Origin of the sequence: Pseudomonas cedrina subsp. cedrina (genome assembly GCF_001983175.1) — a bacterium.
Lineage (GTDB): Bacteria > Pseudomonadota > Gammaproteobacteria > Pseudomonadales > Pseudomonadaceae > Aquipseudomonas > Aquipseudomonas cedrina.
On sequence record NZ_MNPW01000011.1, the window covers coordinates 1 to 55,412 of the forward strand.

Annotated in this window: 53 protein-coding genes and 3 pseudogenes (1 of these 56 running past the window's edge); 28 read left to right on the forward strand and 28 right to left on the reverse strand. The window is 60.3% G+C overall.

The features are described 5' to 3' along the window. Nucleotides 1-641 precede the first annotated feature (641 nt). On the forward strand, nt 642-1,856 hold the full coding sequence (locus tag BLL36_RS21595; protein ID WP_076953369.1) for a YeeE/YedE family protein: 1,215 nt from the start codon (nt 642-644) through the stop codon (nt 1,854-1,856). 145 nt (nt 1,857-2,001) lie between these two features. Here the strand turns inward: BLL36_RS21595 and BLL36_RS21600 are convergent, their stop codons facing one another. Then, a complete protein-coding gene (locus BLL36_RS21600) occupies nt 2,002-2,163 on the reverse strand; it encodes a DUF2986 domain-containing protein (RefSeq protein ID WP_076953371.1) in 162 nt (53 codons plus the stop codon). 150 nt (nt 2,164-2,313) lie between these two features. Between BLL36_RS21600 and panB the strand changes: the two genes are divergently transcribed. Further along, nucleotides 2,314-3,129, forward strand: coding sequence for a 3-methyl-2-oxobutanoate hydroxymethyltransferase (gene panB / locus BLL36_RS21605; protein WP_076953373.1), 816 nt, complete (start codon nt 2,314-2,316; stop codon nt 3,127-3,129). Here the strand turns inward: panB and BLL36_RS21610 are convergent. The 4 genes from BLL36_RS21610 to BLL36_RS21625 form a co-directional block, all read right to left on the reverse strand. Continuing rightward, entirely contained in the window at nt 3,117-4,511 is a 1,395-nt protein-coding gene (locus BLL36_RS21610; RefSeq protein ID WP_076953375.1) for an aminotransferase-like domain-containing protein, read from the reverse strand. The genes panB and BLL36_RS21610 overlap by 13 nt on opposite strands. A gap of 92 nt (nt 4,512-4,603) precedes the next feature. Further along, nucleotides 4,604-5,839 (reverse strand): type II toxin-antitoxin system HipA family toxin, encoded by a 1,236-nt coding sequence (locus BLL36_RS21615; RefSeq protein ID WP_076953377.1) that lies wholly within the window; start codon nt 5,837-5,839, stop codon nt 4,604-4,606. Continuing rightward, the gene (locus BLL36_RS21620) at nt 5,832-6,077 is read right to left on the reverse strand and encodes a helix-turn-helix domain-containing protein (RefSeq protein ID WP_076953379.1); all 246 of its coding nucleotides are present in this window, start codon (nt 6,075-6,077) and stop codon (nt 5,832-5,834) included. The genes BLL36_RS21615 and BLL36_RS21620 overlap by 8 nt, the downstream gene beginning before the upstream one ends. A 92-nt stretch (nt 6,078-6,169) precedes the next feature. Continuing rightward, the gene (locus BLL36_RS21625) at nt 6,170-7,207 is read right to left on the reverse strand and encodes an alpha/beta hydrolase family protein (protein ID WP_076953381.1); all 1,038 of its coding nucleotides are present in this window, start codon (nt 7,205-7,207) and stop codon (nt 6,170-6,172) included. Between the two features lie 245 nt (nt 7,208-7,452). Here BLL36_RS21625 and BLL36_RS30690 point away from each other — a divergent pair, with 245 nt between their 5' ends. The 3 genes from BLL36_RS30690 (at nt 7,453) to msrA (ending at nt 9,995) form a co-directional block, all read left to right on the forward strand. Next, complete coding sequence (locus BLL36_RS30690) at nt 7,453-7,959, forward strand: hypothetical protein (protein ID WP_130926003.1); 507 nt, start codon at nt 7,453-7,455, stop codon at nt 7,957-7,959. Nucleotides 7,960-8,032: 73 nt separating this feature from the next. Continuing rightward, entirely contained in the window at nt 8,033-9,379 is a 1,347-nt protein-coding gene (locus BLL36_RS21630; protein WP_076953383.1) for a hypothetical protein, read from the forward strand. A 109-nt stretch (nt 9,380-9,488) separates the two neighbouring features. Further along, the gene (gene msrA, locus BLL36_RS21635; protein WP_076953384.1) at nt 9,489-9,995 is read left to right on the forward strand and encodes a peptide-methionine (S)-S-oxide reductase MsrA; all 507 of its coding nucleotides are present in this window, start codon (nt 9,489-9,491) and stop codon (nt 9,993-9,995) included. A gap of 55 nt (nt 9,996-10,050) precedes the next feature. Here msrA and BLL36_RS31715 read toward each other — a convergent pair whose 3' ends face one another. Together BLL36_RS31715 and BLL36_RS31720 are read right to left on the reverse strand one after the other, a co-directional pair. Continuing rightward, nucleotides 10,051-10,545: a methyl-accepting chemotaxis protein gene (locus tag BLL36_RS31715; RefSeq protein WP_256664870.1), complete on the reverse strand. Its 495-nt coding sequence runs from the start codon at nt 10,543-10,545 to the stop codon at nt 10,051-10,053. Between the two features lie 372 nt (nt 10,546-10,917). Then, nucleotides 10,918-12,264, reverse strand: a pseudogene (locus BLL36_RS31720) (FIST signal transduction protein); the annotation flags it as partial. Here BLL36_RS31720 and BLL36_RS21645 point away from each other — a divergent pair. Continuing rightward, nucleotides 12,247-12,351, forward strand: a pseudogene (locus BLL36_RS21645) (magnesium chelatase subunit ChlI family protein); the annotation flags it as partial. The pseudogenes BLL36_RS31720 and BLL36_RS21645 sit on opposite strands and share 18 nt — an antisense overlap. A gap of 24 nt (nt 12,352-12,375) precedes the next feature. On the opposite strand, the gene BLL36_RS21650 reads toward BLL36_RS21645, so the two are convergent. The 3 genes from BLL36_RS21650 to BLL36_RS21660 all read right to left on the reverse strand — a co-directional run bounded on the left by BLL36_RS21650 (nt 12,376) and on the right by BLL36_RS21660 (nt 14,735). Further along, a complete protein-coding gene (locus tag BLL36_RS21650; RefSeq protein ID WP_076953388.1) occupies nt 12,376-13,590 on the reverse strand; it encodes an aldose 1-epimerase family protein in 1,215 nt (404 codons plus the stop codon). 215 nt (nt 13,591-13,805) lie between these two features. Next, the gene (locus tag BLL36_RS21655) at nt 13,806-14,210 is read right to left on the reverse strand and encodes a hypothetical protein (protein ID WP_231998921.1); all 405 of its coding nucleotides are present in this window, start codon (nt 14,208-14,210) and stop codon (nt 13,806-13,808) included. Between the two features lie 96 nt (nt 14,211-14,306). Further along, complete coding sequence (locus BLL36_RS21660) at nt 14,307-14,735, reverse strand: hypothetical protein (protein WP_076953390.1); 429 nt, start codon at nt 14,733-14,735, stop codon at nt 14,307-14,309. Between the two features lie 133 nt (nt 14,736-14,868). Between BLL36_RS21660 and BLL36_RS21665 the strand changes: the two are divergent. Next, a pseudogene (locus tag BLL36_RS21665) lies at nt 14,869-15,138 on the forward strand (GNAT family N-acetyltransferase); the annotation flags it as partial. A 59-nt stretch (nt 15,139-15,197) separates the two neighbouring features. On the opposite strand, the gene BLL36_RS21670 reads toward BLL36_RS21665, so the two are convergent. From BLL36_RS21670 to BLL36_RS21680, 3 genes are all read right to left on the reverse strand, one after another. After that, nucleotides 15,198-15,539: a DUF6124 family protein gene (locus BLL36_RS21670; RefSeq protein ID WP_076953392.1), complete on the reverse strand. Its 342-nt coding sequence runs from the start codon at nt 15,537-15,539 to the stop codon at nt 15,198-15,200. Nucleotides 15,540-16,006: 467 nt separating this feature from the next. After that, nucleotides 16,007-16,891: a nickel/cobalt efflux protein RcnA gene (locus BLL36_RS21675; protein WP_076953394.1), complete on the reverse strand. Its 885-nt coding sequence runs from the start codon at nt 16,889-16,891 to the stop codon at nt 16,007-16,009. A gap of 6 nt (nt 16,892-16,897) precedes the next feature. After that, complete coding sequence (locus BLL36_RS21680) at nt 16,898-17,191, reverse strand: metal-sensing transcriptional repressor (protein ID WP_076953396.1); 294 nt, start codon at nt 17,189-17,191, stop codon at nt 16,898-16,900. 339 nt (nt 17,192-17,530) lie between these two features. Between BLL36_RS21680 and BLL36_RS21685 the strand changes: the two genes are divergently transcribed. The 3 genes from BLL36_RS21685 (at nt 17,531) to BLL36_RS21695 (ending at nt 19,933) form a co-directional block, all read left to right on the forward strand. Continuing rightward, complete coding sequence (locus tag BLL36_RS21685; RefSeq protein ID WP_394329498.1) at nt 17,531-18,109, forward strand: DUF1349 domain-containing protein; 579 nt, start codon at nt 17,531-17,533, stop codon at nt 18,107-18,109. Between the two features lie 425 nt (nt 18,110-18,534). Beyond that, a complete protein-coding gene (locus BLL36_RS30695; protein WP_130926002.1) occupies nt 18,535-19,074 on the forward strand; it encodes a hypothetical protein in 540 nt (179 codons plus the stop codon). A 547-nt stretch (nt 19,075-19,621) separates the two neighbouring features. After that, a complete protein-coding gene (locus tag BLL36_RS21695) occupies nt 19,622-19,933 on the forward strand; it encodes a hypothetical protein (protein ID WP_076953402.1) in 312 nt (103 codons plus the stop codon). Nucleotides 19,934-20,003: 70 nt separating this feature from the next. Here BLL36_RS21695 and BLL36_RS21700 read toward each other — a convergent pair whose 3' ends face one another. Both BLL36_RS21700 and BLL36_RS21705 read right to left on the reverse strand, forming a co-directional pair. Further along, nucleotides 20,004-20,348: a DUF6124 family protein gene (locus tag BLL36_RS21700; RefSeq protein ID WP_076953404.1), complete on the reverse strand. Its 345-nt coding sequence runs from the start codon at nt 20,346-20,348 to the stop codon at nt 20,004-20,006. Between the two features lie 531 nt (nt 20,349-20,879). Next, nucleotides 20,880-21,608 (reverse strand): hypothetical protein, encoded by a 729-nt coding sequence (locus tag BLL36_RS21705; protein WP_076953406.1) that lies wholly within the window; start codon nt 21,606-21,608, stop codon nt 20,880-20,882. 211 nt (nt 21,609-21,819) lie between these two features. Here BLL36_RS21705 and BLL36_RS21710 point away from each other — a divergent pair, with 211 nt between their 5' ends. After that, the gene (locus BLL36_RS21710; protein WP_076953408.1) at nt 21,820-23,448 is read left to right on the forward strand and encodes a methyl-accepting chemotaxis protein; all 1,629 of its coding nucleotides are present in this window, start codon (nt 21,820-21,822) and stop codon (nt 23,446-23,448) included. A 31-nt stretch (nt 23,449-23,479) separates the two neighbouring features. Here the strand turns inward: BLL36_RS21710 and BLL36_RS21715 are convergent, their stop codons facing one another. Continuing rightward, entirely contained in the window at nt 23,480-24,448 is a 969-nt protein-coding gene (locus BLL36_RS21715) for an AraC family transcriptional regulator (protein WP_076953410.1), read from the reverse strand. A 102-nt stretch (nt 24,449-24,550) separates the two neighbouring features. Here BLL36_RS21715 and BLL36_RS21720 point away from each other — a divergent pair, with 102 nt between their 5' ends. After that, nucleotides 24,551-25,801, forward strand: a complete 1,251-nt coding sequence (locus BLL36_RS21720; protein ID WP_076953411.1) for an MFS transporter — start codon at nt 24,551-24,553, stop codon at nt 25,799-25,801. Nucleotides 25,802-25,859: 58 nt separating this feature from the next. Here the strand turns inward: BLL36_RS21720 and BLL36_RS21725 are convergent, their stop codons facing one another. Both BLL36_RS21725 and BLL36_RS21730 read right to left on the reverse strand, forming a co-directional pair. Then, nucleotides 25,860-26,297, reverse strand: a complete 438-nt coding sequence (locus BLL36_RS21725) for a bleomycin resistance protein (RefSeq protein ID WP_076953413.1) — start codon at nt 26,295-26,297, stop codon at nt 25,860-25,862. 48 nt (nt 26,298-26,345) lie between these two features. Next, nucleotides 26,346-27,290 (reverse strand): hypothetical protein, encoded by a 945-nt coding sequence (locus tag BLL36_RS21730; RefSeq protein WP_076953415.1) that lies wholly within the window; start codon nt 27,288-27,290, stop codon nt 26,346-26,348. Between the two features lie 247 nt (nt 27,291-27,537). Between BLL36_RS21730 and BLL36_RS21735 the strand changes: the two genes are divergently transcribed. Then, a complete protein-coding gene (locus BLL36_RS21735; RefSeq protein ID WP_076953417.1) occupies nt 27,538-28,665 on the forward strand; it encodes a mechanosensitive ion channel family protein in 1,128 nt (375 codons plus the stop codon). A gap of 105 nt (nt 28,666-28,770) precedes the next feature. Here BLL36_RS21735 and BLL36_RS21740 read toward each other — a convergent pair whose 3' ends face one another. Further along, the gene (locus tag BLL36_RS21740) at nt 28,771-29,706 is read right to left on the reverse strand and encodes an alpha/beta fold hydrolase (RefSeq protein WP_076953419.1); all 936 of its coding nucleotides are present in this window, start codon (nt 29,704-29,706) and stop codon (nt 28,771-28,773) included. 96 nt (nt 29,707-29,802) lie between these two features. Between BLL36_RS21740 and BLL36_RS21745 the strand changes: the two genes are divergently transcribed. Then, entirely contained in the window at nt 29,803-30,384 is a 582-nt protein-coding gene (locus tag BLL36_RS21745; protein ID WP_076953420.1) for a CGNR zinc finger domain-containing protein, read from the forward strand. A 163-nt stretch (nt 30,385-30,547) separates the two neighbouring features. Here the strand turns inward: BLL36_RS21745 and BLL36_RS21750 are convergent, their stop codons facing one another. The 4 genes from BLL36_RS21750 to BLL36_RS21765 form a co-directional block, all read right to left on the reverse strand. After that, the gene (locus tag BLL36_RS21750; RefSeq protein WP_076953422.1) at nt 30,548-30,916 is read right to left on the reverse strand and encodes an antibiotic biosynthesis monooxygenase family protein; all 369 of its coding nucleotides are present in this window, start codon (nt 30,914-30,916) and stop codon (nt 30,548-30,550) included. An 80-nt stretch (nt 30,917-30,996) separates the two neighbouring features. Next, on the reverse strand, nt 30,997-31,707 hold the full coding sequence (locus BLL36_RS21755; RefSeq protein ID WP_076953424.1) for a glutamine amidotransferase: 711 nt from the start codon (nt 31,705-31,707) through the stop codon (nt 30,997-30,999). A gap of 36 nt (nt 31,708-31,743) precedes the next feature. Then, on the reverse strand, nt 31,744-32,790 hold the full coding sequence (locus BLL36_RS21760; RefSeq protein ID WP_076953426.1) for a 2Fe-2S iron-sulfur cluster-binding protein: 1,047 nt from the start codon (nt 32,788-32,790) through the stop codon (nt 31,744-31,746). Beyond that, nucleotides 32,787-33,749 (reverse strand): AurF N-oxygenase family protein, encoded by a 963-nt coding sequence (locus BLL36_RS21765; protein WP_076953428.1) that lies wholly within the window; start codon nt 33,747-33,749, stop codon nt 32,787-32,789. Before BLL36_RS21765 ends, BLL36_RS21760 begins: the two co-directional genes overlap by 4 nt. Nucleotides 33,750-34,187: 438 nt before the next feature. On the opposite strand from BLL36_RS21765, the gene BLL36_RS21770 reads away from it, so the two are divergent. Together BLL36_RS21770 and BLL36_RS31070 are read left to right on the forward strand one after the other, a co-directional pair. Next, complete coding sequence (locus BLL36_RS21770; RefSeq protein ID WP_076953430.1) at nt 34,188-35,486, forward strand: serine hydroxymethyltransferase; 1,299 nt, start codon at nt 34,188-34,190, stop codon at nt 35,484-35,486. Between the two features lie 27 nt (nt 35,487-35,513). Beyond that, nucleotides 35,514-35,687, forward strand: a complete 174-nt coding sequence (locus BLL36_RS31070; RefSeq protein ID WP_165448123.1) for a hypothetical protein — start codon at nt 35,514-35,516, stop codon at nt 35,685-35,687. On the opposite strand, the gene pdxR is transcribed toward BLL36_RS31070, so the two are convergent. Continuing rightward, nucleotides 35,684-37,180: a MocR-like pyridoxine biosynthesis transcription factor PdxR gene (gene pdxR, locus BLL36_RS21775; protein ID WP_076953432.1), complete on the reverse strand. Its 1,497-nt coding sequence runs from the start codon at nt 37,178-37,180 to the stop codon at nt 35,684-35,686. The genes BLL36_RS31070 and pdxR overlap by 4 nt on opposite strands. Before the next feature lie 134 nt (nt 37,181-37,314). Between pdxR and serC the strand changes: the two genes are divergently transcribed. The 5 genes from serC (at nt 37,315) to glyA (ending at nt 43,115) form a co-directional block, all read left to right on the forward strand. Then, a complete protein-coding gene (gene serC, locus BLL36_RS21780) occupies nt 37,315-38,397 on the forward strand; it encodes a 3-phosphoserine/phosphohydroxythreonine transaminase (protein WP_076953434.1) in 1,083 nt (360 codons plus the stop codon). Between the two features lie 124 nt (nt 38,398-38,521). Then, a complete protein-coding gene (locus BLL36_RS21785) occupies nt 38,522-39,775 on the forward strand; it encodes a benzoate/H(+) symporter BenE family transporter (protein WP_076953435.1) in 1,254 nt (417 codons plus the stop codon). After that, nucleotides 39,775-40,620: a YggS family pyridoxal phosphate-dependent enzyme gene (locus tag BLL36_RS21790; RefSeq protein ID WP_076953437.1), complete on the forward strand. Its 846-nt coding sequence runs from the start codon at nt 39,775-39,777 to the stop codon at nt 40,618-40,620. The genes BLL36_RS21785 and BLL36_RS21790 overlap by 1 nt, the downstream gene beginning before the upstream one ends. A gap of 22 nt (nt 40,621-40,642) precedes the next feature. After that, nucleotides 40,643-41,824, forward strand: coding sequence for an aspartate aminotransferase family protein (locus BLL36_RS21795; RefSeq protein WP_076953439.1), 1,182 nt, complete (start codon nt 40,643-40,645; stop codon nt 41,822-41,824). A gap of 25 nt (nt 41,825-41,849) precedes the next feature. After that, nucleotides 41,850-43,115 carry a serine hydroxymethyltransferase gene (gene glyA, locus BLL36_RS21800; protein WP_076953441.1) on the forward strand — a complete coding sequence of 422 codons (1,266 nt, stop codon included), beginning with the start codon at nt 41,850-41,852 and terminating at the stop codon, nt 43,113-43,115. A gap of 43 nt (nt 43,116-43,158) precedes the next feature. On the opposite strand, the gene BLL36_RS21805 is transcribed toward glyA, so the two are convergent. Then, nucleotides 43,159-44,406 carry an acyl-CoA dehydrogenase family protein gene (locus tag BLL36_RS21805; protein WP_076953443.1) on the reverse strand — a complete coding sequence of 416 codons (1,248 nt, stop codon included), beginning with the start codon at nt 44,404-44,406 and terminating at the stop codon, nt 43,159-43,161. Nucleotides 44,407-44,647: 241 nt separating this feature from the next. Here BLL36_RS21805 and BLL36_RS21810 point away from each other — a divergent pair, with 241 nt between their 5' ends. From BLL36_RS21810 to BLL36_RS21820, 3 genes are all read left to right on the forward strand, one after another. Next, nucleotides 44,648-45,571: an ABC transporter substrate-binding protein gene (locus BLL36_RS21810; protein ID WP_076953783.1), complete on the forward strand. Its 924-nt coding sequence runs from the start codon at nt 44,648-44,650 to the stop codon at nt 45,569-45,571. Nucleotides 45,572-45,709: 138 nt separating this feature from the next. Next, the gene (locus BLL36_RS21815) at nt 45,710-46,012 is read left to right on the forward strand and encodes a type II toxin-antitoxin system RelE/ParE family toxin (RefSeq protein WP_076953446.1); all 303 of its coding nucleotides are present in this window, start codon (nt 45,710-45,712) and stop codon (nt 46,010-46,012) included. A 1-nt stretch (nt 46,013) separates the two neighbouring features. Then, the gene (locus tag BLL36_RS21820; protein WP_076953449.1) at nt 46,014-46,367 is read left to right on the forward strand and encodes an addiction module antidote protein; all 354 of its coding nucleotides are present in this window, start codon (nt 46,014-46,016) and stop codon (nt 46,365-46,367) included. Between the two features lie 317 nt (nt 46,368-46,684). Here BLL36_RS21820 and gudD read toward each other — a convergent pair whose 3' ends face one another. Both gudD and BLL36_RS21830 read right to left on the reverse strand, forming a co-directional pair. After that, nucleotides 46,685-48,010, reverse strand: a complete 1,326-nt coding sequence (gudD, locus tag BLL36_RS21825) for a glucarate dehydratase (RefSeq protein WP_076953451.1) — start codon at nt 48,008-48,010, stop codon at nt 46,685-46,687. Between the two features lie 19 nt (nt 48,011-48,029). After that, entirely contained in the window at nt 48,030-49,391 is a 1,362-nt protein-coding gene (locus tag BLL36_RS21830; protein ID WP_076953452.1) for an MFS transporter, read from the reverse strand. A gap of 336 nt (nt 49,392-49,727) precedes the next feature. Here BLL36_RS21830 and BLL36_RS21835 point away from each other — a divergent pair, with 336 nt between their 5' ends. The 4 genes from BLL36_RS21835 to BLL36_RS21850 all read left to right on the forward strand — a co-directional run bounded on the left by BLL36_RS21835 (nt 49,728) and on the right by BLL36_RS21850 (nt 55,287). Beyond that, nucleotides 49,728-50,447, forward strand: coding sequence for a FadR/GntR family transcriptional regulator (locus BLL36_RS21835; protein WP_076953455.1), 720 nt, complete (start codon nt 49,728-49,730; stop codon nt 50,445-50,447). Beyond that, nucleotides 50,444-51,139, forward strand: a complete 696-nt coding sequence (locus BLL36_RS21840) for a tRNA (adenine(22)-N(1))-methyltransferase (RefSeq protein ID WP_076953456.1) — start codon at nt 50,444-50,446, stop codon at nt 51,137-51,139. Before BLL36_RS21835 ends, BLL36_RS21840 begins: the two co-directional genes overlap by 4 nt. Before the next feature lie 125 nt (nt 51,140-51,264). Further along, nucleotides 51,265-53,322 carry a methyl-accepting chemotaxis protein gene (locus BLL36_RS31980; protein ID WP_076953458.1) on the forward strand — a complete coding sequence of 686 codons (2,058 nt, stop codon included), beginning with the start codon at nt 51,265-51,267 and terminating at the stop codon, nt 53,320-53,322. A 237-nt stretch (nt 53,323-53,559) separates the two neighbouring features. Next, nucleotides 53,560-55,287 (forward strand): OPT family oligopeptide transporter, encoded by a 1,728-nt coding sequence (locus tag BLL36_RS21850; protein WP_076953459.1) that lies wholly within the window; start codon nt 53,560-53,562, stop codon nt 55,285-55,287. A gap of 42 nt (nt 55,288-55,329) precedes the next feature. Here BLL36_RS21850 and BLL36_RS21855 read toward each other — a convergent pair whose 3' ends face one another. Further along, nucleotides 55,330-55,412, reverse strand: partial view of a hotdog fold domain-containing protein gene (locus BLL36_RS21855; protein WP_076953461.1) — the end only. 358 nt of this gene lie beyond the right edge of the window; the window shows 83 of its 441 coding nt (coding positions 359-441); the start codon falls outside the window, past its right edge; it ends in the stop codon at nt 55,330-55,332.

Genomic DNA, 55,412 nt, shown 5'->3' on the forward strand with positions numbered 1-55,412 from the left:
GCCTCGCTGAAGCTCGACAGCTCCCACAGGGGATCGGCTTTTGTTGGTTGGACTTGCGTTGTCGCGGCTGGCGTAATCTCCGGCGCGACGAAGATCAAATGTGGGAGCTGTCGAGCCCCGGCGAGGCAGCGAAGGCGGCGGTATTGCTGGCATTTTCTGCGCCTGACCCACCGCTTTCGCAGCCTCGCTGAAGCTCGACAACTCCCACAGGGGATCGGCTTTTGTGGGTTGTATTTGCGTTGGCTCGGCTGGCGTAATCCCAGGCGCGACGAAGATCAAATGTGGGAGCTGTCGAGCCCCGGCGAGGCTGCGAAGGCGGCGGCATTGCTGGCATTTTCTGCGCCTGACCCACCGCTTTCGCAGCCTCGCTGAAGCTCGACAGCTCCCACAGGGGATCGGCTTTTGTTGGTTGGATTTGCGTTGGCGCGGCTGGCGTAATCTCAGGCGCGACGAAGATCAAATGTGGGAGCTGTCGAGCCCCGGCGAGGCAGCGAAGGCGGCGGCATTGCTGGCATTTTCTGCGCCTGACCCACCCCTATCGCAGCCTCGCTGAAGCTCGACAGCTCCCCCAAGTGGACATCGCTTCAAGGGGTTATACTTACCCCCGCGAAATCACCTCTTCAAACAGCCCGAGATATCACATGAGCACCTCTCTCCCTCTCACCCCTGCGCGCAAGCCCGTCGCGCCGCTGGTGGCCTTCATCATTCTGGTGCTGGGCGCCCTGTTCCTGCAAAACAGCGTTGGCTCGCGCCAGGTGCTGTTGCTGGTGGTCGGCGCCGCGCTGGGCCTGACGCTCTACCACGCCGCCTTCGGCTTCACTTCGGCCTGGCGCGTCTTTATCAATGAGCGCCGTGGCGCCGGCTTGCGCGCGCAGATGGTGATGCTTGCGCTGGCGGTGCTGCTGTTCTTCCCCGCGTTGGGCGCGGGCACCTTGTTCGGCCAGCCGGTGGTTGGATTGGTGGCGCCGGCCGGGGTGTCGGTGGTGTTCGGCGCGTTCATCTTTGGCATCGGCATGCAGTTGGGGGGCGGCTGTGCGTCGGGCACGCTGTTCACCGTGGGCGGCGGTAATGCGCGCATGCTGGTGACACTTTTGTTCTTTATCTGCGGCTCGTTGATCGCCACGCACCACGTGGACTGGTGGTTCGCGCTGCCTGCGTTCCCCGCCGTCTCCATCGTCAAGAGCTTCGGCGTCTTCCCGGCATTGCTCGCCAGCCTGGCCATGTTCGCGATCATTGCGATGGTCACGGTGCGCCTGGAAAAGCGCCGCCACGGTCAGTTGGAAGAGGGGGTCAAAAGCGAACATCAGGGCCTGCGCCGTTTCCTGCGCGGACCCTGGCCACTGCTGTGGGGCGCGATTGGCCTGGCGTTGCTCAACTACGCCACCCTGGCGCTGGCCGGGCGCCCGTGGGGCATCACCTCGGCGTTCGCGCTGTGGGGCGCCAAGGTGGCGAGCGGGTTGGGTGTGGATGTCAGCGCCTGGGCGTTCTGGCAGATGCCGGGCAACGCCAAGGCCTTGGCCGCGCCGGTGTGGGAAGACATCACCAGCGTGATGGACATCGGCATCGTCCTCGGTGCACTGCTGGCCGCCGGCCTGGCGGGCCGCTTCGCCCCCAGCCTCAAGATCCCGGCACGCTCGCTGATCGCCGCGGTCATCGGCGGCCTGCTGCTCGGCTACGGCTCGCGCCTGGCCTACGGCTGCAACATCGGCGCCTACTTCAGCGGCATCGCCTCGGGCAGCCTGCATGGCTGGGTGTGGCTGGTGGCGGCGTTCATCGGCAACAGCGTGGGCGTGCGGTTGCGGCCGTTTTTCTTTGCCGGTGAGCAGCGGCCGAAGGCGGTGTTGAGCGGGTGCTGAACAGTGCGCGGGTTCTGGCTCGCGCTGAAGCTCCACTGTGGGAGCTGTCGAGCCCCAGCGAGGCTGCGAAGGGGCCGGCACTGCTGGCGTCTTCATTGCCGCCGGCCCGCCATCGTAGGTCTACAAGGCCGGGGCTGCCCTTCGATCAGCTCTCTTGTGAAGGGCTTGAGTCCTCAGCCGCTGGCGCAGCGAGCTTTTCCCGCTCCGCCTTGCTGATGTACTTATCCTTACTTTTCGGCGCCAGTTTGGCGCTGGCTTTTTTGGCTTTGGCCTTGAACAGCTGCTTAAGTTTTTTCTGGCGATTCATGTCGTTCTATCCGGATTGTTCAGGCGCGGGATGATACCAGCATAAAATCCGGCACCGTTCCCTGGGGCGCTTTTTAGCGCTGATCTGTGCATTGAATCGCCTGCCCTTTTGCCAATAATCGGGTCCTCCAGCGCACAACGGAAGACACTGATGAGCATCCACACCCGCACCAAACGCCTGACCGTCCCGCAACTGGTCGCCATGAAGGGCCAGCAGAAAATCGTCTCGCTCACCGCCTACACCAGCGCCATAGCCAAGCTGATCGACCCGGTGGTCGACTTCATCCTCGTCGGCGACTCCACGGCCATGGTCGGTTATGGCCGGCCTTCGACCTTGAGCATGCAGCTCGAAGAAATCATCGGCCACACCCGGGCCGTGGTCGACAGTACGCGCCTGGCCTGTGTCATCGCCGACATGCCGTTTGGCAGCTATCAGGAATCAAATGAACAGGCTTTTCGCAATTGCGCTCAAGTAGTGGCGCGTACCGGTTGCGACGCCGTCAAACTGGAAGCCAATAAGGCCTTGGCCGGCACCGTCGAATTTCTGGTGGCGCGCGGTATTCCCGTCATGGCGCATGTAGGGCTGATGCCGCAGTTCGTCAATGTAATGGGCGGCTTCAAGGCCCAGGGCCTTACCGCCGAGACCGGCGCCTTGATTGCCGAGGATGCGCGCGCCAACTTGCAGGCGGGCGCTTTCAGCCTGTTGCTTGAAGGGGTGGCCGAGGGCGTTGCCCGGCAGATCACCCTTGATTCGGCGATGCCCACCATCGGCATCGGCGCTTCCCCCGCCTGTGACGGCCAGGTGTTGGTGACAGAAGATGTATTGGGCCTTGGCGGCGAACAGGCACCGCGCTTCGTCAAACAGTACGCCGACGTTGGCGCGGTGATCCGCGACGCCTGCGAGCGCTTTGCTGAAGACGTGCGCCACGGGCGTTTCCCGCAGGCGCGGCACTGCTACGGACTTTGACGGATTGCCTGTCCCAGTTGCGCCACGGCCCGGACGATGTCCTTGCTCCAATCGAGGGTAAAGCTCAAGCGTACATGCTGTCTCCAGGCACCTTGCTGGCTGAACAACTCCCCGGGGGCGATGACGATGCGTTCAGCCAGCAGCCGCTCGAACACCCGTTGCATGTCGACCGGCTGTGTGGCCTCAAGCCAGAAACACGCGCCGCCTTGCGGGATCATTGCGTGGAAAGCGCCATTGCCATGCTGGTCCAGCAGGCCTTTCATGCGAGCCATGCAGTCCTGCAGCAAGGCGCGCAGCTTATGCAGATGCGTGTCGATGCGCCTGGAGGTGAACAGCTTGGCAATCGCTTTCTGGCGGATCGGCGAGAGACGAAACGCCCGCTCCAGGAACAATCGTTGCAACTGCGGGCCATGCCCGCGGCACAGCAGATAGCCATAGGGCGCCTCCGCGCCGATCACCTTGTCGAAGCTGGAGAACACCACCAGTCTGTGCAGGGCGGCAAAGTCACGATAGCGCGCCGGTTGGGAGGCGAAATACAACTCGCCGTACGTGTCGTTTTCGAACAGCCAGATCTCCCGCTCAGCCAGCCACTGGCAGATCTGCCGCTTATCTTCGTCCGGCATGCGGCTGCCGTGGGGAATGTTCACTGTCGATGACAGTACTGCCAGGGCGATGGGCTCATGCGTGAGCCGTTCATAAAGCGCATGCAGGTCGAAACGCCCGTCGGCGCCCAGAGGTAGCTCGATCACGCGGATGTTCGCTGCCTGCAACTGGCGCAGAATCGCCCACGAACAGGGCGATTCCACCAGCGCCACGGTGCCCGCCAGGTCCAGCGCATTGAGTGACACCTCCAGCACGCTGTGCAGGTCCGCGCCGATAAACACCTCATCGGCCTGCCAGTAGCAGTCAGCGGAGCGGGTGTAGCGTTCGGCCAACGCTGCACGCAGCTCCGGTTCGCCGAAGGGCAGGTACAGCGGTGTGAGCGAGCGCGGGTAATGGCGGGCCAGTTCTCGCTCCATCAGCAGCAGCGGGTTCTCCAGCGACAGCAACAGGGCGGGGGCGTCGCTGCTCAAGGCCAGCATTCCAGGCTGGCGGGCGCTGGCGAAGACCTGGTCGATCAGGCTGGGCGAGTGATCAGTCGATGGAGGCGGCGGTATCGAACGGGTGAAGTACCCCAACTTAGGCTTGGCGTAGATGCGCCCTTCATCCTCAAGCAGCGCGTAGGCGTATTTGGTCGTCGACACCGATACACCGAGGCGCTGCGCCAATTGGCGCAGGGACGGCAACCTGCGATCACCTTGGGCAGGGCTGGCCTCGATCCATTCGACGAGGTAGCGGTACACGGCCTGATAGGCGAAGGCGGTGTCTTTGGGTTTAGCCATGATCATTCCTGGCGGCCGCTGTTACAGGCAGGCGGGTTAACAGGCTTGCACGTCGCGAGGGCAGCGACTTGCATTGAGCTGGCAGGCAACGTCTACGCCGGCTCAATACTTCTCGCCAGCCCTGCTGCCCACGCGGCGGCCATCTTTTCGCCCACCGCTTCAAAAGCCGGGTGAGTGCTTCGATAATCCGATAGCTCTAGCATCGCGCGGTTCATGCCGCTGCGTACCCTGGCGAGCAATTCATTGCAGCGCGCCTCTGTCAAATTGCACGAATTACGTCCGAACTGCACCAGCAGCTTGCGCTTTGGCCACGCTTTCGAGCCGCCGAGCAGCAGGCCCATGATGTCATTCGGCTGATACACCGTGGTGGTCACGAGGTCGTAGGCTGGCGCGAGCCAAACATCGGCGTCTTCTGCGCAGTGCTCATAGAGCAGTCCGAAATTCTTCAAGTGCCCGTCACCATTTTGGATCGCGGTCGAGAGCGCCACCATCAAGAAGAAGTCTTCCAATGCCTTGGTAACCCGGGAAGGGGAAACGTACGCCTTGATCAACTTTGCGCAGCCCTGGTAACTGCCGTCGTACTTCTTGTCCGTTCCCCTTCCGGAGAGAACACACATATCCTCAAACCCCAGGTAGGCACCATCCCGGATATCGAACCGTTTCACCACCAGAAACTTGCCCTGCTGGCTTAGCTGGCATTCAGGTACTTCAAGGCCTGTATGAAAGGCCGCGCGCATGCAGAAAAACTCATTGGCTGCCAGTTGCGCGAAGTCTGAATCATTGAAGGCCTTCACCAAGTGCGTGGCGCCACGGTGGGTGAGGCGCGCAACATCGGGATCCGCATCGCCAGCATCGCGCACCAGTACCTTAGGTTGAACGCCGGACACACCTGAATAGGTTGCGTAGGTTTTCATCAGATCGTCGAACAGGTCTTTCGCCCCGTCATACATCAGCAGATCGGAGAGTTTGATTTCAGGCAGCGATTCGCCAGCGCTGGCGTGGGTGATGCTGACGCGACCTAGCTGGTGCGGACCGACGATACCCAGCAGAGCGAAGTCGTCAAAGCCGCGTAGGGACTTGCTGAAGCGGCGCACAAGTTCGGCTTTCAAATGCCCTTCGGGAAGGTGCATCTCAAACAGAGGATGGATTCCATACGTCCAGGTGTAGCTTTCCAAGCGTACCGGCATCGTCAAGGACACCGCGTCCTTTTCGGCAATCGCTTGGTTATATGAGAACACTGAGTCGTGCCGGTTTTCTTCGCTGCGCCCAAGTATTCCAGCCAATATGCCGCTGACCCTGATGCTCAGCCGTTCGCTTTCTTTAGTCATGGAAGTTTTCTGCTTTCAGTTCATCGAGCGTCTTGCGGCGACGCTTGGGCGTCGCGGTCAATTCATAGCCCAACCCCTCAAGGATAGCGGCTACCTTTCGGACCCCCACTTCAGGGATGGTGTTGTTCTCGATCCCTGAGATGGTTGCGCGGCTCATACCGTGCCGAAGCGCGAGCTCACTTTGTGAAAGGCCTGCCGCCTTACGCAGGCTTTTGATCAGGAGACCTAAATCTTCCATATCAAATTGCATCCTATACAGTGCAAATACGCGAAATTTTACATTTATGCATCGTATTCCATACGTTTTGTCTTGAGTAGCGTTTTCTTTGACTAGGACTCTGTACGCGCCAGAAACGCTGTGATCAATTCCACAACCTGCTGCTGAATCGCCTCCCGTGGCCGACCTCCCTGACCATCCCGGCAAATCATCCCATCCCCCGGCGAGTCCTCTTCAATCAACGCCATACCGCCCGGTTTGCAGATCGCCATGAAACTGAAGTGAGTCGCATCGCCTATTTCCACATACTGTGTCGACGCTTTGGGCATGCGCCTGACCATGTCAGCCGACTCTAATTCGGGCGACATATCCTCGGTGGGCACGCCTCCCGCAATCACCAGCGCCGGCACCGGCAGCGCGGCCAGGCTGGCGTCGGTGAAGCCGCGCGACAGGCCCAGGTCCAGGGACACGATGGCGGTAACGCGCTTATCGCTCAAATCCTTTGCCAGTTCAGCCTTCCCGGCTGGCGTGCCGGCAGGGTTCATCTGTTTATAGCCGATGCAGCCGCCTAACTTGGGGTGGATGTCGCAGTCCCGGGCAAACAGAGCAGGATCGAAACGCGCACCGGCGATTTCCATCACCGTCCAGCCGCCGATGGAATGACCCACTGCGGCAATCCGCTGCTTCGCCACTGCGCCAAATTGCTTTGGCTGAGCCAGTACCGCGTCGATGGCGCGGCTCAAGTCTTTGGGGCGTTGCCACAACTGTGCGGCTACCTGCGGGCTGCGGTCCTTGCTGGTGGTGCCGGGGTGGTTGACCGCCGCGACGATATAACCCTGGCGCGCCAAGGCGCTGGCCAGCCACACCTGGTTGGCCCAATTGCCGCCATACCCATGGGAAAGCACCACCAGCGGGTGCTCACCCGCAGCCGGCGGTGCGTCGGGCACGCCGAGGGCACCGACAAAGACAGGGTTGTCGGCGATCAGTTCGGGGGTGGCAGCGGTGGCGGCGGGGTACCAGACCACCATTTGCAGTGCGCGGTGGTTTTGCGCGTCGGGCAGGGTGGTGCTTCGAAAACCAATGGCGGTTTCCTCAGCCGACGCGACAGCGGTCAAGCAGAGCAAAAGGAGGGCGGCGAGGGCGGTTTTCACTGTTTATCGTCCTTGATATGAGGTGGCGCAGCATGCACCCAAACAGGCCGTTTTGGTAGAGGGCAGGCGGGACTAGGAAGTGGCTGACGCGTTCCTACTTTAAAGTATGACGGAGTTGTCCTTCGTTATTTTAGGAAGTGCATGGCTTTCTTCGGTTAATTAATCGTGCAATGGTAGAGGCGTGAATCTTACAGCTGGCTTGATTTGAACCTTAAGTGTTAATACACGACTCTATGGTGATGATTATGAAAAGCTTGATTTTGCGTCAAAACAGCAAGAACGCAAGTCAGTTATCGCTTGCTCTGTTTGCCGGTTTTATTATTTTTACACAAGCTGATACGTTTGCTGCGGAGCACACGATTAGTAAAATGAAGGCGCCCAGTCCGGTACTTATATTGTCTAATTCTAATATTGATCCCGGTGTCGGGTTCGCAGTCTTCGACATTTTGTATCCCGACATTCCTGCGGGAACACTCGTGGGGCCCAAGCAGCTGTTGGAGATTAGTTGGCGTACAACTTACTATCCTGGGACGATCAATGAAGAAGTCCAGTTATGTTATTTTCTGCCGTTCAGTTCTCAAAATAGCTGCGAAAAAATCTATCCAAATGCTTCCGGGACATTGATGCTTTTTAATGATCAAGCCTTCGGTCATGGTTCAAAGGTTGTAATTAATCATAAAGTTTTAGGCGGCGCGCGACCTTACGCTCGTCCCGCTGGTGTGGACTCGGTAAGTTTTAAATATAGGTACTGATGAGGAGTCAAACGCTCACGCTCGTTTCGATGATGCGCGTTTTAATGAATGTTCATAGGTAAGGTGAATACCCATGATTAACGTCAGTTCATCTACGTCCTCGTCTAACACCCGCCCGGCAAACGATGCCGCCAGCGTTGTTGCCCGGCGCCCGGTGTCGCCGGAGGACAGCAAAAATGCCGCGTCCATTTCTTCAAATCGTGGCACTTCCACTACGGTTTCAATCCTGGCACTTCAACTGAGTGACGCGGCAACGCGGGCTGCAGCCAGTGTGGAGCAGAAAAGCACCGATCCGCTCGACCCGATCACAGGCGAAGAATATTTCGCCAACAACACGCAACACGACGCAGAAATACCCAATACCACCCACCCGGAACTGTTGGCACGGGCGCGACAAGCGACTGACTTCCTGAACGGCCACGACACAAACCCCTTCAACGGGCTTGGGCGCGATCAACTCAACCTGATCGCCCGCGATGACAGTGGCGCCTTCACTGTTAACGAGCGACGCGCAGCTTGGGAAACTATGCAATCGATGGAGTCTCCAACTGCGTCGAGTTCGGAGTCGGTCTCTGTCATTGGCCGTGACATCATGGTTTCGCGCTTGTTCAACAATCGCGAACCCCCCGTCGCCTTGCCACCGGCGACCTTTGAGAACATCACTCAAAGACGCAGCGAATTCCTGACCCTTGATGATCGCGCCTTGATCGGGGACATGTACGCCTATGCACAGTCGCAAGGCGCGGATCTGGCTTACGTCGATCGATTGGTCATGTCACTCAGCACCTACCGTTATTACAGTGACGGGCGTCAACTCAGTGGCAATAATGGCTACGACACAGACGGGTATCGAGTGACCTTAGATTTCAAGCCGGAGGACGCCGCAACCGCCTCCAGCATACTCAACGGTTCGGCAATCAATAGCACCCGTATCGACCAGGGCTTTTTGCGATACATTCTGAGCCCGGACCACGGATCGTTCATCAACATTGGCGGCATACCTTTTCTGGAGCGGATGGTAAAAAAATTCTCCAGTGAGGGCGCGGATCAACCTCCACTTGGCAGTGAGTTCAACACCTTCAAAAGAGCCAGGGTCGAAGATCATGTCGTCAGCACGACGCACAAGGATATAAGGCTCCCGCCTTCCAAAGCAGTCACGCAGGTCGTCAACGGTGTATGGAGCCTCACCGAGTACGGCAAGGCCGAGGGTTACAGGCTGGATAAGGCCACCCGCCAGGTGTACAAGCCCGCCGAGCCACCAACGGATCAAACGCAACAGCGTTCAACCCTGAACGATCCCGCCAGCGAGGCGCGCAACAATAGCCTCTTCCAAGCCCTCGCCGACACGGGTGAGCAGCCCAAGACACGATGGCTCTGGCCCGGTCACCTTTCCAAGCTGATGAAAAACTTCAAGCCCTGAGGCCTGGCACATTTCGTCGCCTATCGGATAGCTGACCGCCGTTCACGCTTGGTATTGGCCAACACAGCCCCATAACTACCCCTGTATCCATTAAACGCAAGGGCAGACCATGACCAACCAAACCGAAACCGCCATCCTCGCCGGCGGCTGCTTCTGGGGCATGCAGGACCTGTTGCGCCGCTACCCTGGCGTGCTGAGCACACGCGTCGGCTACACCGGCGGCGATGTGCCGAACGCCACCTACCGCAACCACGGCAACCACGCTGAGGCCATTGAGATTGTGTTTGATCCGGCGGTGATCACTTATCGACAGATTCTCGAATTCTTTTTCCAGATACATGACCCGAGCACGCCGAATCGTCAGGGCAATGATCTCGGGCCCAGTTACCGTTCGGCGATTTATTACCTGAGCGAACAGCAGCGGGACATCGCCAACGATACGGTTGCCGACGTTGATGCTTCGGCCCTGTGGCCGGGGCCTGTGGTGACCGAGATTGAGCCAGCGGCGCCGTTTTGGGAGGCGGAGCCGGAGCATCAGGATTACCTGGAGCGCATCCCGAATGGGTACACGTGCCACTTCATCCGGCCGAATTGGACTTTGCCCAAGCGGGCTTGAAGAGAGCGACGCACTCGGGAAAGGGCGCCGCATTCGGGCGTGACCACGCTGATGCCTAAGCGTGGGTCAGCCCAGTCAAGGTGTCCGCAATCGTCTTGGTGCGCTGCGCCGTGCCTTCCGTCTCGCGGCTGGACGCTTCCAGCGCATCGAGCATCTCGCGTAGCGCGCCCACGCCGGTGGACTGGTCTTCGATCTGTTGCGCCACGCGCTGAATCTCACTGGACAACAGGTCGATATCCACACCAATGTCCGCCGCATTCTTACGCGTGATTTCCGCCAACTTGCGCACCTCGTCCGCCACCACCGCAAAGCCCCGGCCCAGGTCGCCGGCACGCGCCGCTTCAATTGCGGCGTTGAGCGCCAGCAGGTTGGTCTGCCCGGCGATCTGCTGGATCACCTGCACGATCGACTGGATGCGCAAACTCGACCCGGCCAGGGTGCGCGCGCCTTCCACCGCCACATCCGCCTGGCTGGACAGCCCCTCCACCGTGGCACCGGCCTGGGCAGACACCGTGTTCTGCCGGTCAATGGTGCCCACCAGGTCATCCATCGATGCATGCAACTCACCGGAATAATGCTTGAGCTGCGCCGCGATATCCTCCTGCTGACGCTCGGCCTGGGCCAACACCTGGCCCAAGTCCGCCAGGCCCTCGAACACCGGCAGGATATTGCGGTCCAGCCCGCGGGTATTCAGGGTAGTGCTGAAGTCATTGTTCTTGAATGCGGCAATCTGCTTGACCACCACATGGTTCAACCCCGCCAGCTTCTTCACCTGGCGCCGTAGGAAAAACGCCTTGAACTCGCCGTAGTGCGCGATGAAATTGTCCACGTACTCGTCAGTAAAACTCGCACCCTTGGCCACCCGAAAGAAGAAAATCGCCGTCAGCGTCTGGTTCAGGTTCAGCCCCAGAATCTCCCCAAAGGTCGAAAACCCCGCCAGTGGCACATCCCCAAACGTGCCGGCCATGCTCCCCAGCTCGGCGCCGTTGTTCAGCCGGCGCAAAATGCAGTCATTCAAGATCCCCGCCACCGGCTGGCCACCCTTGCCGCGCAAGAACTGCTCGTAGTCCAACCGCGTCGCCTCGCGTAACGGCGTACGCCGCACCATCACCAACTCTTCGCCGGGCGCCACGTCGCAAAACAACTGCACGATCTGCTGCTCATAGTCGATGCGCGCGATCGAGCGCACAAACAATTCACTGCCCACTCGAATTGCAAACGAATAATCCGCCAGCTTTGCCTCCAGCGCCTGGGGCGTGCAACTGAACGCATCACACAGCGCCTGCACCATGCTCTTGATGTTGCCGTGACTGTCGATCACCTGGTCGATCGTGCGGTCCTCCACCGACGCCGTCAGCACACTGAAGCTCACATCCGCCGGCTTGAAGTTCTGGCTCTTGAATACCCCAAACCGCACCTGCGCCGCCGTCTTCAAAAACACAATCTGCGCATGGTTCTGATAACTGCGCTGGCCGTCATGAATCAACGTCTTCTGAAAATCCGCCTTACCCCCGGCCGACCCGCCCACAAACAAACACGGAAACCGCCCCGACTCATACAGCGCCTCCATGAAAAACGACTCCGACGCCGACAGCCCATCAAACACCACATACGCCAACGTATCGCGATGATCGATCAAGGTACGCACCTGCACGCGCTTGATGTTGCTCACCAACTTGGCGATCCGCTCCTGCATCCCCAGGCGCTTGCCACCACTACGAATGTCCTCACATTCCAACGGCACCATCACCACCTCGGCCGAGGCGATCACACTGTCGTCGAACAACTGCAACACGATCCGGTCCCAGCGCTCGCCCGTGGCGCAATACAGCGAATTGGGCGCGTTGCAGAGTTCACCGGACGTGGTGCAGAGGCTGAGGGTGGAGTGGGGGAAGCGGCGTTTGAGCTTGGCGGCGATCTGGTCGATGTCCAGGTGCGGCGAGATGAAACCGGTGATCAGGGCGGGGCTGATGCGCAGGGTGGCCAGGGACGCGTCGAGTTCGTTGGCGGTGCAGGTGAGGGTGGCGGTGCCTTGGCGGGTGGGGTTGGATTTTTTGAGGAGGTTGAGTGGGTTCATGGTGGGGCGGGGCTCGATTCGTGTGGACGCGCGGGGAGGCGTGTCGATAATCAAGTTATCGGCGGGTGGGGTGGGGGCAGGAGGGGGAGTTTGAGGGGTGCGACGGATGGACGCATTGGCGAAGAGTATCCCTCTGACAGGCAGCATTTGGCCCAACAGCGGACAGTAACCGAATCGTTGCGAGCAGCCCATCGACTGCTCAAGGTCGCGCGCTCGTTGGCGGACCTTGAGCAAGCCGACGGGATCAGACACGGACACATGGCCGAGCGGCTGCAATAGCGGCCGACAATGCTCCAGCCCGGGTCACCCCTTGGTCAGATCAACCAACGGCGTCTGCCGCACCTCGGTCTCCCGCCCATCTTGAATCTCGCTCACCTGTTTCAAGGCTTTATCCACCGCCGCCTTATCCGCCAACAAGCTGTAGCTGATGCGGAACTGCTTTTGTTCCTTGGGTCCAATTGTCGGTACCAGATTCAGTGGCCGCTGATAACGGCGGTTGTAGGAAAAACTTGTCCCCGGCTCCAGCCCCGTGACATAGCCCTGGCCTTGGGTATCGGTGTTTTTCCACAGGGAAAACACGGGCAGTGTCTGGGTATTGAAGCCGACAGAAACGCCCAGGCTGCCGGCCTTGTTATGCAACACGGTCAACGTATCGCCCTTGGCATCGGCATACGGCACCACGTTGTAAACCGTTTCGTCGTAGTCCCTGGTCGGTGCGCGGTAGGTTTGCCAGTCGGGCAGATCGCCCTTGGCCTTGTCGTTGAACGGCGACACCTGTTTCACCGGCGCGGCGAAACGAGCGCCCTGCTCCAGGAACGGGGTGCTGAAGTTGCTGTGATACAACGCCTGGTATTCCTTCGGATAGTCGCCGTTGTTGGTCAGGGTGTCGTTGAGGGCGAACACGACGCTGCCGGGTTCGGTGACCAGTTCGGTCGCGACCGAGAAGTCGACCTTCTTGAATGCCTGCTCTTTCAGTTCGCCGCGCAGGGTGATGGCGTACGGTGGTTGCTCATTGATATGCAGGGTGACTTTGTTCGCAGGAATGTTGGCGGCCCGACCGTGCAGGGTCAGCAGTTCGCCGTTGTCGACGCCGGGGTGGCCGACCCATTCGTATCCGCAGCGGGTGACTAGCTCATTGAACCCTTCCAACCAGCCAAGACCACTGCGGCCACTGAGTTCGATAAAAGACGGATTGACGACCTCCTTGACTGGAGAATCCCAGCCCATGCGCACATTGCCGACCGAGGCCTGCAAGACGTTCATTCCGCGAGTCGGCACTACCGAGAGTTTCATCGTGCCGTTATCGATGTCGACGATGCTGACGCCCTCCTGCCGACCGCCGTGCAAGGTGCGCAGGGTAACGCTGAAGGGTTTGTCGGTTTTTATTCCGAGTTGCGCACTGGTGATCTGCCAGCTCTGGGCGGCTTTGTCAGTGTCGAGCAGAACGTAATCCCAGGCCATGGCGTGGGAGGCAGCGGACAGTGCGCTGAGGGCAACAAAAAGTTTGAGCGGGGACATGGCGGCAGCCTTTCTTGGAATTGTCCCATTTTTATAAACGTGATGAAACGTTTCAGCAAGCTAAAAAATCAACCCAACTCCGACGAGGTTGGCAGCGAACACAGGGCAAACACGGTAATGACGCTGATAGCGGATTTCTGCCATCTGTGACCGGCTAAAGTCGACCCGTAGCTGACGTTCAAAATCACCCGATTTTCGGCTTAAAAATTAATCGCTCAAATGCATCGCTCCAACGCGCTTGTACCGTTCGTTCCACCAAACGACAAGTTCAGCATGTTGTTCATGAGTGATCCACGCCACATTCGTTTCGTCTGTTGGATCGCCCCATAGACTAACGGCTTCACATGCCACCTGATCTTCCCTGCGAACTGCTCGTCAGGCTCCAGCGAAATCTGCTGAGGCAGCGCAAACGGCGCGACACAGGACGCATTGAGCGGCAGCGTCGGCACCGTAAACATTACTCCGCAGGAGTTGATGACGATAAAGTCGTCCCAGCGCCTTAGGCCCAGTAGCGTGTAACCCGGCAGGTAATGGTCAAATCGGTAGGCTTTCATCGCAGCGCAGCTTTCATCCTGCGTGAGGACGATGAGGTAATCGTCGTTTTGCCAACCTTCGTTCATAAATACTGACTCACTTCCAGGATTCGGTTTGCTATCAGCTGCTCATGGCTGCAAGCCGCCTGTCAGCACACATTATTGCCCATCGCCGCGAGAATCTTAGGTGATCGTAATAGCGAGAACCGCCAAATTTCCCACTATCCCGAGAACCACCCATGCGAACGCGACCAGCGCCTTGAGTACCTTGTGCGAGGGGCTGAAAACAACGCCAAGCAATGCCCCGATGAGGATGCCGGGAAAGCTGAATAGGTAGAAAAGCCAACCCATGGAGTCTGTGACCCAGAGGTGGAAAAGAAACAAATACAGCCCCATGGCAACCGCCATTCCCCCCAGCGATTCTCGTGACGCTTTGCACAGCAGCGCTATGCAAAGCACTGCCGCTTGCGGTAACCAAGTGAATGCAATGTTTCCCAGGAAGTATGAGTCTTTTCCGGTTGTGTAAATGGCAACGGCAAGGCCCAGCCCGACGCCGATGGCTGCCACCGGTATACGAGTGAACTGTGGAGGATTGTTTTCTACCGATCTCATTCCCTGTGACCTTTTTGAAGCGGATGGTGTGTTGAAAGTCCGCAGCCTTTTTACAGTGAAAACCAGCCAAATCAAGCGTCATTTAAAATTCCAGCGATCTACTGGCAGGTGCCTTTGCAGGTGCGTATTGTTTGATTGGCCGATAGTTGCAGGAGCGTTGATGTACCTGGCCACCAATGGCGTCGCCTACCTTGGAACGGCGGCCACCCGAAAAAATGCACGAGGCTTGGGCTTCCATGCAGCTCTGATAGCCCACCGGATAGAGCAAGCAAAGAAGTACGGCAGCCTTGTGATTGCCGCAACCGCGCTTCCCAGCGCGCAAAGTCGCCGTAATTTGCAGCGTGCAGGGCTGGCGACATCCCACGCTCAAGCGTTATATCGCCTGGCAGATACCCGCGGGTAAATCGCCGAGCCGTCGTAATAGCGGTCACAACGCCTCAGCGATCTATCGAGTCCGAAAGGTTAGCCACCCGCTCCAGCGCTCTCCCGCGCCATCAACTTGTCCACCAATAACACCCCCAATTCACTCAATTGGTGAATCGCCAACGCGACATCCCGCTGTTTCCCCGTCAGTTCATCGGACAGGTCAAGCAACAACGCGGTCACCGAAGAGAAGGTTTCATAGCTATTGGCAATCAGCACTTCACTGCTGGCATCGTCCGCAACGCTGAACAGCGTTGTCGAAGGCGGGGGAGGCTCTGGCGGTTCGGTGCCGGTGTTGAGGTAATGATCAATCGCACGATGCGCCGCCTGATTCAGTTTCAGGTCGGGACCGGTCGGAGGGTTGGGCGTTATTTTGAACATGGTGCAATTCCTGAATGGGGCCGACACCCTTTCGCTACTACACAAGAAGGGTGGCAGCTGTACGCAGGTTAGTAGACCGGGGAATTACACAAAGCCGGCGCACCCGAAGGCGCCCTACGCACAGCCACCATCAGGCACAGACAGGGACGTCTGATAGATGAAGCTCATGCACTAAGTGTAATTGACCCAAGGGCTACTAAACCCGATCACTGAATTGTCAGCGACCGAGCCACCTTAGAGACGCCCACTCAAGCGCACAAGCCGGCGGATTCTGACCCAACTGTAGGCAATGCGGCAAGGTGCGCAAGCTTGATGTAGGACATGTCTTAGGTCGTCCTACATGGCGCGGCAGTTACCAAGCTCTGCCTCACGACCCGCTGGAAATACTCACCCTCAACAGAGTCAGGATCTTGACCCGGTCCAAGTCACCGTTATGCGCAGGTCCGGTTACAGATTCTTTTTCGCCGTCATGCACTCAGACCAATCCAGCCGTTGATACCTACGTACATGCCCACGCCAATAATCAACAGGCTGGAGAGGTAAGGCGCTCGGCGGGCCACCTTGCTCAGCCATGGCCAACGGTTGGAGGCTTGCCGCGCACCGATGGCGGCGGCAGCGCCCACCGTCACCAGCGTCAACGCCAGCCCAAGGCTAAAGCACAGCACCAGCACCGCACCGAGATTGACGGCCTTAACCTGCAGGCACAGCAACAGGACAGTGATTGCGGCCGGACAAGGAATCAGGCCACCGGTCAGGCCGAAGACGATAATCTGGCCCGTGGTGACCTCGCGGTTGGTAAAGCGTTTGCGGATGTCGCTGGCGTGCGCTTGTTCGTGGGCGTCCCGATAACCCTCGTCGCCAAGCGCCAGCGGCGGATGACTGTGGCCGTGACTGTGTTCTGCAGAGTCCATGTTGTGGTCATGGCTGTGAGCGGTGTGCGAGGTGTTCACTCGTTGTGTTTCATCATGGGCGTGATGGTGGTGAGCGACTTCCAAACGGAACATCCGCTCACCACGCCAGGTACGCCAAAGCATCCATAGTGCAATGGCAATAATCAGCGCGGCCGAGGCAAGCTGAAAGTAAGGTTCGGTGGTTTCGGCATCAAGGCCACGACCGAGGTACATCCCCCCCAGCGCGACCAACCAGACCACCGCAGTGTGAGAGATCGTTGCGGCCAGGCCGAGCAGGACGGCCTGCTTCACCGAGCCACGAATCGCTACGATAAACGCCGCCATCATGGTCTTGGAGTGGCCAGGTTCCAGCCCATGCAAAGCGCCTAACAGGATGGCGCTCGGGAAATACAGCCACGCGTGTGCGCCGCCTTGTTGCAGCAGTTCTGCGAAATTCGGCATGTCGACCTACAGGTATTTAGTGATTTGCTTGAAGGCTTCAAGGGGCGCGCGCTCGCCTTTGTTCAAAGCGTCGACGGTGTCCTCCAGGCAGTGATCAATGTGATCTTGAATCAGCGTGCGCTTGGCTTGGCAAATAGCTTTTTCTACCGCGTGCAGCTGTTGCGCGATATCGACGCACTCCCGGCCCTCTTCGATCATGGTGATGATGCTGCGCAAGTGCCCATCCGCTCGTTTCAGGCGCTTGATGATGGCGTCATGACTCTGGTGGAGATGGTCATGGCCATGCGTGTGTTCGGTCATGCTTGGGCCTCTTTGAGCAATGGATTGCGCAAGGATCTTATCCCCCCGGGGGGGATATAGTCAAAGGCTATTATTTTCTTCAGGCGAGGCGGTTTTTGAGCGCATCGAGAACGAACGTGTTCGCGATGGTAGGCGTCTCTAGTGGCAATCGTTCTGGCTCCAGCCTTTTATGCCGCGTGGGTTGGGCATACCTATTCAGCCTTGAACACGCTAAGGTTGCCTTCGATTCAATGTGCAGAAATAACGGGTTTGCACAGCAGGATTCAGCTAAACAATCGTGGAGGTAAGAGGGTGGGTAAAAAGCAGATTGCAGAGGTCGGTCAAAATGTTGAAACGTCGATTTGGCAAGCGGCTAAATGGCTGAATAAACCGAGCCTTTGCCAAACCTATCCTGACCACTCTCTGGAAGTCTTTACTGACTTGCAAACCGATTTTTGGCGTGAAACCCACTACGGATTCGTTCGAGACAGCGGACATTTCTTGGGATTTGAAACCACTGGGGGCTTTACCGCTCAAGTGAGAATTAACGCCGAATTCCACGAGCTATATGATCAAGCGGGAATTATGGTCAGGCTTAATGAACAAACCTGGCTCAAGGCCGGGATTGAATATAACGATGGCAGGCCCATGATTAGTAGCGTGCTGACACAGGGCAAGTCGGACTGGGCGACTGGCTGCTTTGCTGGCGACCCTAACGATTTTTGGCTTCGTCTGACCGTTTCCGATGGGGTACTGCGCTTGCAATATTCAACAGAGGGTATGACTTGGCCATTGCTCAGGCTTGCACCCTTTCCAGAGGCGCAAAGCTATACGGTGGGCCCTATGTGCTGTACACCGCAGCGACAGGGGTTGAGGGTAAGGTTTTCTGAATGGTCTTTGAGCCAGCCTCTCGGGCGAGACCTGCATGATTTGAGCTAGCCTGTAGGTCGGGCAGGCCAATCCTGTAGATGAACAGGCCCCACGGTTAGCCTCTTACGCTATGCAAACATCGAGAAGCGCTCTCTACCCGCAGAGGGAGCCGGATTTACTTAGGCCGAAAGAATCGCCGAGTCGGTGTAAGGAGGGTCACAACGCCTCGGCGAGCTGTCAGGTCCGCAGTCGGATTCGACTGAAAGAAGATCATTTGAATATCAAGGGAGAACGCGTTGCGCTGTCGCCGGGTATGTCGGTGACGGCGAAGGTCAAGACGGATCAGCGTCGGGTGCTGGATTACTGAGCCCTTAGCAGCATGTTCAGGAGAGTTTGAGAGAGCGCTAGGCGGACCATTTTCATTGATGGTGTTCGGTCTGGCGCGGCTCGAACCGTCTTAGGTTCAAGGTCCTCACTTTTCGCTGGAGTGCTCTGTGCAGCTAAAACTGAAAATACTTCTCACTGCGATACTTCTTACAACTATTCCACTTATAGGGAGCGCTGCAGAGCCATGTACTTTTGGAAGTGACGCTCGCGGAAACAAGTTATCTTTTAAATTTAATTTTTCCGAGGAGGACTGCCAGCGAGTTTTTACTCGAGATGGTAGTACGTTGACACTTTCCGTTCAATACCCGGAAATGCGCTTAGTCAAGGAAATAGTATTAGATGGTGAATTGATAAGTTTGCGTAGGAGCCCTATTGATCCTGAGCGATATGACCAAGATAGGGTGATCGAAGGGCGTAAGCCAGACAGACACATAGACGATATAGCCGTTTATGTTATCGGCTCATCGGATGTATATCGTTTTCGAGGCAAAGACGGTGTCATCGTTTTTGTCAGCGATTGGGGTAATACCTACGTGGCGACACGTCTGTTCGCGCCCGATATTTCTATCTCTTACCAGTACTCTTCAAATCATAAAAACGTTAAGGACATGGATGCTGCTGTTCTGTTTTTCTCGAGAGACATCTGATTCGCAGAGGTATTGGCGGGGGATCTAATGAAACTTAAGATACTAGTTTATATAACCTGTTTTTTTGGCGTGCTGATAACGAGCGGCTGCAGCTTGATAGTGCCGCGGTCACAGTCAAGTTGGGATGCTGATGCTGGCGCATCAACGAATAACGTTTTATCGTGTGCTGAAGAAACAGTTCGTGAACTATCGTTGACCAATGCTAGGTGGTCGAAAAATGTCACACGTTTGGATTTGCAGAATGGCGTCTTAGAAACAAATAATTACCCTGATGAGAATATTGCTGGCTTGCGGGTTCGCGTTGTATTTACCACAAACTCTCGGCGTATCAAATTGTACGTTAAAGGCAGCGGCCCATATTATAAAGACTTAGGGGTTGAGGCCGCCATGGGTAACTTCCGTGAACGTATGAAAAGCTGTTTGGCTATGCCGCGTTGACTTCGTCATAGGTTTTGATGAGTTTTTGATGGTTGGACGCCTCTGAAATCGTGAGGCCTTAAAATCAACAGCGTGCTCACCGGTGGCGCTGGTATTGATACGGCCATCTATGAAGGCGCACCCGCCGGCGTGGTGGACCTGGCTAAAAGGTAACGATTTGCGCGTGCAGTTGTTGGGAAGTGACACCAACATCACCGTGCAGGGCTGGTATGACAACTCCGTCAGCCGGCTGGACAGGATCGCCCTTGGTGGAAGCCATACGGACTATCTCCTGGGGACGCAGGTTGACCAGTTGGTACAGGCAATGGCGGGTTTCAGTGGCAGTCATCCCGGATTTGATCCGAAGGCATCGGGCGTTATCTCAGATGCTTCGTTGCTGGCAACGTTGAGCAGTAGTTGGTTGACGAGTCCTGCGGCTTAAACATCAGATCTTAGACGCGGTTGGCGCAGCAACCGCGTCGCGCTTGATCCTAAGCATTGTGGCCGAAAGGTCAGCCTCCAGCTCCATCACCCTCCCGCGCCATCAATTTGTCCACCAACAACACCCCCAACTCACTCAACTGGTGAATCGCCAACGCCACGTCTCGCTGTTTTCCTGTCAGATCATCCGACAGGTCAAGCAACAACGCGGTCACTGAAGAGAAGGTTTCATAGCTATTGGCAATCAGCATTTCACTGCTGGCATCGTCCGCAACGCTGAACAGCGTTGTCGAGGGTGGGGGAGGTGGCTTTGGCGGTTCGGTGCCGGTGTTGAGGTAATGATCAATTGCACGATGCGCCGCCTGATTCAATTTCAGGTCGGGATCGTTTGGAGGGTTGGGCGTGACTTTGTACATATACGAAATTCCCCTTTAGGGCCGACACCGCTTCGCTACTAAACGAAAGGGTGGCAGCTGTACGCAGGTTAGTAGACCGGGGAATTCCGCAAAGCCGGCGCACCCGAAGGTGCCCTGCGCACAGCCGCCATCAAGCACAGACGGGAAGTCTGGAGGATGACGCTTGTGCACCAAGCGGAAATTACACCTCGGGCTACTAAACCCGATCACTGATTTGTCAGCGACCGAGCCACCTTAGAGACGCCCACTCAAGCGCACAAGCCGGCGGATTCTGACGTAACTGTAGGCAATGCGGCAAGGTGCGCAAGCTCGGTGTAGGACATGTCTCAGGCTGTCCTACACAGCGCTCAATGCTGAAAATTCCCTGTAGTGAGCGGGCTTGCCCCGCGCTGGGCTGCGAAGCGGCCCTAAACCAGGCGACCGGGATTTATCTGGGACACCGCGGCGTCTTTATCGGGGCCGCTTCGCAGCCCAGCGCGGGGCAAGCCCGCTCACTACAAGTGATTACGCAGGATGTGATCGGTCTGCCAGTCACGCCTGCGCGGAAAACCGCTGCGCTGCGCGTCGCTCCAAGATGGCGTCTTCCGTCTCGCGTGTGGCCCGCTCGCCTTTGTAGGACAACTGAGTAAAAAACACCGCATCCTTGAATTCCGCTGGAACCATGGTGCGCGTGTCTTTGAATAAGGGCGCCAGGTCAATGGTGGTGGCGAAGTTTTCCTTGGTCAGGCTGTAGAAGCCCATGTAGCTGCCCGACCATGGTGAATCGGCGTCCACCAGATCGATGGAGGCATCGCGATAAGTCACCGCCGCCGCTTTGAGGCCAAGGGATTTGTTGAGCAGGTCGGTGAGTCGCTGGGTGTCCGAGCTGCTGAGCTGGCCGGCGGTATCGAGCACCTTGAGCTTGCCGTCGGCCTCAACCGTGAAGCCATACTTTTTACTGGCAAGGTCGGGAGCGCTGCTCGACAGCGTCGCCTGGAATGCCTGGAAAGAGGCTTTCAGCACACCGTGCGCGCTGGCGGCCAGCTCGGCAAATCGAGGGAAGTCCGGCGATTGGGAGCGACCGATCCAGGTGTCGACGGCCTCCAGCGGTTCTACCGTGGCGCTGGCGTCTTCACTGGGATGGTAGATCACCGCGGGCGCCGCATTTGCCAGGGCATCCTTGCCTGTATCGGTCATCGTCTGGGACTCAAGCTTCTGGTCAGAAGGCGTGAGGCGAGTGTTGGCCGGCGGGATGTAGGTAGAGCTGACGGGCGATAGCATTTAATCAGTCCTTGATTCGCGGGGTTTCCTACAGGTTATCGACGGGTGTGGAGCAAGCTTTAGGTCAGTCGATGGCCTTCGGCTTGCTGGCTGGCCAGGGGAATCACCCACACGGCCGCAATCGATTCCAGGGGGTGTAAAACCTGTCCATGTGCTCAAGTATGGGCAACTCAAGGCGATAACTGACTACACACCCTCAGATTACCCCGCCATGATCCTTCGAAAATTGAACCTCGCCTCACGCTCTGCCCTGTGCTTCGGTTTTTTCTGCGTGATGATCATTGCAATTGGATTGCTTGCTCTGCGCCAAGCCGGCCGTCTCAATGCCGCGGAGCAATACGTCGAGACCAATGTCCTGCCCAGCGTCAAATTGCTCGGGCAACTGGATCGAGAGTTCGTAGGCATCAGGGGTAATAACGCTCGGTTGCGCAACCCTCTTGAACCTGAGGATCGCAGGACGAAAGCACTCAGCGATATCCAGCTGTCTCGGCAGTTGATCGACACTTATCTGCAATCCTTGGGCGCGCTGATCGTGACCCCCCAAGGCCGGGAAGCGTATCAGGCGTTTGTACAAGCACAACGTGGCTATAACGCTGCGCAGGATATTTATCTGGCATCAATTGCGGCCGGGCAACTTGAGACTGCAGTGGCAATATCCAATGGCCAAATGAAAGATGCCGCCCAGGCGGTGGAAAAAACGATCGCCAGTTTGGTAGCCGTCAACGATGGCAAAGCCAGAAAAGCCGGCGCCGACGCTAAGGATACTTATCAGCAAACACTGTTGATTGTCGGCCTCTTTATCGCTGTCGCCGTGGCGACTTCGTTGCTGCTCGCGCTGATGTACACCCGCAGTCTTACTCGGCCCATTGGCGAGTCGCTGGAAATTGCCGAGCGTATCGCGGCAAATGATTTAAGTAAGGACATCAAGCTCGAAGGTACCGACGAAGCCGCTCGGTTGATCAAGGCATTAGCGCTCATGCAACAAAACCTGCGCCAGGCGCTGACGTTGATTGGTGACTCATCCACGCAGTTGGCTGCGACGTGTGAAGAAATGCATGCAGTCACCGAGGGTGCTTCGCGGACCATCCAGCGCCAGAGCCACGAGATTGAAATGGCCGCCACTGCGGTGACCGAAATGAGCGCCGCTGTGGAGGAGGTTGCGAGCAATGCAACTTCTACTTCCGAGCTGACCGCGCAATCGAGCTCTGCGGCGATCGCCGGATGTGCTCAAGTTGAAGACACCGTGACTGCGATCAATCTGATGGTCTCCAATGTTGAGTCCAGTTCCGCCGAGGTGAGATCCCTGGCCGTCATGGCTGCCGACATCAGCAAGGTCCTGGACGTGATTCGGGCCATTGCTGAACAAACCAATTTGCTCGCACTCAACGCGGCAATCGAAGCGGCCCGGGCGGGAGAAGCGGGTCGCGGCTTTGCGGTAGTGGCGGATGAAGTCAGGGCCTTGGCCCATCGCACTCAGCAATCTACCCAGGAAATCGAGAAAATGGTGGGCTCGATTCAGTCGGGTACCAACGGTGCGGTGTCCTCGATGAACCAGACCAGTGTCCAGGCCAATAAAACCTTGGAAATGGCCAATGGGGCGGGTGCGGTATTGGCGGCTATCACCGCCTCGTTGAACCAGATCAACGAGCGCAATCTCATGATTGCCACGGCATCAGAAGAACAAGCCCAGGTGGCGCGTGAAGTGGATCGAAATCTGGTGAGCATTCGCGACCTTTCCAGCGAAACATCCGTGGGGGCAAGCCAAACGGCCCTTGCCACTGCGGAGCTGACTAAACTCGCTTCCGGGTTGAACCGGTTGACCAAGCAGTTTCAAATTTAAGAGGGGCATTTTGAATTTCCCTCCTGCGGCTTCAAGAAACCGCGACCTGTCTTAACCTGCGACTCAACCCAGGCGTGTTACCCGTAACCCGCTTGAACGCCCGACTGAACGCCGCCTGAGAGGTATAGCCCAAACGCTGCGCCACCTCTTCAATCGGCAGCCTTTCCAGCGTCAGCCATTGGCTGGCAAGCCGCATTCGCACTTCGGTAACGTAGCGCAGCGGGGTCATGCCAATCGTCAGTTGAAAGCGCTCCGCAAACACCGAGCGGGACGTGTTGCATTGCTCCGCCAACTGCTCGACGGTCCAGTCGCGGCCGGGTTGCTGGTGCAGCGCCAGCAGCGCACCTGCCAGGCGTGGATCGCGCAGGGCGGCGACCAGGCCGGAGGCGTTGCCGCAGGCACACTCGACCCAGCCACGAACGACCATGGCGGCGACCACGTCGGCTAGTCGCGCGAGGATGCCGGCGAAGCCGACGCGTGCGGCGCTGACTTCGCGTTCCATGGTGCTGAGGATAGGCACGAGTCCGGGGTAACGCTGGCCGCCGGCATCAATCAGCATCAGGCCCGGCATCAGCTTGCCGAGCCCATGGAGGCTGCCTAATTCGAATTCCATGCAGCCACTGAACACAAGCGTGGTGGGCGTGGGGCCGGCATCGGCTCCGGTGTCCACCGCGCTGATGGTGTCGCCGAGGGGCTCGCCATTCAGGAGGTCGATGTCCTGAACAGGCGCGTCCGTATGCGAGAGCAGTTGATGAGCGGCACCATGGGAGATGAACACGGCGTTGCCGGCTGATAGCGCATAGGTTGTGCCGTCTTCCATCCGCAGCACCGCGTTGCCGACCGCCAGGAAGTGGAACCAGGCATGCCCAGGCTTGGCAGCGAAGCCCAGGCCGAAGGCCGGGCCCGCCTGGATACGCCGGTACTCGACACCGCGCAGGCGCATGCCGCGCAGTAGCTCGTTGATGAGATCGGAGGAGAGAGCAAAGTGATCTGTCGGCATTTTTCAGGTGTTTCAGTCAAGAAATCGAGGTTTTCGATCATAGATCATCCAGATCCTCGCGCCTAGACTGCGGGTCGCCATGAAGATTGGGAGATCCGTGCAATGACTGACCTTGTATGCAACGCCGTACCCGACAGCCGTCCTGGCGCCGGGCTGGAGGTAGAACCTGCAACCCCCGCGTGGATGGCCGTATTCTCGCTGGCCATGGGCGTGTTCGGCTTGCTGACCGCCGAGTACCTCCCGGCCAGCCTGTTGACGCCGATGGCGACTGAGCTGGGTGTGTCCGAAGCGCTGGCCGGCCAGGCGGTAACGATGACGGCCGTGGTGGCGCTGTTTGCCGGCTTGTTGGTGCCTGGCCTGACGCGCAGTATCGATCGCCGCTGGGTGCTGCTGGGGTTTTCCACCTTGATGATCGCCTCCAATCTGTTGGTGGCGATTTCCTCCAGTTTCGCCGTGCTGTTGGTGATGCGTATTTTGCTGGGCATCGCCCTGGGCGGGTTCTGGAGCATGGCGGCGGCGGTGGCGATGCGCTTGGTACCGGGTGCTTTGTTGCCGCGAGCGCTCTCGATCATTTTCAGTGGCATTGCCATCGGGACGGTGGTTGCGGTGCCGCTGGGCAGTTTTCTGGGCGGGCTCTATGGCTGGCGCAGCGCGTTCTTTGCTGCGGCGGCGGTGGGGGTGGTGACCCTGGCTTTCCAGTCGTTCACGCTGCCGAGCCTTGCGCCGCGTCGGCCGGCACGCCTGCGTACGGTGCTTGAGGTGTTGCAGCGGCCGGGCATCGCCGTGGGCATGTTGGGTTGTGTGCTGGTGCACAGCGGGCACTTCGCGATGTTCACTTATATTCGGCCTTTCCTCGAAGGGACGACCGGCATTGGGCCGCAAGGGCTGTCGCTGATGCTGCTGGGTTTTGGTGTGGCCAACTTTGTCGGCACGCTGGTAGCCGGCTGGCTGCTGCCTCGTCACCCGCTGGCCACCCTGGTGCTGATGCCCGCGCTGGTGGGCGTTGCGGCACTGGCGTTGGTCCTGTTGCCGGCCTCGGTACCGGGGCAGGCCGTTCTGTTGGCCGTTTGGGGCCTGGCCTTTGGTGGCGTGCCGGTGGCGTGGTCGAACTGGGTCGCCAGCGCGGTCCCTGACCAGGCGGAAAGCGCCGGAGGCATGGTGGTGGCGTCTGTGCAGTCGGCCATCGCCACAGGCGCGGCGGCTGGCGGTGCGATGTTCAGCTTCGGTGGCAGCGCAGGCGTATTTGTCGCAGCGGCCGTGCTGATGCTGCTGGCCGCGTTGCTGATTGCACTGTGTGTGCGGGTCCCTTCCGTCCATGGCGCTGCCCGGAGCAGGCCGGCGCTGCACCTCTGATCCAGCTCCCCAAGCCGCCGGTGCGCAGCTTGATTAAGCTTTGCTTCGGCGGCTTGGCTCAGGCCTTGTTTGGGTAGGCCGGTCGCTCGCCCAACCGCTCTACCAGCCTCACCAGATAACCGTCGGGATCCTGGACGATGAATTCGCGCTGGCCTACCTCAACATTTTCAGCCCGATACCAAGTGTCTTTGCAGGCTCGATAGAGTGGAAAACCCGCCTCATCAAGCTTGCAGAGGATGGGCGCAACCGCCTCGACATCAATCTGTAGGTTGATGCCTCTTCCAAACGGCTTGGCCAACGGCGCAGTCAGCCATTGACCCGCGTCGGGCTCAACCTGCTCAAGCATGATTTGGGCGCCATTCAAATCCAGGTAGGCAAACCCGTCTTCCGGGCGTTGATAAGCTATTTTGAAACCCAGGCAAGCAACCCAAAAAGCCAGGCTGTTATCCAGGTGGGTGTCCATTAACTCCGGAACCAGTTTGTTACGTTCGAACATAAGATGACTTCCATTTCACGAAATTTTCCGTCATGTTCCTGACCGAACTCAGGGGTTGGCTTTCAGCCGCCCCAGCACCGCCGTCCGTAGGCAACCCCAGGCGATGAAGCCAATAACCAGTACCTCGGCTACACCCATCAGCACATTGAATGAAAAAGTGAGCGGTTGTTCGGCCCAGTAGAACGTCGTATACCCCGAGCGAAACCCGTTGATCCGAAGTCGTCCACTGAACACCGCGGGCACCAATGCAACAACTTGGGTCAGCTCCAGCACTGCCAGGAAAGCACCCAGCAAGGTGAGCAGGGCGCGTAGGGGGATGCCGAGTTTTTCAGAGGGTTCAACCGCAGGCGCGGGGCCTTTGGCTTTGCGCAACCTGGCGCTCTTGGCGGGCGACGGGGCAGGGCGATAAGGTGCCGGCTTGCCGACGGCCGATCCGATGACGACCTCGGTGGGCACGGCGACGTTCAAGTAGTCGGCCAGCGCCTGCAGCCACGCATCGGTGCGCTTGCTTCCCGGCACCACCGGCACGTTATCGGTGGTCAAGCGCTGTTCGCTGCCGTCGCGCATCACCAGCCATAGCTGGGTGTAGGCGGGCTCGGCCTGTTCGCGGCGGCGAAGTTCGAGGGCGCGCGGTGTGTCGATTCTGAAGACCGACACGATACGTTCGCGACGCCCGAAAAAGTTTTGCGTGCGGCACTTGCCTTCACCGTCGAGGCGCGACAACAACAACGACTCGCGCATGCCCATGTACACCATCAGCGACAGGCCCAGGGCAGGCATCAGGAGCAGCGCGAGCACTAACAACAGGGTCGACAGTGGGTCCAGGTCCGCCAGTTGTGATTGCCATTCGGTGAGCCAGAATCCCACGCATGCCACCGGCAGGGTAAAGGCGATTGCGCCGACCAGCAGCACGACCATGCTCTGCACCCGATTGCATGAGTGGATGTGCAGGTCACCGTTGGCGGTGAGTTCGAAGCGGTGCCCAATTAGCATGCCGGGGTCTCTATGCACTGGCTTCAAGGCCGGCGCGCAGGCCGGGGTCGAGGTTGATGCTGCGCAGGATACCTTAAGCCGGGCCCGCCGCGATTGTCCTCGATTAGATTGAACACCCGAAAACCCAGGCCGCCTAACCCTGACAGGCCACTTGACTGCATCGTCAGATGCAAGGGGCGTTTACCTGGCTGCGACCGACCATGCGCGACAACGCATGCGCCGTCGCAGGCTTCAAAAGGGGGTTTCAATGATCGAGGATTTCGCAGGTTTTTTCACCACGTACACCCTTCTGGGTATTTCGCTGGCCAGTTGGGCCCTGGCGGTTTGCGCCGCTGCGCTCAGCTACTTACTGGCAAGAACAGCCATTCGTTTTGTTTTTCGCAAGGTCCAGGCCAGGGCAAGCGTCGACAATGGTCATCTGAGTTATATCGCCAGCCAAGTGCTGTCGGCGACCAGCACCACATTACTGCTATTGGCGTCGATCCTGGTCGGGATTGGTCTGCTGGATCTGCCGGAGCGCTGGCTTGGCCGGGTCAGCAGCCTGTGGTTTGTGGTGGCGGCGTTGCAGATCGGCCTGTGGGCCAACCGCGCCTTGGCGCTTGGGTTGCACCGCTATTTTTCTCGGCACAGCGCCACTGGGACGTTTCAAGCGAGCGCCCTGGCCACCCTGAGTCTGTGGGGCGTCAGGGTGTTGTTATGGGCGGTGATCCTGCTCGCGATGCTGTCGAATCTGGGCGTCAATATCACTGCGTTTGTCGCCAGCCTCGGCGTGGGCGGTATCGCGGTGGCGCTGGCGGTGCAGAACATTCTGGGCGATGTGTTCGCCTCGCTGTCCATTGCGGTCGACAAACCCTTTGAAGTCGGCGACTTCATCGTGGTGGGCACGCTCGCCGGTACGGTTGAGCATGTCGGCCTCAAGACCACGCGCATTCGCAGCCTGGGTGGCGAGCAGATAGTCATGGCCAACGCCGACATGATCGGCAGCACCATCCAGAACTACAAGCGGCTGCAGGAGCGGCGGATCGTGTTCGAATTTCGCCTGACCTACGACTGCTCCACCGAACAGATCCGGCAGGTGACACAACGGGTGCAAGACATTATCAAAGGTGAAGAACTGGCCAGGTTCGACCGCTGTCATTTCAGGAGTTTTGGTGAGAGCGCGCTGGAGTTCGAAACCGTCTATATCGTTCTGGACGCGAGCTATAACGTCTATATGGATGTGCAGCAACGGATCAACCTGAGCATCATGGAAGCGGTGGCCGAACTGGGTGCTTGCTTTGCATTCCCGTCGCGCACCGTCCATGTGGCTTCGCTGCCAGAGGCGGCGGCAGCGCCTTCGCGGACGCAGGTTTCATCGCGTGTGGAGCATGCCTGATGTGACTGACGAACCGGCTGCGAAGGCGGCGGCAAGGCTGGCATCTCATTGCCTGACCCACCGCTTTCGCAGCCTCGCTAAAGCTCGACAGCTCCCACAGGAGACTTACCGAATATTCTTGTCCAGAAACGCCCGAATGACCGGAATGATCTCCTGGCCATGCGTCTCCAGCGCAAAGTGCCCAGTGTCATAAAACCGAATATCCGCTTCTGGAATATCGCGCTTCCAGGCCTCGGCCCCGGCCGGCAGGAAGAACGGATCATTCTTGCCCCACACCGCCAGCAACGGCGGCTGGTACTGGCGGAAGTACGCCTGGAACGCCGGGTACATCGCTACGTTCGAGGCGTAGTCCAACACCAGGTCGAGCTGGATTTCGGCATTGCCTGGCCGGGATATCTGCAAGCCTTCCAGCGTGTAGCCATCGGGCGAGACCGAGCTTTTGTCGGCCACACCCTCAAGGTATTGCCACTTGATCGAGGCCGGGGTCGGGAAGTCATGCAGGGCTTCACGATTCTGCTGGGTGGGCGCATGCCAATAACGTTGGATAGGCACCCAGCCGGTACCCAAGCCTTCTTCATACGCGTTGCCGTTCTGGGAAATGATCGCGGTCACGCGTTCGGGGTGGGCGACGGCCAGGCGCCAGCCAACAGGAGCGCCGTAGTCGTGGACCATCAGTGCGTATTTATTGAGTTTGAGCTGTTCGGTGAACTCACCGATGGTCTTTGCCAATTGGCTGAAGGTGTAGGCGTATTCGCCGCGCGGCGGAGCTTCGGTGTAGCCGAAGGCCGGCAGGTCCGGCGCGATCACGTGGTAACGGTCGGCGAGTGCAGGCATGAGGTCGCGGAACATGAAGGACGAGCCGGCGAAGCCGTGCAGCAGCAGGACGGTCGGCGCGTCCGGGTTGCCTGCCTCACGGTAGAAGACCTTCACGTCGCCGACCTGCGCATGGCGGTAATGCACCGGGTTGTCTGCGGCGGACGCACCGCTGATCAGCAGGGAGGCGGTGAGCCCGGCAGCGGCAATGGATTTGGATGAGGTCATGATGTGCTTCCTATGTAACCGTTTAAGTGGTGGTTTGAAGGTTATGCTTGAGTCTGGTAACCTGTCAAACATATTTTCATTAGTTACAGGCTGCCCATGAATCCGATCAGCACTGCCCCAGGCGCACTTTTTCTGGCTGACAACCTGGCGCTCGACTTCATCAATACGCAGTACGGTGTGGGTGATCAGCGCCATGACTGCTTTATTGATGACCAAGGCGTCATGAGCTGGCTGACACAGGCGGGGCTGTTGCGCGAGCACGCCGGCCCGACGTCGCCGCCCGGGCTGCTGGCCCTCGCGCGTGAGCTGCGCGCGTGTGCAAGTGCTGTGGTGAAGGCTGCAATGACCGGCGGTCCTGCCGATCTCACGGTGATCAACCAGGTGCTTGAAGCGGGGCGCCCGGTAAGCAGGCTGGAATGGGCGGCGGATACAGCGGCGTTGCGCATTGCCACCCAGCCCAAAGACAGCAGTGCGGCCAGCCTGCTCTGGCCGGTGGCCGACGCCTTGGCCAGCCTGGTCACGCACGACAAGTTCGAGTTCGTGCGCCAATGCGAGGCCCATGATTGCGTGCTGCTGTTCCACGACTTGAGCAAGTCACACCGCCGCCGCTGGTGCAGCATGGCGACCTGCGGCAATCGGATGAAGGTGGCGGCTTTTCGTGCCAGGCACAAACTTTAGAAGGCAAGCGCATTAGACTGCGCCAACCTTCACAACCGCTGCGGCGCGGCCACTGACAAAAACCGGACGCCAGGTGCTGCCTGCTTGCGCAAACAACTCGAGGCGACCGGCTGGGATGAAGCGCATGCGACTGGCTACAGCCGTGACTCGTTAGATTACGGCATTACACCAGCGCAGCTGCGGTGGTGGGTTCGCCGTCCACCACCACGTTATAAGGCGCTTGCTCGCGATCACGCAGGCCGTAATCTCGAATTACCGAGGTCACGCGCACGCGGTAGTCATCGAAGATTTTGTCGCGCCCGGCGCGTTGGGCCGACAGGTGCGCCGTCACGTTGCGCCACTGCACCACGGCTTCCTCATCGCGCCAGGTGGTGACCGACATCACCTTCTTGGGGTTCAGCGTGCTTTGAAAGCATTCGACGGAGATGAACCCTTCCATGGGTTCAAGCAATGGGGTCAGCTTGTTGACCAGGTCGACATAGGTCTCGCCCTGGCCTGGCAGGGCTTGCAATTCAAACAAAACAACGATCATTTTTGGACTCCTCATCCTTGACGGTACTGCTCAGGTGGTTCTACACGGTGCACAGGCGGGGAGCGGTTGCCCCAACCGCTTCAGTGTTTTATCGGGTTGCCCAGGTTGTTCAACCACGCCCGCATGACGTCACCCGCCGCGCGGGTCAGGCGGTCGCCGAGGCGCAGGGCTTCGCTGCGCAACGCAACAGGGTCGATGCCCGTTTGTGCCAGTTCGCTGGCATGGCCGACCAGCCATTGCTCGATGTTCGCGGTATCTGCTTCGAGGTGAAATTGCAGGCCCAGAATCGTGTTGCCCACGGCGAACGCCTGATGGGCACCCACCTGGGTGCTGGCCAGCAGCAAAGCGCCTTCGGGCACATCGAACTGGTCGCCGTGCCAGTGCAGCACAGGGGTGTCCATCAATGCGGCGAGCGGCGATGCTTGCCCGGCAGGGGTCAGGGTCAGCGGTGAAAAACCGATCTCCTTGACCCCCATCGGATAAACGTCGGCGTGCATGGCTCGGGCGATCAGTTGCGCGCCCAGGCAGATGCCCAGCAGAGGGTTGCCGGACGCCACGCGCTGGCGCACCAGGTTGAGTTCGTCATGCAGAAACGGATACAGCTGCTCATCATGGGCCCCAATAGGACCGCCGAGCACGATCAGCAAGTCGGCCTGCAACACCTGCTCGCTGTAAATGACGTCCACCGTGGGGTCCAGGTAAATCAGCGTATAGCCTTCTTCGGCCAGAACGGTATCCAGGGTGCCAACGTCTTCAAAATGAATGTGGCGCAGTGCAATGGCAGTTTTCATGGAAACACTCAACGGTTAAAAAAGGACGGTTAGGGTTCAAGCCGTGGGGGTGAGGTCGACCTTGATCGTCCCCGACCGCGGGAAGGTGCAGCAGGCGAGGGCGTAGCCTTCGTCCTTGTCCTTGTCCGTCAGGCAGAAGTCGGGCTCAAGGGTGTAGTGACCCTCCGACACCTTCAGCCGGCAGTGCCCACAGATACCCGCGCGGCAAAGGCTGCGCACTTGGATACCGCTGGTTTCGAGCATCTCCAGCAAGCTCTTGCCGGCGGCTGGCTCCAGTATTTGATCGTTGTGGTTCAAGTACAGGCGCAGCGTCGTGTCGGTCGGGGCCTCGGCCGGTGCGGCCGGTGGCGTGAACGACTCGATCAGCAAGCGGCTGGCGGGGAACATGGCCAACATGTACTCGCGCATGCCCTGGGCGAAGCCATGGCTGCCACAGATCACCACCCGCTCGGGGTCACCCAACCGGCTCAGGTCCTGGGCGTGGGGACGACCGGCGCGCAAATGCCCGTTGCTGTTAACCGCTTCGCGGGTGACGAACACCTGCAAGGAGAACCACGAGGTGGTCAGCTCAAGCTCCAGCAGCTCGTGCAGGAAAGGGATCTCGGCGAGTGTCGGGACACACAGCAGCAGGCTCACATCGGGCACCGCCAATGTGCGTCGCGCGCGCTCGGCCAGGCCGCGCAGCAATGCAATCGGCAAAGTGATGCCGATGCCGCCAGCGAGCATGCCGACCTGTCGGCAACCCAGCACCGACGCCAGCGAAATATCACCCGCCACAAACTGCACCGAGATGCTCGAGCCGGCTTGCAGCGTAGCGTGCAATTGGTCCGAGACCCCGCCATGGCCTTCGCGCCTGACCGCAATGTCGAACCGGTCGGCGCCGCGCTTGCGCGTGATCGAATAAAGCCGCTGGTGAGGTGTGCCCGCCATGTCTGCGGCGTGCAGGGCCACGTGTTTGCCAGCTTCCAGGCTGTCTAGGAATTCGGCGGATGCGCCCAGCACGCGAAGGGCGAAGACTTTTACGTTGGCGGTTTCAACGCTCACGTGTTCGCACAGTGCCTGAAGAGACGTCAAGGTATTCATGCGCTGACCTTCTCGCCCAGGGTTTCGATGGCATACGCGGCACTGCAGAGGCCGTTGCCGGTCAAGCCAATCCGATCTATCAGGGCTTCGAGCGAGTCGGTATAAACGCCGATTTCGTTGTTGTCGCCCACGTCATGCAGGATCTCGCCGGCGTGAGGGAAATCCAGCATCGCAAACACACTGGACCAGGCGCCCATTTCGTTGTTGGCGAACATCTGCACCGTGCGCAGGATGATCGAGCGCAGGTACTCGCGTTCCTTGCGGCCCAGGCCACGGACGATGTCGGACGCGACGAAGCTGAAGACGCTGGAGTGGCTCCACTCGTCCATGGCGTGGGTACGCGTGACCTCATGGCACACCGCCTGGATGCTGCTGTCTTCGGCCATGGTCTTGAGGTAATCGGTGATCAGCGTTTCGCTGGCGCATGCGACACCGAAGCGGGTCAGGCGGCGCTCCCATTCGGCGGTGCAGTTGGCCAGCAGGGCCTGGCGCCAGGTCACCAGGTTGAAAGTACTGAAATCCAGCGGGGTCAGTTTGCGCATGTCATAGATATAGTTGCAGGCCATGATCGACATGCGCGTGTGCAGGGCTTCGTCGAGCAATGCCTGGGACATCACATCCTGCAGCAGGGCGCGGTTGTTGCTCGGCGGCGGAGTCTTGATGATGTCCTCGCAGGCAGGCACGACCACATCGCATTCAATGTAGATGGTCTTGAGGTTGTAGATGCCCCAGGCGTAGGACAGGCATTTGGATTGCAGGCCCTGGGGGGCTTCGAGCCAGGCCTGGTGGTCACGAAACGGTAGCAGGGACAGGCTGAAGTCGTGCTTGTCGGCATCGAAGGCCAGACCCCGGTAGTTCGGTTGCGGGTTGTTGACGGCGGCGCGGGTTTTCCAGAGCGTGGAGAGTTTGGCCAACATGTTTTCTACCGCGTCATCGGTACCACAGTTCAAACGTTCCATGTTTTAACTCCAAGGAAATCAGCGATTGGTGTTTGGGTTTACCGTGCAGTCCTTGCAAAAATAACGGGCCCGCACAAGCGGGAGTGCAGCGTGATAAATGCGGGACGGAGCCCTTCAAGTCTGCGGCAAAAAAGCGCCAGTGTTATTGCGCCAGATCACTTGAATGCCACCTGTGGCGCCATGAAACCTGTGTGATGAGCGTGGCAAAACCGGCGCAGAGCTTAATAAGGCGACGGTCTTGCGCGGTAGTCCATTGCCGGTGAATCTGCCAGACCACTTTGATGGGCTGTACTTTCTCCGCGCCTGCCCGTGCAGCCCGTGTGGCGGTGGAGTCGAGCGCAGTGGTCTGCAACGCAGAAGCGAACTGGTATGACTGGCCGCTGCGCGGGCGGCTAGGGTAGGGCGATGTTTTATCGGATGTTTACACAGGGAGTGACCATGCCGCATTTCGCTTATCGAGAGGGCCATGCGCTGCCAGGGGTCAGTGGCGTTGCGCTGCCCCAGGTGGACGCTGAGGTGTGGCGCGCCATCGACGCTGAGCGCCAGCGTCAGATGCGGTCCATCGAACTGATTGCCGCCGAAAATGTAGTCAGTCGTGCGGTGCTCGAGGCCCAGGGGTCGGTACTGACTAACAAATATGCCGAAGGCTATCCAGGGCGTCGTTATTACGCCGGTTGCTGCAATGTCGATGCGATTGAAGCACTCGGCATCGAGCGGGCCAGGCAGTTGTTCAACTGTGCCTATGCCAACCTGCAACCCCATTCGGGCAGCCAGGCCAACCAGGCCGTGTTTCTGGCTTTGCTGGCACCCGGGGACAAGATCCTCGGCCTGGACCTCAAGTCCGGCGGGCACCTGTCCCATGGTGCGGCGTTCAATTTGTCCGGGCGCTGGTTCCAGGCCCTCAGCTATGGCGTGCACTCGGGAACCCATCGGGTCGACATGGATCAGGTCGAGCGGATCGCCCGGCAAGAACGCCCGCGGCTGATCATCGCAGGGGCATCGGCGTATTCACGGGCGTTGGACTTCGCGCGGTTTCGTGCGATTGCCGATGAGGTGGGTGCGTTCCTGATGGCCGACATCGCCCATGTCGCCGGGCTCGTCGCGGGTGGGGCGTATCCGTCGCCGGTGCCGTTCGCCCACGTCACGACCCTGAGCACCCATGCCACGTTGCGCGGCCCGCGCGGCGGGATGATCCTGAGCAACGAGCAGGCCATTGCGCAGAAGATCAACGCGGCGGTGTTCCCCGGCCTGCAGGGCGCCGCACTGATGCACACCCTCGCGGCCAAGGCCGTGGCGCTGGGTGAGGCACTGCAACCGGCGTTCAGCGTTTATGCCCACGCGGTGGTCGCCAATGCCCAGGCGTTGTGCGGCCGTCTGGCGGAAGGGGGACTGTCTGTGGTGTCGGGCGGCACCGACTGTCACCTGGGGGTGATCGACCTGCGGCCCTGGGGGCTGGTGGGGAATGTTGCCGAGCGTGCGCTGGAGGCAATCGGCATTACCGTCAATAAAAACGTGGTGCCCGGCGACGAGGTCAAGCCCACCGTGACGTCCGGTATACGTCTGGGCAGTGCGGCGTGCACATCACGTGGCATGGGCGTGGATGAATTCAGGGAGATCGGCGACATGATTCTGGCCATGCTGGGTGGCGTGCGCAGTGGTGCCCTCGACGCCCGCACTGAATGCTCGATTCGTGAAGGCATCAGCGACCTGACCAAGCGTTTCAGATTGCCGTATTAACCGTCCGTGGTTTTCGAAGGAGTTCCAATGCCCGGCATCATCCCGACTGGCCGACTGAAGGCCACTTGCAAATCACGGTCCGGGCCGACTGTCGTTGCCCAGCCGCAACCGGTCATCACGGTATACCCCAGCCCGCCCAGGCGTGCGCTGCTGGCCGCCCGGGCCCTGTACCTGTTGATGAACTACGCGCTGGGCCATTAGATTTTCAGGGCATTGGACAGGCGCAACATGGCGGCTTCGATTTCATACGCAGTCAGGGAGGAGTAGCCCAGCAGCCAGCCCTGTTGCTTCGGCTCGCCTGCGTACAAACCGCTGAGGCCCGACAGTTGCACGCCAGCGGCGGCGGCCTGACGGATGGTTTTTTCCTCGGTCCATCCGGCCTTGAGCACACAGGGAATCTGCAACCCGCCCGGCGGAAGCTCGGCAGTCACCACCGCGCTCAAGTACTTGCCGATGGCCTCGTGCATGATCGAGCGTCGTCCGGCATACAGCTTGCGCATGGCGCGCACATGCGCATTGTAGTGGCCGTCTTCCATGAAGCGCGCCAGGGTCAGTTGCAGGGTTTGCGGGGTGTGGCCATCCATCATGCTGCGCGCATAGGCAAAAGGCTTGACCAGCTCGGGGGGCAGCACCATGTACCCCATGCGCAGCCCGGGGTAAAGGGTCTTGCTGAACGTGCCGATGTAGAGCGTGCGCTGGTACTTGTCCAGGCCTTGCACGCACGCCGTGGGTTGCCCGTCGTAATGGAACTCGCTGTCGTAGTCATCCTCGATGATCCACTTGCCTTTTTGCGCCGCCCAATTGATCAATTCAAGACGCCGCTCCAGCGGCAACGTCGCGCCGGTGGGGTATTGGTGCGAGGGCGTGACATACACGCAATGGGCGCCGCTGCGGTCGGCGTACAGCAGGTCGGTGCGGATGCCGCACTCGTCGACATCAATCGGCAGCACCTTGGTTTCGGCAATTTCGAAGGCCTTGCGCGCGCCGTAATAGCCGGGGTTTTCCAGCAGGATCGGCTTGCCGGCGTCCACCAGCAACTGCGCGCACAAGTACAGCGCCTGACGCGTACTGCTCAAGACCAGCACTTGGTCGGGGGAGCATTTGGCGCCGCGCTCCAGGTTCAGGTAGGTGGCAATGGCTTTGCGCAGTGGCTCGGCCCCTTGTGGGTCGCCATGCAGCAGCACGTTCGCGCGATAGTCCTTCATGACCTGACGCTGCAAACGCTCCCAGACATCCGTCGGGAAGCTGCGGGTTTCCGGCAGGCCGGTGGCGAATGCCTTGATTACTTGCTGATCGCGCACGCCGCCAGTGTCGAAGATCATCCGCCCGCGTTGGCTTAGTTCGGCGCCCGGCGCAGCAACGCTGCTCCTGGCTTCCTGAGCCTTTGGGCGTCGGCGGCCTGCGCCGCGCAATTGAACGCCCACTGTGTCGCAGACGTAACTGCCGGCGCCTTCGCGACGCACGATAAATCCATCCCGATGCAACTGCACATAGGCGTTCTCAACGGTGTCGCGGGCGCAGCCCAGTGACTTGGACAGCACTCGCGTGGCGGGCAGTTTCAAGCCCGGGCCCAGGGCGCCATCGAGGATCAGCGCACGCAGCGCGCGCTGGATCCGCTGGTGCAGATCCAGCAGCTCAAACTCAACGTCATTGAGGCGCATCTTCAGGGTTTCCAGCTCGAAGGTTTTTGCCATGCGGTCTGCTCTACTTCCATGGATTGGCAGGTATTGGCAGGCCAGTCTATCCGTAGACTCTGGCCCTCGCCACCCCAGGCATTACCTCGGTGATTCGATCTGGGGCGAGCGTTCATGAACAGGAGTTACTCGACATGGCTCGGTCACACAACTTCAGCGCAGGCCCCACCGCGGTGCCGTTGGATGTTCTCACGCAGGCGCATGAGGAGTTTTTCGATTTTGCCGGCACCGGTATGTCCGTGATGGAAATCAGCCACCGTTCACAGGTGTTCATGACGGTGGCCCGCGAGGCCGAGCGAGACCTGCGCGACATCCTCGGGGTGCCACCCGCCTACAAAGTGCTGTTCCTGCAAGGAGGCGCCTCGTTGCAGTTTGCGCAAGTGCCAATGAACCTGATCGGCGACAAACGCTCGGCGGACTACTTGCACACCGGCCTCTGGTCGGGCAAGGCGATCGAGGCTGGGCGGCGTTACTGCGACGTGCGCGTGGTTGCCAGTGCCCACGCATCCGGGTTCGACCGCGTCCCTCCCGCCTCGGAGTGGCGCCTGGACCCCAACGCCGCGTACTTGCACTACACCGAGAATGAAACCGTGCACGGGGTGCAGTTCACCGACACGCCCACGAGCGAAACGCCGTTAGTGTGCGATGCCTGTTCAAGCCTGCTGTCCAAGCCGATCGACATCGCCCGGCATGGGCTGGTGTATGCCGCCGCGCAGAAAAACATGGGCGTGGCCGGGTTGACGGTGGTCATCGTCGACCCGGCGCTTCTGGAACGCTCCCATGCCTTCACCCCGGACATTCTCAACTACGCGCGCATCAGTGACGCGCAGTCGATGCTCAATACTCCGGCGACGTTCCCCTGGTACCTCACCGGCCTGACGCTCAAGTGGATCAAGCACAGTGGCGGCCTGCAGGTCCTGCACCAGCGCAACCAGGCCAAGGCACGAATGCTGTACCGCGCGATTGATGGGAGTGACGGGTTTTATCGCAACCCTGTGCAGTTACCGTACCGCTCTATCAACAACGTGCCCTTCCGGCTGGCCGAAGCGGCGCTGGAGAAGGTTTTTTTGCGGCGCGCCGAGCAGGCAGGCCTCAATGGTCTCAAGGGCCACGCCAGCGTCGGTGGCCTGCGCGCCAGCCTCTACAACGCCGTGTCGGTGCAGGCGGTACAAGCGTTGTGCGACTTCATGAACACGTTTGCCCGCGAGCATGGCTGAGCCGACCGCGAAAAGTGGTCTGGTCTGCTGCGTTAAAGCGTAGGGGTAGAACGTGCCATTCAACGGCTATAAATGACCGCTTATCCGCGGCCCGATACATCGCCCAGCAAGGAGCCAAGGCTTTATGTCATCTACTCAATCCCTCTCGTCCCTGCGTCTGCGGGACCTGCTGCACCCGGTAGTCGCCGGGCTGATTTCGGTGATCGTCAATTACGGCGGCACCTTCATCCTGGTGTTTCAGGCTGCCAAGGTCGCAGGGCTCAGCCCTGGTTTGACGGCGTCGTGGGTCTGGTCAGTGTCGATCGGTGTCGGGGTGACCGGGCTATTGCTCAGTTGGGTGAGCCGCGAGCCGATCATCACCGCCTGGTCAACACCGGCAGCGGCCTTTTTGATCGTCGCCTTGGCGACCACCCCCTACGCCGAGGCCATCGGGGCGTACATGATTTCGGCGGCAGCGTTCGTGCTGCTGGGTGTGTCCGGCTATTTCGAGAAAGCCGTTCGCTTGATCCCGCCCGGTGTGGCGGCAGGCTTGTTGGGCGGCATCCTGCTGCAGTTCGGCATCGGTGCGTTCGCCAGCATGAGCATCGACCCGCTGTTGGTCGGGGTGTTGATCGGCGCCTATATCCTGTTCAAGCGCCTGAATGCGCGCTACGCAGTGGTCGGCATTCTGGTGCTCGGGCTTGGCTTTCTGCTGATGCAGGGGCGCGTGGACTTCTCGGGTCTGGCGCTGGAGTTCGCGACCCCGGTGTTCACCCGCCCTGAGTTCTCGGTCAATGCGTTGCTGAGCGTGGCGTTGCCGCTGTTTCTAATCACGCTCACCGGGCAATACATGCCCGGCATGCTGGTGCTGCGCAATGATGGTTTCAGCACCCGTGCCAACCCGATCCTCAGCGTGACCGGGCTGGGTTCTCTGCTGATGGCGCCGTTCGGTTCCCATGCCTTCAACCTTGCGGCGATCACTGCCGCCATCTGCACCGGCAAGGAAGCCTCTGAAGACCCGTCCAAGCGCTGGATCGCCGGCGTGGCTGCGGGCGTGTTCTACATTCTGGTGGGGGTTTTCGGCGTAACCCTGGCGGCGGTGTTCATGGCCTTCCCGGCAACGTTTATCACCACCCTGGCCGGGCTGGCTCTGTTGGGCACCCTCGGCGCCAGCCTGGCCAATGCCATGGCAGAGGTGAAATCGCGAGAGGCGTCGCTGATCACTTTTCTGGCGTGCGCGGCCAATATCACGCTGCTGGGCATTGGTGGCGCGTTCTGGGGCCTGGTCATCGGCCTGGCGGCCTACGCCGTACTCAATGGGCAGTGGCCGCGTCGTGAAAACGCGACTGCCCGGCAGGCCGAGCCGGTGGCAATGCCCAGCAAAGGAGCGGCTAACTGATGCCTGGTCAAATCGAAGACCTCACTGCACTGCACGCGCGCCATGGCCGTTACCCCCAGGCCGACAGCGTCGAAGATTTCCGTCGCAACCTGGCTGCCGTGCAGCGACGCATTGTCGAGGCGTGCCGCCGGGTGGGGCGTGACCCGGCCGAGGTGCGGCTGCTGCCGGTCAGCAAGACCTTCGATGAAGCTCACCTGCGTCTGGCCTATGCCGCCGGTTGCCGCCTGCTGGGCGAGAACAAAGTGCAGGAAGCCCAGCGCAAGTGGCAAGCCATGACCGATCTGCAAGACCTGCAATGGTCTGTGATCGGTCACCTGCAGACCAACAAGGCCAAGCAGGTGGCGCGCTTCGCCAGCGAGTTCCAGGCACTTGACAGCCTGCGGGTGGCCGAGGCGCTGGATAGCCGCCTGCGTATCGAAGGTCGGCAGATGGACGTATTCGTGCAGGTCAATACTTCCGGCGAAGCCAGCAAGTACGGGCTCGCACCCGTTGACGTGGCGGCTTTCGTGGCGGCCATGCCGGCGTTCCCGACACTGCGGGTGCGTGGGTTGATGACGCTGGCGCTGTTTTCGGCCGACGTGGGTCGAGTGCGCCCGTGCTTCGTTCGGCTGCATGAATTGCGCGACCGCCTGCTTCAGAACGTTCCTGACGGGGTGTCGCTGCAGGCGCTGTCGATGGGCATGTCGGGTGATTTCGAAATCGCCATTGAAGAGGGCGCGACCGTGGTGCGCGTCGGACAGGCGATCTTCGGCGCCCGCGCCATGCCGGATGCGTACTACTGGCCGACCGCCGATACCCGCCCCCTCCGTGAAGACACGTTGTTGTCGATCACTCCCAGCCGTTGACCCCTCTACAGGAAGGCCCGCAATGTCCGCTGCACCTGCTTACCTCATGCACACCTCAGCCCGGCAACCGGTTTCGTTCAGTCGGGGTCAAGGCGCTTCGCTGTGGGACACCGAGGGCGTTGAATACCTGGATGCCATCGCCGGAGTGGCGGTGACAAGCCTGGGGCATGCCAACCTCGAAATCGCGGCGGCCATCGCCGAGCAGACCACGCTGTTACTGCACACGACCAACCTGTTTCGCATCCCCTGGCAGGAGCAATTGGGCGAACGGCTGTGCCTGCTCTCGGGCATGCAGCGGGCGTTCTTCTGCAACTCCGGGGCGGAGGCCAACGAAGCCGCGCTCAAACTGGCGCGCCTGCACGCCAACGCCCGTCAGGTGGCTCAGCCGCAAGTGCTGGTGATGGACAACAGCTTTCACGGGCGCACCCTGGCGACCCTCGCGGCCACCGGCAACCCCGCCGTGCACCACGGCTTCGAGCCCTTGATGCCGGGCTTTGTGCGAGTACCGTACGACGACATCGAGGCGGTTCGCCGGGTTGCGGCGCAATCGCCCGGTATCGTCGCCGTGCTCGTCGAGCCGGTACAGGGGGAGGGGGGCGTGCACGCCGCCTCTGCGGGTTACCTGCAGGCGTTGCGTCAACTGTGCGACGAACACGATTGGCTGATGATGATCGATGAAGTGCAGACTGGCCTTGGCCGCACCGGTACCTGGTTCGGCTTTGAGCACGCGGGTATCGCGCCGGACGTCATTACCCTGGCCAAAGCGCTGGGCAACGGTTTTCCCATTGGCGCGTGCCTGGCACGGGGCAAGGCCGCCGAGCTGTTTTCCCCCGGTCACCATGCGTCCACGTTCGGCGGTAACCCGCTGGCGTGCCGCGTGGGCTGCACGGTGCTCGACATCATGCAGCGCGATCACATTCCGCAACGCGCTGCCGCTTCTGGCCAGCGCTTGTTGGCGGCCTTGAAACGGGCGCTGGGCAACCACCCTGAGGTGGTGTCGGTTCGCGGCGTCGGCTTGATGATCGGCATCGAGCTCAATCGTGCGTGCGCCGAATTGGTCGGCCGGGCCCGTGAAGAACAGCGTCTGCTGATCACCGTCACGCGGGGTACCACCGTGCGCCTGTTGCCGCCGCTGATCTGCGATGACGCGCAAATCGATGACATTGCCGCGCGCATCACGCGCCTGCTGTCACCCGCCGCTTGATTTCTTGCCCAAGGACACTGTGCACATGTACGACTCGACACTGACCCTCAACGCTTTCGACCCAGAGCTGCACGAAGCGATTCACAACGAAGTGCATCGTCAGGAAGACCATATCGAGCTGATCGCCTCGGAAAACTACGCCAGCCCGCTGGTAATGCATACCCAGAGCACGGTGTTCACCAACAAGTACGCCGAAGGCTACCCCGGCAAGCGCTATTACAGCGGCTGTGAATACGTCGACGTGGCCGAGCGGCTGGCCATCGAACGGGTCAAGGCCCTGTTCAACTGCGACTATGCCAACGTGCAACCCCATGCAGGCGCCCAGGCCAATGCGGCGGTGTTCCTGGCACTGATCAACCCCGGTGATACGGTGATGGGCATGAACCTGGCCCAGGGCGGGCACCTGACCCACGGCAACCCGGCGAACTTTTCGGGGCGCCACTACCGCATCGTGCCTTATGGGCTGGACCCTGAAACCGGCTTTCTTGACTATGACGAGATGGAACGCATCGCCCTGCGCACACGCCCCAAAATGTTGATCGGCGGCTTTTCCGCTTATTCGCGGTACAAGGACTGGGCCCGCATGCGCAGCATTGCCGACAAGGTAGGGGCTATCTTCTGGGTCGATATGGCCCATGTCGCCGGGCTGGTCGCTGCGGGCGAATACCCCGACCCGCTTCCCCATGCCCATGTGGTCACCAGCACGACGCACAAAACCCTTCGCGGGCCTCGCGGCGGTTTGATTTTGTCCAAGGGCCAGGACGAAACCTTCTACAAAAAACTCGATTCGGCGGTGTTCCCGGGCGTGCAAGGCGGGCCGCTGATGCACCAGATCGCGGCCAAGGCCGTGGCGTTCAAGGAAGCGCTTGCGCCTGCATTTCGGACCTATCAAACCCAGGTGGTCGTCAATGCCCGGGCGATGGCTGCAGTGCTGCAAGAGCGCGGCTACAAGATCGTCTCGGGCGGTACCGACAACCATATGATGCTGATCGACCTGTCCGACAAACCCTACACCGGCAAGGAGGCTGACGCGGCGCTGAGCAGTGCCTATATCACCGCCAACAAAAACTCGGTGCCCAATGACCCGCGCTCGCCTTTTGTGACCTCCGGCCTTCGGATCGGCACCCCGGCGGTGACCACCCGTGGGTTTGGTGTAGAGGCGTGTGAGCAAGTGGCTGGCTGGTTGTGCGACGTACTCGACGCGCTGCAAAGCGGCGACAGCGATAAGGTCGGGCACGCTGTGCGCGAACAGGTCGTCGCACTGTGCCGGCGTCATCCGGTGTATCGCTAAGCCTGGTCCGGCCATCGCCTGAGGGGGCGGTGGCCGGGGCTCATCAGCCGCTCCCCTTCGCTACACCCACCCGCCACTGCGCGGGCGGCAACACCCCGTTGACCAGGTAATTGCCCACAATCCGCGACTTGTATACCCGCGGATTGTGGTTCGCCAAGGTGCGCGCATTGCGCCACAACCGGTCCAGCGCTTTGTCGCTGGCGGTGGCACTGGCGCCCAGCGCATCGAACAGCGCGGTGGTGGCCGCCAGCGTCGCATCCACTACCGGGTTGACCGCCAGGCACACTTCCAGCTCCGCCAGCGCCACGTGCGGGTCGTCATCATGCAGCGGCTGGCCATGGGCGATCACGTGGTGCGCCGTGCGCTCCAGGCGTTGCGCCGCCTGCTGCGCGATGGCTTGCGCGGCGTAGGCTTGGCTCGCCACCTCGCCGATCACCTGCAGCAGTTGCACGTCCTGCGCGGCGGTGTCGGCGTTGCCGGTGGTGAACGTGCGGGCGCGCCGGCTGAGTTCTTCGGCGCCACTCAGTGCAGCGCGGCGGGCGATGCCGGCGAGGGTGCTGAGGTGGTAGAGCTGGAAGAACGATTGGCCGTGGCCAAAGCGCTGCTGGGTCAGGCGCACCTCGTCGTCCACCACCGGCGCGTTGTCGAAAATGCAGGTGCCGCTGGCGGTGAGGCGTTGGCCGAAGCCGTTCCAGTCATCCACGATCTGCACGCCGGGAGCCTTGAGGTCGACGACCACGCTGTAATGTGTGCCGTCTTCACCGGTAGCGATGGTGTTGATCAGGTCGCTGTAGAGCGCGCCGGTGGTGTAGAACTTTCTGCCGCTGATGCGCAAGGCGCCGGTTGCGTCGCGGTGCAGGCGGGTCTCGAAATCGCCCCGTGCCTGGGTGCCGACTTCGGTGCTGCCGGGGGAAAGCAGGGCGCCCTGGCCGAGGCGATCGAGCCATTTGGCGCGCCAGTCGAGGTCCTTGGCGCTGAGTACGTCTTCGCAAAAACCGAAGTGGCCGCGCAGGGCCTGGGTGATGTTGGAGTCGGCGGCGGACAGCTCGGTGAGCAGGGCGAGCAGCTCGACCAGGGTGGCGTCCTGGCCGCCATAACTGACGGGCAGACGCCAACGGGGCAAGCCCAGGGCGTTCAGTTGCTGGATCACCGAGGCGAGGTTGCCGCGTGTCTGATCCGCCTCGGCGGCCTGCGCGAGAATCTGCGCAAACAGCGGGCGAAACGGCGCGGCCAGTTGTTCGTAGCGGGCGGTGGGCGGTGCGCCCCAGATATTCAAAGCGGGAATCGACATGCAATGGACCTTGCTGAAAGAGGTTCAGGTGCTGGGGTCCAGTGGTCTGGTGACGTCACCCTAACCCAAGGGTGGCGAAATTTTTAATACGAAAAGTAGCTAGCGAGCTGTGAGGCAGTTCTATCGATAGTGCACAACAGTATTAAACGCCGCGCTTTTATTGCGATAGCTTCTAGGGCGAACGACCAGACTGCATGCTCACAGATGGTTGAAACCGACCAACTACCCTGTGGGTGATTTCATGATCAACCGTCGAACACTGCTCTCTCTGCTGGGCCTGGCCTCGCTCTCCTTGTACGGCCCTTCAACATGGGCGGCGCAGCCTCAAACATTGATTGTGGGCGATCAGTTCTTCTCCAATCGCATCGTGCTGGAGCTTTCGGGCGAGCTCAAAGACCTGCCCTATAAGATCGACTTCAAACGCTTCAACACCGGCTCTCCCGTGGCCTCGGCGGTGGCCAGCGGCGCGCTGGACGTAGGCATCGTCGGCGATACCCCGGTGATCAGCCTGGCCGCCAATGGCGCGCCGGTCAAGGTGGTCGCCAGCACCCAGACCAGCCTCGACGGCGTGGGCATCGTGGCGCGCAAGGGCATTCACTCGGTGGCGGACCTCAAAGGCAAGACCGTCGCCATCTGGAACGGCTCGTGGAGCCAGCAACTGGCGTATAAGGCGCTGGACGAAGCCGGTGTGCCGCGCAGCAGCGTCCACTTCAAATACCTGCTCCCGGCCGAAGCGAGCCTGGCGCTGACCCAGGGCGACATCGATGCCTTCGGTACGTGGGAACCCTATGTGTCGTTGCAGGAAAAAGAAGGCAGCACCTTGATCCGCAACGCCAAGGGCTTGATGAGCGCGCCGACTTACATCGTGGCGTATGAACCGGCGTTGGCGCAGAAAAGCGCGATTATCAAGGACTTCATCGCACGCCTCACCCGTGCGCGTGTATGGAGCGCCACGCACGTTGATGAGTATGCCGAGGCGTGGTCCAAGGCCAACCAGTCGGCGCCGGAAATCGCCAAGGTGTGGTTCAAGCGCGATGCAATCAAGGTGCTGCCCATCTCGCCGAAGATTGTCAGCGAAGCCCAGGCCACGGCGGATTTCCTGGTGGATGCGCAGATGCTGAAGCAGCGGTATGACGTGGCGCCGTTGTTTGATCGGGCGCTTTAAACGCGCAGGAAACAAGCACTCATAGTCTCGGCCGAACGTTTGTACGGTGCTGAACTAGGATTTTTTCTTCCGGAGCTCATCGGAAACAAAAATTCACTGGCATCGACAAGGAGTAGCCAGTAGGCTACAAGTGATACTTTGACTAACGTAATCGGCAGGACGCCGGAGTTTGATACATGGCTCGACGGCATGAGGGATATTTGTGGGAAAGTGGCTGTTCTGACTCGGCTGGACAGAGCCGAAGAAAACAATTTTGGCGATTGCGAGCCGGTAGGCGGTGGCTTGAGTGAAATGCGGGTGTTCGTCGGGCCCGGCTACAGGATGTACTTTGTACGGACGGGCATCACCGCTTACCTGATGCTGTGGGGAAGCGATAAAACCGACCAAAAGAGAGGAATCAAACGGGCAAAAGAGATTCTCGATGCCCTGAGAGGCAGATGAAATGAGCGAATCGAAATTCAAACCAGAGGACATGCCGATCCTCGATCTTGATACATCCGGCACCAGCGTCTATGAAGCTTCACGCTTCCTCGACAGCCCAGAAACGATCAGCGCGTACCTCGCGCAAAGCATGAGGTCTCAAGACCCTCAAATACTCATGAAGGCGCTGGCCGAGGTTGCCAAGGCGCAAGGAGTGAATAAAGTTGCCGAGGCCGCGGGGGTTAATCGCGAGAGCCTTTACAAGACGCTGAAAGGCGGCTCAAAAACGCGCTATGAAACGATCCAAAAGTTAATGGTTGCGTTAGGGGTCGAGCTGACCGTGCAGCCAATCCAACGACCACTATCCGTAAAGTAACTAAGTCCAAATGTGGGAGCTGTCGAGCCCCGGCGAGGCTGCGAAGGCGGCGGCACTGGCAACATCTTTATCGCCTGACCCACCGCTTTCGCAGCCTCGCTAAAGCTCGACAGCTCCCACAGGGGATCGGCTGTGTCCGGCGGAATTGGGTTGTGCCTGTGAACGCAATTTCAGCAACGACCGAGATCAAATGTGGGAGCTGTCGAGCCCCGGCGAGGCTGCGAAGGCGGCGGCACTGTTAACATCTTCATCAGCTGCCCCACCGCTATCGCAGCCTCGCTAAAGCTCGACACACATCTACCCACCCTATCGAACCGTCAGCGCACCAGGCACGGTTGCTTGTTGTTGAAGCGCCAGCCCGGAATCAGGAACTGCATCGCCACACTGTCATCCCGCGCGCCGAGGCCCATGCCCTTGTACAGTTCGTGGGCCTTGGCCACGGCGTCCATGTCGATGTCCACGCCCAGGCCTGGCTTGCTCGGCACTTTCACGTAACCGCCTTCGATTTGCAGCGGCTCGCGGGTCAGGCGCTGGCCGTCCTGCCAGATCCAATGGGTGTCGATGGCGGTGATGTCGCCCGGTGCTGCGGCGGCGACTTGGGTGAACATCGCCAGGGAAATATCGAAGTGGTTGTTGGAGTGCGAGCCCCAGGTCAGGCCCCATTCATGGCACATCTGCGCCACGCGCACCGAACCTTGCATGGTCCAGAAGTGCGGGTCGGCCAGTGGAATGTCCACCGATTGCAATTGGATCGCGTGGCCCATTTCGCGCCAGTCGGTGGCGATCATGTTGGTGGCGGTTTTCAGGCCCGTGGCGCGGCGGAATTCGGCCATGACTTCGCGGCCCGAGTAGCCGTTCTCGGCGCCGCACGGGTCCTCGGCGTAGGCCAGCACGTGGTGCTGGTCGCGGCACAGGCGGATGGCTTCTTTCAACGACCAGGCGCCGTTGGGGTCCAGGGTGATACGTGCCGTCGGAAAGCGTTCGGCCAGGGCGGTGACGGCTTCGATTTCCGCGTCGCCGCTGAGGACGCCGCCCTTGAGCTTGAAGTCGTTGAAGCCGTATCTGGCCTGCGCGGCTTCGGCCAGGCGCACCACGGCGTCGCTGGTCAGGGCCTTTTCGTGGCGCAGGCGGAACCAGTCATCGTCGCTGTCGGCTTCGTTGCGGTAGGCCAGATCGGTGGCACTGCGGTCGCCGACGTAGAACAGGTAGCCGAGCATTTTCACCGCATCGCGCTGCTGGCCTTCGCCGAGCAGGGCCGCCACCGGGACGTCGAGAAACTGGCCGAGCAAGTCGAGCAGCGCGGCTTCCATGGCGGTGACGGCGTGGATGGTGATGCGCAGGTCAAACGTCTGCAAACCGCGCCCTGCCGAGTCGCGTGACGCGAAGGTGCTGCGCATCTGGTTGAGCACGCGCTGGTACTGGCCGATAGGCTGGCCGATCACCAGGCCGCGGGCGTCTTCCAGGGTTTCGCGGATGCGCTCGCCGCCGGGTACCTCACCTACACCGGTATTGCCGGCGCTGTCCTTGAGGATAACGATATTGCGTGTGAAATAAGGCCCATGGGCGCCGCTCAGGTTGAGCAGCATGCTGTCGTGGCCGGCGACGGGGATGACCTGGAAGTGGGTGACGACGGGAGTGTTCATGGCAAATTCCTGAAGTGACTTAAAGAGGTTTGCTGATGGCAGCGCCGGTGGCCGAGGCGTCGGCTGGCGTCAGTGCGACCGAGGGCTTGGTCTTGGCAAAGAACACCAGGATCGCCGCAAGCACCGAGGTCCCGGCCAGGCCGTAGAGGCCGCCCTGGATCGAACCTGTGGTCTGTTCCAGAAAACCGAAGGTAGTCGGTGCGACGAAGCCACCCAGGTTGCCGATGGAGTTGATCAGCGCGATCACCGCGGCGGCGATACGCACGTCCAGGTAGCCCTGGGGAATCGGCCAGAACAGCGACGACGCCGACTTGAAACCGATGGCCGCAAAACAGATCGCCACAAAGGCGAAGACCGGCCCGCCGGTGGTGGACATGAACATGCCCGCTGCGGCAATCAGCAGCGCCGCAGCGACCCAGGCCTGCTGAAACTTGAACTTGCCCGACAGCGAGGCGAAGGCGTACATGGCGATGATCGAGATCAGCCACGGAATCGAATTGAAGAAACCGACCTGTACATCACTCAAGTCCCCCATCTTCTTGATGATGCTTGGCAGCCAGAACGTCGCCGCGTAGATCGTCAGTTGGATGCAGAAGTACAGCGCGCAGAACAGCATGATCTGGCGATCCCTGAGCAGCTTGCCGATGGTCGGTTTGACGGTGGTGAGGGCCTCGCGCTCGCGCTGTTCCTGGTCGATCGCATTGACCAGGGCGTCCTGTTCTTCGCGGGTCATCCATTTGGCGTCGTGGGGTTTTGAGTCCAGCCAGAACCACACAAAAAAGCCGATCACCACCGAGGCCAGGCCTTCAATAGCAAACATCCATTGCCAGCCGTGCAAGCCAAACCCTTCGATCTGCAGCAGCGCGCCCGACAGCGGCCCGGAAATCAGCGACGCAATCGCCGAGCCACTGAGGAAAATCGCGATGGCCTTACCGCGCTCCACACCGGGCAACCAGCGTGTGAAGTAGTAGATCACGCCAGGGAAGAAACCGGCCTCGGCCACGCCCAGCAGAAAGCGCAGGATGTAGAAGTGGGTTTCGTTCTGGATGAACGCCATCAGGGTCGCGACGATGCCCCAGGTGAACATGATGCGGGTCAGCCAGATACGTGCACCGACCTTTTGCAGCAGCATGTTGGAAGGCACTTCGAACAGCGCGTAGCCGATGAAAAACAGCCCGGCGCCGAAGCCATAGGCCGCCGCGCCGATGCCCAGGTCATGCTCCATGTGCGTACGCACAAAGCCGATATTGACCCGGTCGATGTAATTGAGGATGAACATGATCACGAACAGTGGGAGCACATGGCCCTTCACTTTCTTCACGGCGCGCGCGAGGACTGGATCACTGTCTGGTGCGGCAGATACCTGGCTTGAATGGCTCACAATTGAAACTCCCCCTGATTATTTTTATGCGGGTTTGCGTGTCTTGTTGATAGACATCATACAAGTAGGTTTCTTTTGGCTGCAATGCGTTAATGATTGTTTTGTTCGCTTGATGGCGTGTATGGGCCGGATTGTTGATATTTAAGCGTGCAATAACAGCGGGTTAGCTAATTTTTTCCGTGCGGTTCACCCTTTGGGTGCTACGGAGGCTAACGTTTGGAGGTGGGGTAAGGATCTAGGTTGTCATACAAGATGGCGGTTTATTGAATCGACCTGAGACCATCTCCAGGCCGGATGTTAAGCTCCCCCCAGCTCAACCCCGTGGACCTCCCAGCAATGCCCATTGAACGTGCAACCCCCCTCCGTAGACGCTCCACCAACCTGGCCCAGGGCGTGGTCGATGCGCTGACCCAACGCATCCTGCTCGGTCAATTGAAGCCCGGTGAAAAACTGCCCTCCGAATCCACCATCGTGCAGGAGCACGGCGTAAGCCGAACCGTCGTGCGCGAAGCACTTTCGAAGTTGCAGGCGTCGGGACTGGTCGAGACCCGTCATGGGATCGGTACCTTCGTACTGCTGCAGCAAGCCCAGCAAGGTTTGCGGCTGCACGTGGACACCGTGGCGAGTGTGCGCAACATGCTGGAGTTGCGCCTGGGCCTGGAGGTTCAAGCCGTGGCACTGGCGGCGTTGCGTCGAACCGACGATCAATTGGGTCATATGCGCCAGGCGCTCGATGACTACCAGGCCTCCCTGGCCAACAACGACAGCTGCGTGGAGGAAGACAAGCGCTTTCACCAACTGATCGCCGAAGCCACCGGCAATACCTTCTTCACCGAAATCACGCTGCACCTGGGCAATGCGATGATCCCGCGCACTCAAGTGAAGGTCGATGAGCGTGGCGGCGCCGACTTTGCCAAATTGGGGCAATTGGCGAACCTGGAACACGAGGCGATCTTCAATGCGATCAAGCGCCAGGACCCGGACGCTGCCCGCGCCGCCATGGTGCTGCACTTGACCAACAGCCGGGACCGTTTTTCGGGGGAGCAGCGTCGGTGAACGAACACACGCTATCGATGCGCCTGGAACGCGTGGCGGCCAACGTGCCCCTGGGCGCGCGCCTGGCCGATATCGGCTCCGACCACGGCTACTTGCCGGTGGCGTTGATGCGTCGAGGCGCAATCGTCGCGGCGCTGGCGGGGGAGGTGGCGACTACGCCCTTCCATGCGGCGCAGCGCACGGTGCGCGACAACGGCCTGGAGCCACGGATTGCGGTGCGCCTGGCCGATGGCTTGGCGGCAATCGAACCCCGCGACGGCATCACAGCGATCAGCGTCTGCGGCATGGGCGGCGAGACGATCCGCGACATTCTCGAACGCGGCAAGGCGTACCTGAACGGGCAGGAACGGCTGATCCTGCAACCCAACGGTGGCGAGCAACCGCTGCGGCATTGGCTGATGGACAACGGTTATTCCATCGTCCGTGAAGAGCTGCTCCGGGAGAACCGGTTCTATTACGAAATTATCGTCGCCGAGCGCGCCGGACCGGTGGCGTATACCGCTGAGCAGTTGTATTTCGGCCCGCTGCAGATGCAGGCGCGCAGTCCGGTATTCCTGGCCAAGTGGCAGCGCATGCTGAGCCAGAAGCGAAAGACGTTGGTCAGCCTGAAGCACGCGCGGCAGGCGGTGCCTGAGGAGAAGGTGCAGGAGATTGCCAGGCAGGCCAAATGGATTACTGCGTTATTGGCGTGATTGATAGGTCGGTGGGCGCCTGCAGGAGGTGCGTTTCCGATCAGTGACATGGCATTTTGCCTTTAGTTATTTCAAAGCTTCGCCCCCCGGTATACCGTATGCGCTGTCTTTGGGAGTGGTCGGACATGCACAGCCTTTTGTCACCCGGTATCCGCCTGCTCGGGCGTGTCGGTTTCGCGCGTAAATTCCAGATCCTTTTTTTCCTGTTCATGCTGCCCCTGGCGGGTAGCCTGTGGATTATCGGGTCGGACTATCGCGACAAATTAACCGTGATTTCCAGCGAGCAGTCCGGCGTTCGCCAACTGTTGGCACTTGAAGCGCTCGATAGCCAGCTGGCGGCTCAGCGTAACCTGGCGGCACGCTGGAAAGCACTCGACATCATGCACGCGCCAACGCCGGCGGCGAAGGCGGCGATGGATAAGGTCGATGCCAACGTCCCGCTGATCCAGCAAAGCCTGCAAGCGCTGGGCGACGCACTCAAGGCCGAAAATGCCGGTGCCGATATCATGACCCGTTTCGAGGCCTTGCAAGCCGTGGTCAAGGGCATGGATTCCCAATCACTGCGCAGCGTGGGCTGGTGGCCGGACGGCTATGACCGTTTCACCGCGATCCTGGCGGCCGCGCAAACCCTGCGTGAACAGGTTGCCCTGGATAGCGGGCTGATCCTCGACCCGTGGCTGGAAACCTACCTGCTGATGCAGATTTCCACCCAGTACTCTTCCGATCTGATCGAGCGCATCGGCCGCATGGCCAGTGTCGGCCAGTCGTCCATCGCCTCGGGGCAGTTCACCCTGCAAAGCCGTTTGCAGATGCGTGACTTGCGTAGCCGTATTGGTGATGCGCGGGACCAGTTGGTCAAGGTGGCGGCTTCGCTGAAAGCCAAGCCTTACACCGGCATGGAGCCCTGGGCCGAGCAATATGAAAACAGCCTGCAACGCCTGGATAACGAGCTCAAGGTACTCGACGATGGGGTTTTCGGCGGTACCATCAAACTCGATACCGCAGGCTTCGAGCGCAGTGTCGACACCCTGCTCGACAGTGCCGGCGCGCTGCGCAGGCAATCGCTCGACTCGCTGGATGCGCGGCTTGATTACTACCGTGAGGCCTCGCTGAAAAAGTTCCTTCCCCTGGCGGCGACCTTCAGCCTGCTGGCCTTGGCTGCGCTGTACCTGTTCATGTGCCTGCAAGCGTCCATCCGCCGCAGCGCCAGCGGCATCACCACCCTGGCCGAGTCCCTGCGTGACGGCAATCTGTGTGTCGAGGTGGCAGTGGAGGGGCGTGACGAACTCGCTGCCATCAGCACGGCGCTGAACGTCGCGGTGGTGCAATTGCGCGCCAGCCTGCTGGGCGTCAATCACGAGACGCAGCAACTCGGTTCAGCGGTGCTCACGCTCAACGCGCAATCGGGCAGTACCCTCACCGAAGTCGAAGACCAGCAACATCAGATCAGCCAGATCGCCGCGGCCGCCACGCAGTTGGCCGCCACTTCCCTGGGTGTCGCGCGCAGTTGCGAGCAAGCCTCCGGCAGTGCCCAGCACACCCGGCGTATTGCCGAAGACAGCAGCCGCGACAGCCAACGCACCACCGCCAGCATCCAGCAGCTCAACCAGCGCCTGACGGACACCGCCGATGCGCTGGCGCAAGTCAGCCAGCAGGGCCAACAGATTCAATCGGTGGTCGACACCATTCGCGCCATCGCCGAACAGACCAACCTGCTGGCGCTCAACGCCGCCATCGAAGCCGCCCGCGCCGGCGAGCAAGGCCGAGGCTTTGCCGTAGTGGCCGATGAAGTGCGCAGCCTGTCGCAACGCACCCAGGCCTCCACGGCGCAGATCGCCGGCACCGTGGACAGCCTGCGCGCGACGGTGAGCCAGGCGGTCACCTTGATGGGCGCGGCCTGTGAACAAGCGCTGACCGACGCCGCGTCCGTCACCGGGCTGGGCACGCGCCTGGGCGAGATCGCCGGCGCGGTGCAGAACGTCACCGACACCCTGGCGCAGATCGCCACGGCGGTTGAGGAGCAAGCCGCGACGGCGGACGAGGTGAGCGGCAATATCCAGCAAGTCGACCAGGCGGCCGGGCGCTTGCTCGATGGCGCAAGGGCCGTCAACCGAGCGGCCGACACCCTGAGCAAGGGCAGCCAGGCCCTGAGTGACAACACTGCGCGGTTTCGTCTGGGCTGAGCTGATGTTCACAGGCTGAACACATCCCCCTGTGGGAGCTGGCTTGTCGGATCGCCGCACCGCTGCGATGGCGGTGGTTCAGTCACTCCATCTGGCACTGACACACCGCTATCGCAGGCAAGCCAGCTCCCACATTTGATCTCCAGTGTTTTCAATACCATGCCAGCCATCTGAACCTTCGGCCGCGACAGGGCTCACTTGTTAAGTCACCCTGTTCCCTTGCCGAAAGGAATTCGCATGCCTGCCACGACCCTCGCCCCCGTGACCCGCGAACTGAGCCTGCGCGCCGTCATCACCGGCACCGTCCTCGGCATCCTGCTCACGCCTTCCAACGTGTACGCGGGGCTGAAGATCGGTTGGTCGTTCAATATGTCGATCATTGCCCTGTTGGTCGGTTACGCGATCTGGCAAGGCTTGACCAAGCGCTCCACCGGGCAATTGCCGTGGACCTTGCACGAAAGCAACATCAACCAGACCGTGGCCTCGGCTGCCGCGTCGATCATTTCCGGCGGGCTGGTGGCGCCGATCCCTGCCTACACCTTGCTCACCGGCAACCAACTGGATGCCATCCCCATGATTGCCTGGGTGTTCTCGGTCAGCTTCCTGGGCATCTGGATCGCCTGGTACCTGCGCCCGTCATTGCTCAATGACAAGGCGCTGAAGTTTCCCGAAGGCATGGCCACCCTCGAAACCCTGTTGCACATCTACAACCACGGCCGCGAAGCCGCGACGCGCTTGAAGGTGCTGCTCAGCGCGGCGTTGCTGTCGGGGTTGGTCAAATGGGTGGACACTTTTCTGTGGGCCTTCCCACGCTGGTCGCCCAGCGCTCAGTTGGAGCGCCTGACCTTTACCGCCGATCCTTCACTGTTGCTGGTGGGTTTTGGCGGCATTATTGGCATTCGCGTGGGCCTGACCCTGTTGCTCGGTGCTTTGCTCGCCTGGGGCGGCCTGGGGCCGTGGCTTTTGGCGCAGAACCTGGTGACCTTGCCCGCAGGCAGCCAAGGCCCGCAATTTGCCGCACTGGTGGAGTGGTTGCTCTGGCCGGGCGTGAGCCTGATGGTGTGTTCCACCTTGGCCTCACTGGCGATTCGTCTCTGGGCCTTGCATCGGTCTACCCGTTCCCTCGGCGGCGCAACCTGGACGGTGCCCAAACCTGGGCCCGCAGCGGGTTTGGTCGTGTCGATTATCCTGGTGGTCAGCCTGCAGGCGGCGCTGTTCGGCATCAACCTGTGGATGGCCTTGCTCACCATTCCGTTGGCGGTCTGCCTGGCTGCGGTCGCCGCGCGCGTGGTGGGCGCCACCGGCATTCCCCCGATCGGCGCCATCGGCCAACTGTCGCAGCTGAGCTTTGGCATCGTCGCGCCGGGGCAGGTGCCGATCAACCTGATGAGCGCCAACACGGCCGGCGGCTCGGCTGGGCAGTGCACCGACTTGATGAATGACTTCAAGGTGGGCAAGGCCATCGGCGCCACGCCGCATAAACAGGTGATCGCGCAGATCCTGGGGATTTTCATCGGCAGCATCGTCGGTGTGTTCGCCTACCTGGCGCTGATCCCCGACCCACAAACCATGCTGCTCACCGAAGAATGGCCGGCGCCAGCGGTCGCCACTTGGAAAGCCGTGGCGCAAACCCTTACCCACGGGTTGGACTCATTGTCGACCAGCATCCGCTGGGCGATTGCCATCGGTGGCGTGGTGGGCGTGTTGCTCGGCGTGCTGGACAGCCTGTTGCCCGCCCATCGCGCGCGCTACCTGCCCAGCGCCGCGGCATTGGGCCTGGCCTTTGTACTGCCGGCCTCGGTGTCGCTGATGATGGCCCTGGGCGCCGTGCTCACCTGGCTGGTGAGTTGCCGCTGGCCGAGCCTCACCGAACGCTTCGCGATAACCGCCGCCGCCGGGTTGATCGCCGGGGAGAGCATCACCGGCGTGGGCGCTTCCTTGTGGGCGATGGTGGGGAACGGCTGAGGGGGAACGAGGCTCGGCATGGCGCGAGCCTGTTGATCAGGCTCAGGCGATTTTCACATTCATGGTGATCTTCGCGGTGAACACCTTCACTTCGCCCGCATCGAAGATATCCACCGGCACGATCT

Excerpts from the sequence above, each read along its gene's own strand:
- BLL36_RS21595 (WP_076953369.1), top strand. The coding sequence starts at position 642 with ATGAGCACCTCTCTCCCTCTCACCCCTGCGCGCAAGCCCGTCGCGCCG.
- BLL36_RS21600 (WP_076953371.1), bottom strand. The coding sequence starts at position 2,163 with ATGAATCGCCAGAAAAAACTTAAGCAGCTGTTCAAGGCCAAAGCCAAA.
- panB (WP_076953373.1), top strand. The coding sequence starts at position 2,314 with ATGAGCATCCACACCCGCACCAAACGCCTGACCGTCCCGCAACTGGTC.
- BLL36_RS21610 (WP_076953375.1), bottom strand. The coding sequence starts at position 4,511 with ATGGCTAAACCCAAAGACACCGCCTTCGCCTATCAGGCCGTGTACCGC.
- BLL36_RS21615 (WP_076953377.1), bottom strand. The coding sequence starts at position 5,839 with ATGACTAAAGAAAGCGAACGGCTGAGCATCAGGGTCAGCGGCATATTG.
- BLL36_RS21620 (WP_076953379.1), bottom strand. The coding sequence starts at position 6,077 with ATGGAAGATTTAGGTCTCCTGATCAAAAGCCTGCGTAAGGCGGCAGGC.
- BLL36_RS30690 (WP_130926003.1), top strand. The coding sequence starts at position 7,453 with ATGAAAAGCTTGATTTTGCGTCAAAACAGCAAGAACGCAAGTCAGTTA.
- BLL36_RS21630 (WP_076953383.1), top strand. The coding sequence starts at position 8,033 with ATGATTAACGTCAGTTCATCTACGTCCTCGTCTAACACCCGCCCGGCA.
- msrA (WP_076953384.1), top strand. The coding sequence starts at position 9,489 with ATGACCAACCAAACCGAAACCGCCATCCTCGCCGGCGGCTGCTTCTGG.
- BLL36_RS31715 (WP_256664870.1), bottom strand. The coding sequence starts at position 10,545 with ATGGATGACCTGGTGGGCACCATTGACCGGCAGAACACGGTGTCTGCC.
- BLL36_RS21650 (WP_076953388.1), bottom strand. The coding sequence starts at position 13,590 with ATGTCCCCGCTCAAACTTTTTGTTGCCCTCAGCGCACTGTCCGCTGCC.
- BLL36_RS21655 (WP_231998921.1), bottom strand. The coding sequence starts at position 14,210 with ATGAACGAAGGTTGGCAAAACGACGATTACCTCATCGTCCTCACGCAG.
- BLL36_RS21660 (WP_076953390.1), bottom strand. The coding sequence starts at position 14,735 with ATGAGATCGGTAGAAAACAATCCTCCACAGTTCACTCGTATACCGGTG.
- BLL36_RS21670 (WP_076953392.1), bottom strand. The coding sequence starts at position 15,539 with ATGTTCAAAATAACGCCCAACCCTCCGACCGGTCCCGACCTGAAACTG.
- BLL36_RS21675 (WP_076953394.1), bottom strand. The coding sequence starts at position 16,891 with ATGCCGAATTTCGCAGAACTGCTGCAACAAGGCGGCGCACACGCGTGG.
- BLL36_RS21680 (WP_076953396.1), bottom strand. The coding sequence starts at position 17,191 with ATGACCGAACACACGCATGGCCATGACCATCTCCACCAGAGTCATGAC.
- BLL36_RS21695 (WP_076953402.1), top strand. The coding sequence starts at position 19,622 with ATGAAGGCGCACCCGCCGGCGTGGTGGACCTGGCTAAAAGGTAACGAT.
- BLL36_RS21700 (WP_076953404.1), bottom strand. The coding sequence starts at position 20,348 with ATGTACAAAGTCACGCCCAACCCTCCAAACGATCCCGACCTGAAATTG.
- BLL36_RS21705 (WP_076953406.1), bottom strand. The coding sequence starts at position 21,608 with ATGCTATCGCCCGTCAGCTCTACCTACATCCCGCCGGCCAACACTCGC.
- BLL36_RS21710 (WP_076953408.1), top strand. The coding sequence starts at position 21,820 with ATGATCCTTCGAAAATTGAACCTCGCCTCACGCTCTGCCCTGTGCTTC.
- BLL36_RS21715 (WP_076953410.1), bottom strand. The coding sequence starts at position 24,448 with ATGCCGACAGATCACTTTGCTCTCTCCTCCGATCTCATCAACGAGCTA.
- BLL36_RS21720 (WP_076953411.1), top strand. The coding sequence starts at position 24,551 with ATGACTGACCTTGTATGCAACGCCGTACCCGACAGCCGTCCTGGCGCC.
- BLL36_RS21725 (WP_076953413.1), bottom strand. The coding sequence starts at position 26,297 with ATGTTCGAACGTAACAAACTGGTTCCGGAGTTAATGGACACCCACCTG.
- BLL36_RS21730 (WP_076953415.1), bottom strand. The coding sequence starts at position 27,290 with ATGCTAATTGGGCACCGCTTCGAACTCACCGCCAACGGTGACCTGCAC.
- BLL36_RS21735 (WP_076953417.1), top strand. The coding sequence starts at position 27,538 with ATGATCGAGGATTTCGCAGGTTTTTTCACCACGTACACCCTTCTGGGT.
- BLL36_RS21740 (WP_076953419.1), bottom strand. The coding sequence starts at position 29,706 with ATGACCTCATCCAAATCCATTGCCGCTGCCGGGCTCACCGCCTCCCTG.
- BLL36_RS21745 (WP_076953420.1), top strand. The coding sequence starts at position 29,803 with ATGAATCCGATCAGCACTGCCCCAGGCGCACTTTTTCTGGCTGACAAC.
- BLL36_RS21750 (WP_076953422.1), bottom strand. The coding sequence starts at position 30,916 with ATGATCGTTGTTTTGTTTGAATTGCAAGCCCTGCCAGGCCAGGGCGAG.
- BLL36_RS21755 (WP_076953424.1), bottom strand. The coding sequence starts at position 31,707 with ATGAAAACTGCCATTGCACTGCGCCACATTCATTTTGAAGACGTTGGC.
- BLL36_RS21760 (WP_076953426.1), bottom strand. The coding sequence starts at position 32,790 with ATGAATACCTTGACGTCTCTTCAGGCACTGTGCGAACACGTGAGCGTT.
- BLL36_RS21765 (WP_076953428.1), bottom strand. The coding sequence starts at position 33,749 with ATGGAACGTTTGAACTGTGGTACCGATGACGCGGTAGAAAACATGTTG.
- BLL36_RS21770 (WP_076953430.1), top strand. The coding sequence starts at position 34,188 with ATGCCGCATTTCGCTTATCGAGAGGGCCATGCGCTGCCAGGGGTCAGT.
- BLL36_RS31070 (WP_165448123.1), top strand. The coding sequence starts at position 35,514 with ATGCCCGGCATCATCCCGACTGGCCGACTGAAGGCCACTTGCAAATCA.
- pdxR (WP_076953432.1), bottom strand. The coding sequence starts at position 37,180 with ATGGCAAAAACCTTCGAGCTGGAAACCCTGAAGATGCGCCTCAATGAC.
- serC (WP_076953434.1), top strand. The coding sequence starts at position 37,315 with ATGGCTCGGTCACACAACTTCAGCGCAGGCCCCACCGCGGTGCCGTTG.
- BLL36_RS21785 (WP_076953435.1), top strand. The coding sequence starts at position 38,522 with ATGTCATCTACTCAATCCCTCTCGTCCCTGCGTCTGCGGGACCTGCTG.
- BLL36_RS21790 (WP_076953437.1), top strand. The coding sequence starts at position 39,775 with ATGCCTGGTCAAATCGAAGACCTCACTGCACTGCACGCGCGCCATGGC.
- BLL36_RS21795 (WP_076953439.1), top strand. The coding sequence starts at position 40,643 with ATGTCCGCTGCACCTGCTTACCTCATGCACACCTCAGCCCGGCAACCG.
- glyA (WP_076953441.1), top strand. The coding sequence starts at position 41,850 with ATGTACGACTCGACACTGACCCTCAACGCTTTCGACCCAGAGCTGCAC.
- BLL36_RS21805 (WP_076953443.1), bottom strand. The coding sequence starts at position 44,406 with ATGTCGATTCCCGCTTTGAATATCTGGGGCGCACCGCCCACCGCCCGC.
- BLL36_RS21810 (WP_076953783.1), top strand. The coding sequence starts at position 44,648 with ATGATCAACCGTCGAACACTGCTCTCTCTGCTGGGCCTGGCCTCGCTC.
- BLL36_RS21820 (WP_076953449.1), top strand. The coding sequence starts at position 46,014 with ATGAGCGAATCGAAATTCAAACCAGAGGACATGCCGATCCTCGATCTT.
- gudD (WP_076953451.1), bottom strand. The coding sequence starts at position 48,010 with ATGAACACTCCCGTCGTCACCCACTTCCAGGTCATCCCCGTCGCCGGC.
- BLL36_RS21835 (WP_076953455.1), top strand. The coding sequence starts at position 49,728 with ATGCCCATTGAACGTGCAACCCCCCTCCGTAGACGCTCCACCAACCTG.
- BLL36_RS31980 (WP_076953458.1), top strand. The coding sequence starts at position 51,265 with ATGCACAGCCTTTTGTCACCCGGTATCCGCCTGCTCGGGCGTGTCGGT.
- BLL36_RS21850 (WP_076953459.1), top strand. The coding sequence starts at position 53,560 with ATGCCTGCCACGACCCTCGCCCCCGTGACCCGCGAACTGAGCCTGCGC.